Consider the following 57,671-nt stretch of genomic DNA (forward strand, 5'->3'; position numbering starts at 1 on the left):
TACTGGTGTCGTTGGATCGGTTGGTTCCTTTGGATCTACCGGTGTAGTTGGATCGGTTGGTTCCTTTGGATCTACCGGTGTCGTTGGATCGGTTGGTTCCTTTGGATCTACCGGTGTCGTTGGATCGGTTGGTTCCTTTGGATCTACTGGCTTAGTTGGATCGGTTGGTTCCTTTGGATCTACCGGTGTCGTTGGATCGGTTGGTTCCTTTGGATCTACTGGCTTAGTTGGATCGGTTGGTTCCTTTGGATCTACTGGTGTCGTTGGATCGGTTGGTTCCTTTGGATCTACCGGTGTAGTTGGATCGGTTGGTTCCTTTGGATCTACCGGTGTCGTTGGATCGGTTGGTTCCTTTGGATCTACTGGCTTAGTTGGATCGGTTGGTTCCTTTGGATCTACTGGCTTAGTTGGATCGGTTGGTTCCTTTGGATCTACCGGTGTCGTTGGATCGGTTGGTTCCTTTGAATCTACTGGCTTAGTTGGATCGGTTGGTTCCTTTGGATCTACTGGCTTAGTTGGATCGGTTGGTTCCTTTGGATCTACTGGCTTAGTTGGATCAGTTGGTTCCTTTGGATCTACTGGCTTAGTTGGATCAGTTGGTTCCTTTGGATCTACTGGCTTAGTTGGATCAGTTGGTTCCTTTGGATCTACTGGTGTCGTTGGATCAATAACTGGATCTTGTGGATCGACTGGTGTTATTGGGTTAACTGGTAGATTATTCGTAATCGTAATGTGATTATTGATATCTATTGGACTATCAACTTCATCATAGCCAGTCACACCAACTTCTTTAGCTGAATAAATAATTTTTTGACCAGCAGCATACATTGGTAAATTGTTCCATTCACCCTGCCAACCTGTTGATGCAGAAAGTATAATTGGTTCACCAATTACTTGGTTACCGTTATATAACTGCACTTGAATTTGTTGTGGACGTTTACCATCTTTATTATCTTGGTCATTCCATTGCTTATTAACGGTCACATGCATCAATATTGGTGAATAGCTGTTCGTAATTGTGTAATTATTCTGAGCTGTCCCGTCATTTGAAGTGTACTTAGCTGCAATGCCAACTTCTTTAACTGTGTAAACAATTTTTGCACCAGTTGCTGTTTCAATTGGTAACCCAGCAAAAGCATCATTTTTAGTCCATGTATTATTGTTAGTTGCATTGTCAGCCGTTAAAGTTACTTGTTTTTGAGTATCTTGGCCATCTGCATATAACGCAAACGTTACTTCATTAGGGCGGATACCGTCTTGGTTATCAGCATCATCCCAAATTTTAGTAACTGGAATATTCATTGTTTGCAAAGTATTAGTAAGATTGTAATTACTATTGGCATCACCACCACTCGCAACATACCCTACCGGTACCATATCTTCTTGTACCATGTAGACATGTTTTGTAGAATCTGGTTTATAAATATCTAACTTACCAAAGTTATAGCGCCAATTGGTTTCTGCACTGATTACTTTGGAAGCAATTTTAACGCCATCTTGTAATAAATTGATGGTTACTTGGCTAGGTCGAGTCCCATATCCATTATCTTGGTCATCCCAAATTTTTGTACCACGAATACTTGTAGTGGTCTCGGCATCACCACCAGCCTTATTTGAAGCGGTAGCATTTGTGACCTCATTAATTACAACGCCGGTTTGATTATCAGTCGCACTCAATGTACCTGAATTACCATAAGCACCTGCAAAACCATCATCTGTAATTTTAGTACTGTAATACACTAAGACGGTTTTATTAGTAGCGGGTATGCTAATTGAAAAATGTTGTGGATCAGTAATATTTGTTTGTGCACTCGTTAATGGCTCAAAATTACCAAATTCGTTACCATCTGCTGAAGGATCTTTATGTGGTACGGTACCAATGCTAATTGAGTCATTAATCAATGCTTGATTAGGTCCAATGGCATCCGTATATTTGAGATTTTGTAAGTCTTTTTGTGCATAGTTCAAACGCACTACCCAATTAATCTTAGAGGGATCTTGCGGATCAAAATTTCCGACCTTAACAAGAACTTCATTTGCATTAGGACCAGTAACCGCATCAATGGTTGTTTTGGTTGCTGTCGCCTTTGTACCCCAATCTAAATCAACTGGCGTTACCGTTGTAGTAGACGTTCTTATTGTCTGTACATCCCACTGCACATCCAAAAAAAAGCGACCATCGATACCAGCATTAGCATGTTCTTGTGCATAGTCTGTAAAGGTAAACGTTATCTTCTTAGTTAGCGGATCTGCTTGACCTGTGGCAACTGTGTTCCCGTGCCCATCATCCAAGTTAAACTTAATTACGGTTTGTAATTTTAATTGACTTGGTAGATTTACAACCATTGTATCTCCGGTATGCAAATCAGTTGTGCCCTCGGGAATCGCATATGTCCACTGGGCCCTCATATTTTGATGGATTTGGAATTTATCTTGATCCGCACCACTACTATCGGTTAATTTCCCGGAAGTAATAAAACTATCGCCCCAATCTTTATGATTGGAACTACTATCAGCAAATACTGCTATCGGGGTTGCTATTAGTGTGCTAAGGATTGTTAATAATCCAATTAGCGCACTCATTTTTTTATACATACATTTCCTTCCTTTCATGTGTGTGTCGTATATTTTCAGTCTTCTCGCACCAATTTATTCAAAATGATATTTTTCATCGCGTTAAATCGTAAATTAATTATCAACTTACATAAAAAATTTAACTTAACTTTATTTTATAAACGTAGTTTTAAAGACGACAAATTGTATAATATCACAAATTAATTTATTTTTTAATAGAAAATAAATTAATTTTTACACAAAAATAAAAAGAAGTATATTTTATTAAAAATATACTTCTTTTATAATTTTTTATTTATAAATATAATTCCATACTTTTGATATCAGCAATTTTATCATGCCAAATTTTAAAACTATGGGCTCCTTGCATAACTAACATCGGTAGCCCACTCATCGTTTGATGTTCAGTTTTTCGTGCATACTCTAAAAACCTAGTCTGTGCGTGTCGGTATACTAAATCAATTACCAGCGCATTTGCTTTCAATAATTCAAAATCAGCTTCGGATAACACACTAACATTATCGTGTAAACCAACACTAGTCGCATTAATCAATAAATCGACTGACTCTAACTGCGTGAGAAGCTGACTTAATGGTTGTAATTCTAAGCCAAACAATGCGGCTAATTGAGCTTTGTGTTCATCAAACGCTGGACTCTCACGATTGAAAACTTGGATATTCACAGTTAGCGGGGCCGCCCCAATTATTGCTTTAGCCGCTCCACCTGCCCCAATTATTGCCACATTAATTAGCTTTTCAATTTCTGGCACACTTTGCCAAAAACCACTGCCATCCGTCGAGAATCCGATTAGCTTACCATCAACATTTTTAACGGTATTAACCGCTTGAATTTTGGCAGCCGTTACATCAAGTTCATCTAAGAATGGAATAATCGTCTGCTTAAACGGCGTAGTTACATTAAAACCCGCTACATTACTTTTTCGTAAACGTGCCATGATTGCTGATAACTTCTCACCATGGTCATTCAGTAACTGATAGGTTGCATTTAGCTTAGCACTTTTTATTGCGGCCATCTGCATACGCGGGGACTTTGAATGTGTAATCGGATCACCGATTAAGCCATACTTATCCATGCGTTTTACCTCGATTTAATTTGTTTATAATTTGTTCGACAATTGTTGTCGGTGTTTTTCCATTTGTATCAATACTCAAATCAGCAACAGTATGATAGTGCTTTTGTCGCATTTGCCATAAGTGATGCAAGTCGTTTCTCGAAAGTTTGGTTACCAATGGTCTTGCATTCGTATCTCCAATTAAGCGCTTAATATTAACCTCAAAGTCACTAACCAAATACACTACAAAATAATTACTATCAGTCATCAATTCACGACTAATCGGTAACGTCACAATTCCACCACCGCTACTTATCACGGCATTGGGCTTAGCTAGTTGCTTTTTTAAAATTTGGTATTCAGCAATTCGAAATTGTTCTTCCGAAAACTGGTGCATATATGTCCCAGGTGTTGCCCCCATCGTCATAGTAAATTCATAATCTAAATCAACAAATGGTTGTCCTAACTGCTGCGCTAACAATTGGCCAACGGTCGTTTTACCGACCCCCATAAAGCCAACTAATATAATTTGCATCTTTACTCCTATGCTTAATGCATTAAATGTTCTAAATCTTTAAAAAATGTTGGATAAGAGATACCAACACTATCTGGATCAACTAACGTTACATCGCCTTCTGTGATTAAAGCCGCTACACTTAACATCATTGCAATCCGATGATCACCATGTCCATTAAGTAATGTTGCCCTCTTAACACTTAACTTACTTGGACCATTAATAATAAACCCATCAGGCGTTGCCGAGATGTCAGCCCCTAATTTTTGTAACTCGGTTGTCACTGCTGTAATTCGATTTGTTTCTTTCACAGCTAATTCTTCAGCGCCAGATATGATTGTTTGGCCTTTAGCTTGCGTTGCTGCTAACGCAATAATTGGTAACTCATCAATCAAGGTTGGGACTTCAATTGACTCAATTGTCGTGGCCTTTAACCCTAATTCCGTAATGACTTTAACATTCGCCATTGGCTCCGCTGCCGTTAATTTTTGTAATTCAATATGCGCATTCATTCTAGTCAACACATCAATTATACCAGCTCTAGTTTTATTTATATTAACTTTTTCGAGGTTTATAACACTATTAGGTACAATTGTTCCTGCAACCATCCAAAAAGCAGCTGCTGATATATCAGCTGGGACTTCAATCTTACTAGGACGCAGTATTTGATTACCAGTAATCTTAAATGTCATCCCCGTATGTACTAATTGAATTCCAAAGTCAGGTAGCATTTGTTCAGTGTGATCGCGCGTCTTGAATTTATCCGTAATGGTCGTTGTAACCCTTGCAACTAAGCCCGCTAAAAGGACTGCATTTTTTACTTGGGCAGACCCAATTGGTAATGCGAAATTAATTGGTTGTGCGTTAATCCCATGTATCATCGTCAAAGGTAAATGCCCATCATTACTCTTAAATTTAGCTCCTAATGCACTTAATGGCGTAATGATTCGTTGCATTGGCCGAGTTGATAAGCTGGCATCCCCTATAAATGTTACTGGTAAATTCAATCCCGCAAAGACACCAGCTAATAATCGGGTTGATGTCCCTGAGTTACCCATATCTAATACCAAATTTTGAGGGCGTTTAAAATTTTGCATTCCCGGGCTATCTACCAAAATCGTATCATCACGCTGAATAAAATTAACCCCCAAAGGACGTAAGGCATTCATCGTACTCGTAATATCTGCTGAAGTTAAGGGACTCTTAATCTCAGTTATCCCTTGAGCTAATGCACCTAAAATCAAAGCTCGATGGGTGATACTCTTATCACTCGGTCCGCGTAAGCTACCGTGTAATCCACTGACTGCATGTTTTAAGTTTTGCACCGCTCTATTCTCCCTTAAAAGTTCTTAATTTCTGTCCGATAAGCCGCCAACTGTTCTTGCAAACGTTCCAAGTTATCAGTATCAAATTTATCTAAAATTGCTTTAGCTAGTTCAATTGCTACCATATGTTCAGCAATTACTGCTGCGGCCGTCACTGCTGTTGTATCAGACCGTTCAATACTTGCCCTATGCTCCGTATGTGTATCAATATCTACTGAGCGCATTGGTTGGTACAAGGTTGGAATTGGCTTAACAACACCTCGTACGACAATCATTTCACCCGTTGTCATACCACCTTCAAAGCCTCCCATATTATCACTTGCACGATAAAAACCTTGTTCTTCATTCCACAAAATTTCATCCATTACTTGACTACCAAATAACTGAACATGATCAAATGCTTCGCCAAAGTCAACTGCTTTAAACGCGTTAATGCCAACAATTGCCCGCGCAATCTTAGCATCTAACTTAGTATCAGCACTAACATATGAGCCTAATCCTGCTGGGACACCCGTCGCTAAAACTTGTACCATACCACCAACAGTATCTCGATTTTGCTTCGTTTCATCTATTAACTTTTGCATTTGCACATCCGTCTGAGCATCTAAAGCCCGGGTTGCGAACCCTTCAGTCACCTCACGTACTTCGGCCAGTGATTTATACTGTGTTAATACTTGGGCATCGCCTTTAACAGGACCGACACTTAAGACAAAGCCATGCACATCAATCCCCAGTTCTCGTAAAAGTTTTTTAGCAACTGCTCCGACAGCAACGCGCATCACTGTTTCTCGGGCTGACGAACGTTCCAAAACATTACGTAAATCATCTTGGTGTCGATATTTCATACCGCCAATTAAATCTGCGTGTCCTGGCCGTGGACGTAGAACTTTACGGAGGGTGTTTTCAGGTGTCGCTGGCTCATCAGGTGCCATAATTGCAGTCCAGTTATTATGATCATCATTATGTACATTCAAAGTAATTGGTGACCCTATCGTCATTTGATGCCGGACACCAGACATAAATGTAACCGTATCAAATTCAATTAACTGCCGACCACCACGACCATACGCATGTTGGCGTCGTGCTAATTCCTGATTAACATCTTCACTAGTAATATGTAATCCTGCTGGAATACCTTCAATAATGGCAATTTCTTCTGGCCCATGACTTTCACCCGCCGTTGTATATCGCATATTTTTCTCCTTAGACCTTATATCTTTAATTACTAGATTATAACAAATTACCAAACTTATTTGGATAGACGTACTTAGACAGTTATATTTACAAATAGCGTGCTAAACCTTTAGCTAACCTCAACGTGCTCTGTAGGTCAGTCATCTAGGCGTATACAAAAAAATCCCCTAGTGCGTTGCACCAAGGAATTTTTTCTAGTACGCTACGATGTCTAAACGACCCACAGAGCACTCTGTATTTTATAACTTACCATGTTTCTTTTCAGCAATTTCAAACATAATCCAAGCCATCAATCCAAAGACGATTGGGCCAGCTAATGTCCAAATACCACTGAAGTAATCATGTTGTTGGAATGGTTGAATAATTGTTAAACCAATTGAAACAATAATCAACGCATCAGTAATGATGGTTACAATCCATGTTGAAGTTTGTGATTTGTAGAAAATAAATGGCCGTTCAATATCCTTTAAATTCTTGAAGAATGGGAAAGCCAATACCAAGAATACATATGGAAGTGATGACGCCACATTACCCATGTTAGTTAACACGAGGTAAAGTTGTGATGCGTTCTTACCACCAAATGAAATTAAAAGGACAAGCACTGCTACGATGATGGCTTGTGCCCAAACGGCAGCAGCAGGTACACCGTGCTTGTTTAATTCAGTAATCTTCTTAGGCCATACTTTAGCAGGTGTTCCCAAGATAAATGACTTCAATGGGGCAAACGTCAAGACGAAGAATGAACCCATGTAAGCCAAGAACATTGAAATACCCGCAAAACGAGCAAAGAAGTTACCCATCGTTACCATACCACCATGTGATAAACCAAGGACGCTACCAAATTGATAACCTAAGTTGTTCATCAAGACATACACGATGTTACCCAAGTTAGCAGCTTTATCGTGACTTAAATCAGTCCAGTTAGTCGTTGCACCCCATAAAAGAATTGAAAGAGCGTAACCAATCCCAATAATGGCTGTGGCAAAAATAGTTGCCTTAGGGTAGTTCTTTTCTGCATGATCAACATCGTCAATGATCCCACCCATTTGTTCCAATCCAGCATAAGCAAAGATGGCGTAAAGAGCAAAGGCAATCATTTCTGGCACCGTTGTAAAACCTGGAGCCGTTGATACGATAAATGATTTGGCGTGAATTGGTTCAGCAAAGTGACCACCATGTGCGAACACGACAATCAATGAGATAACCAATAAAATACCATTCAATGCCATAACGGCAGTTCCACCAATTGCGGAAATTCGCGAAATTGATTTAACCCCGTTAGTAACAAAGAAGGCTACAACTAAAACAAACAAGACTGCTAAAATTCCGATGGTCTTACCACTACCGAGTCCGAAAAGTGACCAGCTACCAGTAGTATCATGACCTGAAATTAAAGTTGCTAATGGAATCCATACTTTTTGTGAAATGGTAATCATCCAGATAACCCAAGATGCCAATCCAATAAAAGTTACGATAAATGAAATTTTCTTACCTAAAGAACGTTCCATCCATGAGTAGATTCCACCCTTTGCCTCTTTCAATGCTGAACCATATTCAGCGTACATCATTGAAGTTGGCAAGAAGAATAAAATAGCACCCAAGATATACCAAATAATTGAAGCATATCCCATTTGTTCAAATGCAATCGGACCATTGGCAAAACCAAAGATCGTCGTAAACATCATCAACACAAGGGCACCTAAACCAATCCGTTTTTTGTCCATATGCTTATTTACTCCTTAAACTACATATATACAATTATCAAAAACAATATGATAATATTACTCTTTTTTCTAACTTTACGTAAACAGAAACTATTAAATAGCCTTAATTTACGCGTATTTATATCAAAAATTTAATCATTGTTAACATTTAATGTTAGTTGCATTGGTATTTTCTAATGAAACTGTGCAATTCACACTATTCATAGTTTTATGGTAGAATAATAACTGCATATTGTAGAATATATTTTATTAAAGGGGAATTATTTATGCGTAATTATTTTGCCGAATTTATCGGTACTTTTATGTTGATCTTTATTGGTACAAGCGTTGTTGTTATCGGTAACACTGCTGCTACACCGGTTGGTACATTAGGAATCGGGTTAGCTTTTGGATTAGTTATTACTGTTATGGCCATCACAGTTGGTGGTATTTCAGGTGGTCACTTTAACCCAGCAGTTACTTTAGCTATGGTTATCAATCGTCGTCTTGACATGCGTGAAGGCTTGTTCTACGTTGTATCACAATTTATCGGTGCTATTGTAGCTTCTGGTGTTGTATCAATGTTAGTACGTGCTTTAAAATTACCAGTTCATGCTTTAGGTCAAACTGACTTCCCAAAAATCACTAGCATGGATGCATTTTTTGTTGAAACATTGGCAACTTTCTTATTTATTTTTGTTATTGTAATTGTTACTAGCCAACGTTTTGGTAACCCTCAACTTGCACCATTTGCAATTGGGCTTACACTTGCGCTCCTAATTATGGCTACCCTTAACTTAACTGGGGCTTCATTGAACCCAGCTCGTAGTTTTGGACCTGCTATTATTGCCGGTGGTTCAGCTTTATCACACTACTGGGTTTACCTTATTGCACCATTACTTGGTGGGGCTTTAGCTTCATTTGTTGGTATTTTAATGGGTGCCGAAAAATAATTTTAAAAAGACTGAATTTTCAGTCTTTTTTTTACGTATTTTTATAACCATACTAGCTTTCTGTATTTAATAAGATTTTCCAAAAAGTAAATTTTTCATAACGCCGCCAAATATATATTGCTATTTTATTTTGATTGTGCAAGAATGATACGAATATCGTTTTGACATGAAAAAATAACTAATGCCTGTGAGCATTCATTTTGGAGGATAGTATTTTGAATAATCAATCTCAAGACCACGCGTTAACAACTAACCAGAAATGGACAATTGCGTCAACTTCAGCAGGGTTTGCGTTAGAAAACATGGATGTCATGTTCCTATCGTTTGCCTTGTCATCAATCATTGCGAGCCTCCACATTAGTGGTGCGCAAGCTGGATTAATCGCAACTGTTACTAATCTTGGTATGTTAGCGGGTGGTATTTTATTTGGTTTAATCGGTGACCGCTTTGGTCGCGTTAAAACCTTTACCTATACTGTCTTCATCTTCGCTTTTGCAACAGCAGCCATGTACTTTGCTGATAACATTCAACTCATTTACTTATTCCGCTTTATTGCCGGAATTGGTGCCGGTGGTGAATATGGTGTTGGTATTACTTTAATTGCGGAAAGCTTTGCTGCTAACAAGATTGGTAAGATGACGTCAGTTGCAGCCATTGGAGGGCAAATTGGGGCGGTACTTGCAGCCATTGCAGCGGCCTTTATTATCCCCGCTTTTGGTTGGAATGCCTTGTTCTTAATCGGTCTAGTACCAGTTATTCTTACGTACTTCATCCGTCGTAACTTACACGAAAGTGATGCATTCGTTACTAGTCACCAAAAAACAGCTGATACTAATACTAAGCAACCCGTTCGGATCTCAAGTATGTTCAAAACACCCGGCATTGCATTCCAAACAATTGCTTTGATGATTATGGTTGTGGTCCAAATTGCTGGTTACTTTGGTTTAATGAACTGGTTACCAACCATTATGCAACACAAATTAAACTTAACCGTTTCAGGATCATCAGTTTGGATGATCGCCACAATTGTTGGGATGAGTATTGGAATGTTAGTCTTTGGTAACATCTTAGACTTCTTTGGTCCTCGTCGGGCCTTTGGAATTTTCCTACTTGGCTCTGCGGTTTCGGTTTTTGCCATTACTTTAGCTAATAATGAAGCAACCATGCTAATTGCTGGGGCCATTCTTGGATTCTTCTCAAACGGAATGTTTGGTGGTTATGGTGCTGTCATCAGCCGCCTTTACCCCACTGAAATTCGGGCAACTGCTAACAACGTGATTGTTAATACTGGTCGGGCTATCGGTGGTTTCTCATCATTAGCCATCGGAATCTTGATGGATCACTACACATTGCCAGTTGTCATGGGCTGTCTTTCAGCAATGTACATCATCAGCTTTGTCGTAATGCTTTCAATTCCTGGCTTACGTAAATTAAGTACCCACGCTCACCACGAAGTTGCCCCTAAAGCAACGACAGTTGAAGCAAATTAAATAAATAAAAATGAGGTTCTTGCTAATGCAAGGACCTCATTTTTATTAGACAATTTCACACACTTCAATAACTTCGCGGTTTGGACCATAGAATTTAAAGATGCGCGTCCCATTATCCCAAAAAGTCGGAATATCTTGGATGCCTGGTTTAACAAATTCTAAGTTCATGGCAACCGCTGCTTCATAGGCGCCTTCAATGTCATTAGTATCCATACAAAAATGGTTGATGGCACCATCTGCAGCGACAACTTCACCACCATCCCACGCTTCAATCGTTAAATGACCAAATTGTAAAAACGCAAAATGCTTAGGGCCATTTTCAAACCGGCCTAAAACTTGAAAGCCTAATTGTTCATAAAAGGTAATTGTTGCAGCTAAATCGTTTGTTGGAATCCCAATGTGTTGGAAATCCGTCATGAAATCTTTTAATGCCATCGTCGCTATCTCATTTCTTTTTTCTATAGTATACAACTATCTCTCAACTAGCCTGGCTATAATTTATTTAAGTTTGCGATAGCCACTTATTGGTCTGGGCTATTTGGACAGCTTCAATTCGCGAATGGGCGCCAAGTTTACTTAAAATAGCGGAGATATAATTGCGGACTGTCCCATTGGATAAATGTAATTCATCGGCGATGGCTTGGGTATCTTGGGCGGACTGCAATAATTGTAAGACACTAATTTCCCGTTCCGTCAATGGATTTTTGGTTGCCTGATACATACCAATAACCAATTGTGGCTCATATATAATTTGCCCTTCGAGGACTTGATGAAGGGTTGCGATTAACTTATCACTCGGGCTATCTTTTAGCAGATACCCATTTACCTTGGCTGCTAATGCTTGTTCAAAATACGTTGGTTGGGCAAAAGTTGTTAAAATCACAATTTTGATATCTGGGCGAGCTTGCCGTAATTGATCGGCGATGGCTAGACCACTAATACCAGGTAATTCAATATCTAAAATTGCGATATCAATGTCAGCAATCAATAGGTCAGCTAAAGCATCGTTTCCGTTAAGCGCACTGCCGATAACTTGTAAATCTTCCTCTAAATTAAGAATAGTAATCAACGCTGATTGGAGCATTGCTTGGTCTTCAGCTAAGTACAGTTTTATCATCTGAAATCTCCATTGGTAACTGACAAGTTATGGTCGTTGCATATTTATCCGAGTTAATCGTTAAATGGCCCGCCACTTGGTTAACTCGTTCGTACATTCCTTTAATACCATTACTTTGAGTGGTATTATCAACAATTTTACTGCCATTATCACTAATTTTTAGTTCAAAACTTTTTTCTAAGTTAGTAAAGTACATATCAACCTTACTAGCCTCACTATGGCGAATGATATTAGTGACGGCTTCCTGGATAATTGCCCCAAATAAAACTTGTTGTTCACGGGGCCAACCACTACTAATTGCCTCGGTATGCGTTTGACATTTAATTCCTACTTGCTCAAGATTAGCGACTTGTTCTACCAATACTTCCGCAATATTTTTTTGCTTTAACGCCCGTACAATGTTACGAACTAATTGTAAATTTTCCCGCGACATTTGTTCAATTTCGGCTAATTGTGCTTGCGTAGCAGTTGTCTGCTGTTTGGCTAATAATTTACTAGCTAACTCCGTTTTAACGGTAATCATTGAAAATGATTGTCCCAGGGTATCATGGAGCTCACGAGCGATACGATTCTGTTCTGCCCGTTTAACGATATCAGTTAAGCGGGCATTATTTTGTTCCAAATACTTACCCTTTTCCCAACTTTTGCGGGCCGAATTGGCTACCACAGGGGCTGCTACCATGAACATACTAAGAAAGAGCAGCCCTGGAATATCATCATTAGTAAACCAAGTATGCTGCATGCTAACTTGCCAACCGATTCCGATAAATTCTAATCCCAATGCGCCATAATAAATACTAAATAGTGCCCGTCGTTGCGGTTTAGTTATCGGGATTGAACCAATAATAAAGGCCGAAAATAAAATCATGCCATAAACGTTGTACACAAACTGAAAATAAAGTGCGATCATCATTTGGATGACTAACATTGTCTGCATCATCCCAGTATGCTGATATAATTTTCGATAACTTAAATAAAAGCCCCCCAACAATACCCATCCCAACCAACATAGCGATAGTGGTGCCTGAGAATTTAATAAGGCACTGATTGGGAAAATCAACCATAACAAATAAAAATATGGTAGTGCCCCTTCAGTACGATCAAATAAAATATAGCGCGTGAGTAATTTTTTTTGCATGTTTATTTACCAATTTTTCTTTTTTGGATTACAGCCAATCCTATCATAAAAATAATAAACCATCCGCCCAATTTAAGGCCACTATTTAAAATGGCCCCGTGTTGCGTTAATACTTTAATAATGACATCGCTCATTAAATATTGTGGCGTTAACTTACCAATCCCTTGCACCCACGTTGGTAACATATTAATTGGCCACCACAATCCTGAAATAATCGCTAACGGAAAGACTAACAAATTACCAACAGCATCAATATTTTTAGACCTGACGATTAAGCCAATGATTGCCCCCGCTAATAAAATTGGTATTTGGACTAAAATTACAGCTACTAATGTTAACCAAATTTGGCCAATGGTGATATTAATGTGATTCACACCAATCGCCAGGAACAAAATTAATAGTGCTGCGGTTAAATTCATAATCGTGGTTAATAATCCCAATGAGATGAAATAACTTTTTCTACTTGCTGGCATCAACGTTAACAATTCCTGAAAGTTATTTGCTTGATCTTCATTTAGTAATCGCGCTAATGAAAAAAATGCAGTAATGCTAATACTATACACCAACATGCTAATTGCATAGCTTTGCAAAAATACCGTCGGTGCCTGTTTTAGGAGTATTTTTGTGAATAATAAATAAAAAACGGCCGGCATTAATAAATTAAAAAACACAAAACTTTTATTCCGTAAATAATCACGTTTAAAATCAAACGTAAATTGGTTTATTAAGGCTGTCATTTATTTTCCCTCCAACATATTCGTCATAATTTCTGTTAAAGATGTCGCTTTAATTTGTAAGCCTTTAAATGTTGGTATTTGCTCATAATACATTTGTAACCACGTATCACTATTAGTAACTTCGACTTTGTAATGATTACCAAGCTGAGACCAATTTAAAATATTTTGATCAGTATTAAATGCCGCACCTAATTTTTGTTCACTTTCAAAATCGACTACCGTTTTATTAATTTGCTGTTGAAGTTCAATTAACGTGCCATCAAAGGTCAATTGACCGCGCTTTAAAATCAAAAGTCGATTTGCAGTATCGGCAATTTCATCTAAATAATGACTTGTCACAATAATCGTTGTCCCAGTTTGTTGGAGTTGGCGAACGTAATCCCAAAAATGTTTACGATTTAAAACATCCATCCCCACGGTCGGTTCATCTAATAATAGTAATTGTGGCCGCCCAATAATTGCTAACCCAAATGATAAGCGCCGTTGCTGTCCACCTGATAATTCATTGATATATTGATTTTTTTGCGCACCTAAATTGGTGATTCTTAAAACTTCTTTCAGCGCTAATGGTTGCTGATATAAGGCATGTGCCCATTGTAAAATATCGTTAACTTTCACATTGCGCATCACTAAATCATTTTGCTGCATCACCCCAACAATTTGACGTAATTTAGCGGTTCCTGGTCGAGTATCAAAAATATTAATTTGCCCACTAGTGACTTGCTCTAACCCTAATAATTGTTTAATTAACGTACTCTTACCAGCGCCGTTTTCACCAATTAAACCGACTAACTCACTTGCCTGAATCGTTAGTGAAATATCTTTATTTGCGACTACGGCTGCATATTTCTTGGTCACATGTTGTAGTTCAATTACTGCCATACCGATTACCTCACGTATTTGATACCTTTAGTTTAGCTTTAACGATTTAGCAAAAACAGAACCATGTAACATCTCTTTAGATGACATTTGTCACATCATATACCACTATAGGTATATAAAAAGGTACGTAATTAACTTACACACCTTTTATAGTTGTTATATCACTATTTTTTGACAATCATATCAATCGCTTTTTGTAAAATCATTGCCTGTTCTTCATCATCAGCAACTGGGTTAGCAAGACAATTTTGTAAATTATCTGCCATAATTAATCCCATTGTCCGATCAATACTTGAACGGACCGCACTTAATTGCGTAATAATATCTACACAGTCATGGTCATCAGTAATCATATTTTGAATCCCACGAATTTGGCCTTCAGCGCGTTTCAATCGGTTTAGAATCGCTTTTTTATCATTCAATGCGTCCATTATTCTCTCCCGTACCTCTTTAGCTTATGGTTGTAATATACCAAATTTTACGTAACTTGCCAACTTTATCAGTTGTAAACACTTAGTTGACAAAATTCCTAGCTTTTAGTATTATACCCCCTATAGGTATTTTGTTAATAACAGACTAGTTTTGACATACAAAATCTGGATGGCGCATTTACGCTATATCATCGTGTTTTACCCAATAAATTACTTACTAATCTACCCTAGACTTTCATATAAGGAATTTTACAATGCTTACCAAACTTAATCATATTTCAACTGATGAACTTGCAACTAAACTAAACGATAACATCACTTTAATTGATGTCCGTGAACCATTAGAATTTGCAGCCGGCCACGTTGCTCAAGCAGTTAACGTACCTTTGAGTACTATTGATACTTATGACGGTGCTAAAGATGAAGCCGTGTATGTTTTCTGCCGATCAGGTAATCGTAGTCAACAAGCTGCTCATATCCTATCTGATATGGGTTACCAACCTATTAATGTTGATGGTGGGATCCTTAATTGGCATGGTGCGATTATTAGTGATTAAATCAGCTTAAGGTATTAAAAAAGCCGTAATGCAAATTGCATTACGGCTTTTAAGTTTAAGCGTATATTTCGTTTGTTGGTTCACCAGTTGTAAGGACGGCTTTAAAATTGGCAAAACTAATGGCAATTTTTTCAGCTAAACTAGCCTGACTGGCGGTCACTGGAATACGTGAAATCACTTGGTTTAAATCATCAGCTGCGTCAAAATCGAGGTAGTCACAAATAGTTGTACGGGTAAAAATGTACTTAATGCCCCATGCCGCTAATTGAGTTAACATCTCTCGATTCACCGGCGCATTATCTGCTAACAAAATTGCATTGGCACCTTGGGCTGTTACTAAATTTTGCATCGTTAATTCTTCAGTAACAAACTCCAAAACATACCCATCTTTATTCAACGCTTCAAACTGTGTTACTTCATCTTTATACACTTGATAACAAATAATTTTAAACATCTTTTTAAACTCCAAATCAATTACGTATGTGACGTTTTTAACATGCTCTATATTAGCACACTTACTTATGAATGCAAGTTATTACGCTAATTTGGTAGACCGGGCTTGCCACGCTAAATGCACTTCTTGTTCATATTTAGTCCCCCCCACGGGTGCCAATTGTTGTTGGGCTTGCGGTTGATTAAAAAAAGCAACTTGGGCAACCTCTTCATCTTGAACAGTCACATCCGTCAATGAAAAATCTAACTGAGCTACAAACCAATATTCAATCCAAGTTGTTTCAACTTGTCGATCAAATAACCGTAATTGTTCATTCTTTACTACTAACCCTAGCTCTTCTTGAATTTCACGAACCATGGCTACTTGAGGCACTTCACCAGCTAAAACGGAGCCACCAACTGAACAATCCCAAGCACCAGGAAAATTCAACTTATCAAAAGAACGCTGTTGTAATAATACTGATCCTGCTTGGTTAAATAAAAATGCATTAACAACCAAATGATACTCACCTGGTGCAAGTGATTCACTTCGTTGGCGACGGCCTATCTTATGTTCTTGTTGGTCATAAATATCCCACCATTCTTCCAACTTATCTGCTGGCATCCACTTCCTCCATCGTCATTGTTTCACATGAAACAATACTTATTTATAATCCACTTAATTAACTAGTAATTGGTCCACTGCGGTCCAATCAATCGTTACACCAAGCCCCGGTTTATTTGGTACGGGTAACTGCCCTGCAATTACGTGCGGTTGCTCAATAATAATATCTCGTACAAAATAGCGGTCACTTGCCGAACTATCACTTGGAAAAATATTAGCATGCGGCAACGTCGCTAAGGCTAAGTCAACTGCCCGACCAACCCCAGAACTAAGCATTCCGCCAATCCATGGTAGCACGGCTTCATTATTAGCAAGGTTAATGGCCGTCACGGTATCTGTAATCCCACCTATTTTGGCTTGTTTCAGCGTTAATGCTCCAACAGGCCCCGCAATTGCAGTTTGCACATCAGCTAAATTATTCAAGCTCTCATCAAGACTAATTTTTAAATGTTTTAATTGTTTTTGTAAATCAACATGGGCCTGCCATGCCTCAGCAGCAAATGGTTGTTCAAGCAAATATACGCCTGCTTGATCGAGTGCCTTGATCTTGTTTATATCCGTCATATCCCAACTAGCATTCGCATCGACTGAAAATAAGATCTGGGGATAGCATTGCACAATATGTTCAATCCATGTAATCGGTGTTACATGATTAAGCTTCAACTTAATTCGTTGATAACCGTGTTCAACTGCTGCTGTGACATTAGTCATCAATTCAGCTTCTGTCTTAGGAACTCCTAAAGCAATCCCCACTTTGACTTGGGTAACGTGATTTCCAAGCATCATTGCTAAAGATTGGTTTTTCAACTTGCCAAAGCCGTCCCAGATAGCCATCTCTAAGGCTGCTTTAGCAAATGACCATTGGGTTTGTGGTGCTAACCACGCAGCAAATGCTTGTGGATTAGCAATGGTTAATCCGATACTTTTGGGGATTAATTGATCGAGTGTTGCTAAAGAAATGGCATGTGTTTCCGCCGTGTAACTATCATCAGCAAATGATGCCACTTCCCCAATACCTTCAAGGCCATTAGTAAATGTAACTTTTAGTAAGCTAATTGGACGCTGCCATGTAATATCATGGGCCGTTTTAAATGGCGTCTTCAATTGCATCTCTAATTGGTACACCATGACATGCTTAATCGTTAAGGGCATTTAACGCCTCCGTAAATTGGACTGGTGCTTCAAAATGAATGTTGTGACCAACTCCTTCAATAATTTTTAATTGCGCCTGTGGTAAAGCGGCCAATAGTTTTGCGGCTAATCCTTGAAATTTAAGATCTCGTTGACCAACTAGCAAACTTACGGGCACTAATAATTGCGATAATGCTGGCCAATAATTAGGTTGCGCTCCCGTACCCATATAACGTAATGAATTAGCAACATTATTAGCCTGATGATTAACACGTTGTTGATGCATAAATGTTTGTTGGGCTTGTGGAAGTAACTTTTGACTTGCAAACATTGGTAAGGCTTCCCACGCTTGCACAAATGCTTCCATCCCCGCTGCTTCAATTCGGGCAGCTTTTTGGTTGTCGGCTAACTGTCGTTCAGTACGAGCAGTCATATCATCAATCCCCGCCGTTGCGCCTTCTAAGACTAATTGGGCAACTAATTCGGGATATGCTAAACCAAACCCTAACGCTAAGCGCCCCCCCATTGAATAACCAACTAAGTTAACGGGTGGTAAATCCAAGGTTTTGAAGAGACTTGCTAAACTTTGCGTTTGCTGTTTCATGTGAAACAAAGTACCATCTGACACCACTGGAGCATCCGGACCAAAGCCAAATAAATTAAGATACACGCACGTTCCACGAGGTTGAATCTGGGCAAAATCTGCCCCAGTGCCCATAAAACCATGCAAAAAGACCCACGTAGGGGCCCCACTTCCAGTAATTGTCACTTCATAAGGATAACCATCAACCATAACTTGCTTAGTCATTAAAAGCCGCCTTAATTTGGTCAATCAGTTGCCGATGGTCGCCAACATTTTTATCGCGATCACTTTTAATTTCAATAATTTTTAATTTATCGGCTGGCACACTAATCGTTTGAGCTAGTTGTTCCTTACTTGTAATTTCAAGATATTCGGCATCATATAACGCCGCAATTTTTTCAATTGATAAGTTCAAAGGTGTTCCAAACATTGGTTCAAAATAATCTTTGGCCGCTGCTTGGGGTAAGAATGAGAAAATTCCGCCACCGTTGTTATTAACAACAATAATCGTCATTGGTCGACCAGTTTGTTGGGCTAACATTAATCCATTCATATCATGAAATAATGTTAAATCGCCTGTCAATAAGTAAGCTGGATTACCACTCATCGCCATCCCAAAGGCACTTGATACCGTGCCATCAATTCCGTTCGCCCCACGATTAGCAAAGGCACGCACTGGATTTCGTGGTACAAAGTAATTATCCATATCCCGAATGGGCATTGAATTAGCGATAAAAATTTCTGCTCCATATGGTAATGCTTGTAATGCGACTGGTAAAGTTGCTTCGCTAAATTCCGCCTTAGCAACGGTTTGATTTAACGTATCTTTGACTTGTAACCAAGCAATTCCAAATGGATTTTCATCTGATTGTTCCCCGAATGATTGCATCGCTTCGAGTAATGTTTCTTCGTCACAGTTCAAAGTTAATTTTGCATATCGGGTATAGTCATGCCCGACAGAATCTTCGCCCACTTGGACTAAAGTGACATTATTTTGTTTCAACCAACCGCTCACGCGAGCTGATACTGGTGTCCCCCCAAAGCGAAAGACCACATCTGGTATCAAATCTGCCGCAATAACATCGGCTTCTAACAAAGCATCAATCCCATTGATGGCCCATTTATCCGGACGAACACTACTTAAAACATCAGCCAATACCGGTACTTTTAACAATTCAGCTAAATCACGTACTAAGACCGCCTTCGTATCCATCCGGCCCTCCGCTGGTCCAGCCATAATTAATACCTTACTTTGCTTCATTAACATCACAAATTCTTCGATGTTATTTTTTTGTGGCGTCCGAGCACTTGCTAAAATATTATGCCGCTTAATATTTGGCCATGCTTCACCTAAATCGGGCATTAACGGTTTGCGTAATGGAAGATTGATTTGAACAACGCCCGCTGGTGCCGTAGCCGCAATATTAACTAACTGTTGGACATGATAATCAATGTATTCGGTCACATTAGCGTTATCATCTTGCAAGGTAATTTGGGCAAATTCCTTAGCATGTGTCCCATACATCTTTACTTGATCAATTGTTTGCGCTGCCCCAATGTTTTGTAATTCTTGTGACCGATCAGTTGTTAAAACAATCAACGGTACATGGGCAATCTTAGCTTCTGCAATCGCTGGAAAGTAGTTTGCCGTAGCCGTTCCCGAAGTAGCTAATAAGACAACTGGCCATGATTTTGTCTTGGCTAATCCCAAGGCAAAGAACCCTGCTGACCGCTCATCAACATCAATTGTAATGCGAATATTGGCATCATTGTGGGCCAATTCAGCCAATAATAAAGCGATTGGGGTCGTTCGTGAACCTGGTGATACGACAAAATCGCGAACTCCTTGGGTAACTAAGGCCATCAATAAGTGTTTAATATTATTCGTTAAAGTTGCATTCATAATTTTTTATCCTTTCAATAAGTTCATCATTGGGGTCATTTTTAAGCCAGTTTCGGCAAATTCTTGGGCTGCGTCTGAATCGGCTAGTATTCCGGCACCCGCAAATAACTGCGCTGTTTGCTGCTTAATTAGCATTGCTCGAATACCGACAATAAATTCACCATCCCCATTTGGTAATACCACACCAATTGGGGCCGCAAATAAACCCCGTGGTTCGAGTTCTATGTCTTTAATGGTCGCCATGGCCCAAGCAAGCGGTTTACCACCAAGGGCGGGCGTTGGGTGTAGCTGAGTTACAAGGTCCAAGATATTCGTATTCGTATTCAAATGCCCGGTAATCGGCGTATACAAATGTTGTACTTGAGGGTTCTTCATAATGCTTGGTGCGTTTGGAACCGTTAACGCTACCAAACCCGCCAAGCGTTCTTTGATGGTATTAACAACATACGCATGTTCCAATAAATTTTTGTCATCATGTAATAAAGCCATTGCTAATTGTTCATCTTCATCAGCATTTATACTACGCCGAGTTGTACCGGCCACTCCCGCCGTTGCAAATGCTTGACCATCAACCTTCACCAAGCGTTCCGGTGTTGCTGATACAAATATTTCACCGCCGTGTTTTAACACAAAGTGATAACTATTGGGTTGTTGTGTGTTTAAATCAATTAAGAGTTGTACTTGATCTACTGTGGAGGTTAACTTAAGTTGACGTTGCCGTCCAAGAACAACTTTTTGCTTATTCGTATCCGTTTGCATCGTCTTAATGACGTTTTTAATCCGTTCGGGCCACTTTATATCATCCACTTGCTTAGTAATTGTTGCTTGCCCTTGCTGCTTGATTTGGGGCCACGTGGTAATCGGCGTTCCAAAAATTGCACCAGCCGTAACTTCATATACGACACAGGGAGCAAAAAAATAACCAGCCATAATTGGTGAAGCTTGCGGTTGCTCATCAAATGGTAATCCACCAAATACCGGCTGGTCTTGCTGAGCCATCCATTCTTTAATAGCTCCCGCATCCCCGGTATTTATTTCGGCGCTAACACCAAAACCAAAATAAATATGCTGCTTATCAGCACTCGCAAAATAAACCGCATCGTCAGCTTGTGAAAATTGTGCATATAGCTGCTCTTTTGTTGGAAAACTCATTCTATCTCTTCTTTCTTTTTACAACGTTCTCATCTCTATATTATCCTTCATTTTTTACTTTAATTCTAGCGTCGTTAAAAATCATTAACGAAAGCCTTACGATATCCTCAACTATCATCCGTATTATTCTGATCATAATCAGACTAATTTACGGCATCTCCACATACCCTACTAACTTATCAAACGGGCCCCGTATCATGAACATTTTATATTAAAATTCGTTACATTGTGAAAAAAATATCAAAATAACATTGCATATTTTTCCTTAAAGACTATACTTACATTGTAAGCAACCAAGCGATATATCTTCAAACTTCGTTGCCTATTTCACAAATATTCAAACTTGAAATAGGAGGCTTTATTATGCCAAACGTAAACGGAAAAGTAGCATTTGTAACTGGTGGTGGTCAGGGAATCGGTGAAGCAATCAGTCGTCGTCTTGCAAATGACGGCTTCAAGGTTGCGGTTGCTGATTATAACTTAGAAACCGCTACTAAAGTCGCTGACAGTATCAAAGCAGCTGGTCAAGATGCCATCGCCGTCAAAGTCGACGTTGCCGATCGTGATGCTGTTTTTGCAGCGGTAAAGGAAGCCAAGGAACAACTTGGTGGCTTTGATGTTATCGTTAACAATGCTGGACTTGGACCTCAAACACCATTTGATATGATTGACTACGATACTTACCGCCGTGTCTATGATGTTAACGTCGGTGGTACCTACTGGGGCATACAAGCTGCTACCGAAGCCTTCAAGGAACTTGGCCACGGTGGTAAGATTATCAATGCTTCATCACAAGCTGGACAAGTCGGTAACCCTGGCCTGGGTGTCTACAGTGGTACTAAATTTGCCATTCGTGGTATTACCCAAGTTGCAGCTCGTGATTTAGCGCAATTTGGTATCACCGTCAACGCATACTGCCCTGGTATTGTTAAGACACCGATGATGAATGATATTGCGCAAAAGACCGCTGATGAAGCCGGTAAATCATTTGAATGGGGCATGGAACAATTCGCCCAAAATATTACCTTAAAACGTTTATCAGAACCTGAAGATGTCGCTGCATGTGTCTCATACCTCGCTGGTCCAGATAGTAACTATATGACCGGTCAAGCCCTCCTTATCGACGGTGGAATGGTCTTTAACTAAACCTTTCTTAACACATAGCTATGCTAAATCAACCTAAAATATTAACCAAAAAACGCTTACGAATCGTAAGCGTTTTTTAATTTTTACTAAACCAAATTTCACTTAAAAATATCCATGCTATACTATTGAAAAATAAGTTAAAGGAAGCAACATTTAATGCCTAACTATACATTTTTAAAGCCATTTACTTTTAAAAATGGCGTCACTCTTTCAAATCGTATTGTCATGTCACCGATGACTAATTCAGCTAGTTTTTTTGATGGTTCTGTGACCGATGATGAAATCGCCTACTATGCGGCGCGTAATACCGTCGGGCTCCAAATTACAGCTGTTGCGAATGTCGATGCCCGTGGTAAAGGCTTTGAAGGTGAACTTTCAGTGGCCGACGACCGCTTTATTCCTGGCCTCACTAAATTAGCAACTGCTATGAAGGCTAATGGTGCCAAGGCTATTTTACAAATTTTCAGTGCTGGCCGCATGACTAATTCAACTATCTTACGCGGATTGGAACCTGTAAGTGCTAGTGCAATTCCTGCTACTAATCCCCACGCTCAAACACCACATGCTTTAAGTGATACTGAGATTGCCGAGCTAATTGGCGCTTTCGGTGAAGCTACTCGGCGGGCCATTCAAGCTGGGTTTGATGGTGTTGAAATCCATGGTGCTAACACCTATCTCTTACAACAATTTTTCTCACCCCACAGTAATCGTCGTGACGATCAATGGGGTGGCTCGCTTGATGCTCGCATGCAACTAGCTCTCGCTGTAATTCAACAAGTTATCACAATTAAAAACCAGTATGCCGATAAGCAATTTATTATCGGCTATCGAATCTCACCTGAGGAACCTGAAACACCCGGTATTCGCTTGGATGATACGCTTAAATTCGTTGATGTCTTAGCTGAGCAACCTTTAGACTACTTACACGTCTCAACTCGGCAATTTGATCAGTTACCATTTCGGGATGCTACGGATACCATCACACCAATTAACACCCAAATCAAAACCGTTCTCAATAATCGCCTTCCATTAATTGTTGTTGGAGGCATCCAAAAACCTGCAGACGCTGAGCAAGCTTTAGCTAGTGGTGCCGCCTTAGCAGCGCTTGGACGGGAGCTTATTTATGAACCTCAATGGGTTACAAAAACTATTAATAATCAATCCGAAACAATCAACTATACTCTTGATCTTAACCGGCTTGATGAATTAGTAATCCCACGTGGCTTTGCGTATATTTTACAAACTGTCTTTAAAGGTATGATTGATTTTAAAGATTAATACGTTGCACTTTTTAATCGGCCAGTTCATTTTAAAAGCAGACCTTAATTCAAAAAAGTCGACCAATAAATGGTCGACTTTTTTAGTGAACTGTCACAATTAAAAAGATGAATATAGCCGAGATAATTAACCGAATTACATGATGTTGCCAATGAAAGAATGTTGTTAAGCCGCGATATAAAGCTAATAATTGGTAGGCAACAATTGCTGTAATTGCCACAATTGTAAATAGTTGCCAATTAGCAAAAAACACACTAATTAGTGTCAGTAAACTAACCACAATATGGATAATATACAGTTTATTTTCTTCTTTAATTAGCACTTGAAAACCAGCGAATAACATTGCTAATGCGTATAAGCCGATTAAAATTCGCAACATTATCATGGCCATCTTATTCACCTGCCTTAACGAATTTAATATCTGGATCAAAAATTGATAAATCAAAATTATCCTTAACGTAATCTTCGGTTCCCATATCACACGCAACTTGATAGTATTGGACTTTACGCTTGAGTTTTTCAATATTTTGCTTTTGTTGTTCAATGCGTTCTTGGGCTAACGTTACTTGACGTTCAAAAAATTCTAAGCGCCCCACTAAAGTGGCATCCCCCTCTTGGGTCATCTCAACAAATTGTCGAATTTCTTCCAATTCTAAACCAGACTGCTTTAAACAAATAATCAAGGAAACAAAGTCCAAATCATCATCTGAAAATGCTCGCCGCCCGGCAGCATCACGCTTAACAAAAGGCATTAAGCCTTGTTTATCGTAAAAACGTAAAGTAAATGGTGAAATATTGAATTTTTTTGATACTTCACTAATCGAATATGTCATGAATGATCCCCTTTTAATGAATTAGTCGCTTAATATGACGCCTACTTTTATTATATTTTTACTAACTTAAAAATAGTTTACCACTATTCTTGACTTAGATATATGTCTAAGTTGTACTATTAAGCTAGTGCTTAAAAACAAATAAATTATGGCACATACACGAATAATAATGGAGGATTTAACAATGCGCGAATTTAAAATTGGCAACACAGATTTTAAAGCCTCAGCAGTTGCGCTTGGTATTATGCGGATGGAAGCTTTAACTGCCGATGCTGCCGCCAAGACATTGGAAACTGCTTTTGATACCGGGATTAATTTTATTGATTCTGCCGATATTTACGGTAATGGGGCATCAGAAAAAGTTTTCAAGGAAGCGTTGGCCAAGTCTAGCATCAATCGTGACCAATTATTCATTCAATCAAAAGGCGGTATTGTCTTAGACCAAGCTCGTAGTCACGGTAGCTTTGTCTTTGGTAAGCGCTACGATTTCTCAAAACAACACATTCTTGATAGTGTTGATGGTATTTTAGATCGTCTCGGTGTTGATTACTTAGACTCATTTTTACTTCACCGGCCTGATCCACTAATGGAACCAACTGAAGTTGCCGAAGCATTCGATAAACTTCAAGCGAGTGGTAAGGTACGTCACTTTGGGGTTTCTAACTTTAACCCGCAACAAGTGGACTTAGTTCAAAGTGCCATCAACCAAAAATTAATTATTAACCAACTTCAATTCAGTATTATGCACTCCGGGATGATTGACCGTGGTATGCACACTAACATGGCTGATGAACGGAGTATTTCACATGATGGTGGGATTCTTGAGTACTCACGTCTCCATGACATGACAATTCAAGCTTGGTCACCATACCAATTTGGTTTCTTCGGTGGCACATTCATTGATAATCCTGATTTTGCCGAACTAAACAAATATCTTGGTGAATTAGCTGATAAATATGGGGTTACTAAAAACGCCATTGCCACTGCTTGGATCATCCGGATTCCAGCCAACATCCAAGTTATCTTGGGTGCGATGACACCTGCACACATTATTGAAAATGCTGCCGGGGCTGATATCGAATTAACGAAGCAAGAATGGTACAACATTTACTTCGCTGCTGGTAACGATTTACCATAAGCGCAATTTATTAAAATAACGAGGTAGACAAATGTCTGAAGATTTTACAATTACATCAACTGTTACTTTAAACAATGGCGTTGAAATGGAACGCTTTGGTTTAGGGGTTTGGCAAGCCGAAAATGGTGAAGCCACTCCTGCTGTAGCCGCAGCGATTAAAAACGGTTACCGTTTAATTGATACCGCCAAAGCATACGGTAACGAAGCCGACGTGCGGACTGGGATTGAACAAGGAATTGCCGAAGCAGGCATTGCACGTGAAGATTTATTTATCACAACTAAGCTTGCTAACCCTGATCATGGCTATGATTCAACTTTAACTAACTTTGAAGGTAGTCTTGAACGCCTTGGTTTGGACTATGTTGATCTTTACTTAATCCACTGGCCAGTTACTGGTAAGTACAAGGATACTTGGAAAGCCATGGAAAAAATCTATGACCAAGGTTTGGCAAAAGCGATTGGTGTATGTAACTTCAATCAAGAAACCATGGAAGATTTGTTGACTGATGCCAACATTGTACCCGCAGTTGACCAAATCGAATTACACCCATTATTGCAACAACCTGACATGGTGCAATATGCTGATGACCACAACATCCACTTGGAAGCATGGTCACCACTTGGCGGCGGTAAAGTCCTTAACAATCCTGTGATTGGCCAAATCGCTGCTAAATATGGTAAATCAGCGGCACAAATTTTAATTCGTTGGAGCCTTCAAATGGGCTTTACCGTAATTCCAAAATCAGTTCACGAACAACGGATTATTGAAAACGCCCAAGTCTTTGATTTTGCTTTAACTAAGGAAGATATGGACTTAATTGCTACTTTGGATGAACATTACCGCACAAGTTACTGGCTCACAAGCTTTGACTGGTACACTGGTGATGCTAAATAATTAGCCCACTACTTATATTTCTATATCAATTCAATTCAAAAAACGGCCTCTCAACTGAGAGACCGTTTTTATTTGCATTCTAAAATAAATTGCTTATTAAAACTATTATTTAACAGCTAAAACATCTGATGCAACGGCAATGTTGTTTGCATCCATGTATTCAATAACTTGTGCAATAGTGATGTATGGAATGTCTAATTTCTTAGCTAATACAAACAAATCATCACGTTGGGCCATATGACCATCTTCACCAAGAACTTCGATGATAATAGCCGCTGGTTGAGAACCAGCAAGCAATGCCAAATCAACCCCAGCTTCAGTGTGACCAATTCGTTCACGTAAACCTTGTGGCTTAGCAATTAATGGTTGGATATGACCTGGACGGTTAAAGTCAGCAGCCTTAGCATCCACGTCAGCAATGTGGTTAATTGATGCGGCACGGTCAAATGCTGAAACACCAGTTGTAACACCAGTTGCTTCAAAGTTACCATCAACTGTTACTGTAAATGGTGTTTGGTGTGGATCAGTGCTATTTTCAACCATATCTGTCAAATTCAAACGTTTGGCAATTTCATCATTAACAGGTACACACATCAAACCATTGGCTTCTTTTAACATTTGGTGGATCACAGCAGGTGTTGCTTCAGATGCTAACGCAACCAAATCACCTTCGTTTTCACGGTCTTCATTATCTGATAAGATAACAAAACCACCCTTTTTCAATTCTGCAAGTGCTGCTTCAACGGTACTAAATTCTTTTTCCAACATCATACCCATCCATTCTTTTTTATTTTGTTATCGTTCGTGAACAAGACCAATTATATATTATAAAAATACATAAAACAACTTTTTTATCTAATTTCTTAATTAAAGTTAGATTAAAACATTTAAACGTTCGCGTTTACTATAAAAAATATATCATAAATCTATCCATTATCCAGTTGTTATCTAATTAATGATAGGTAGATTTTTTTATAATGTCTAGTCATTTTACCTTGGAATTAAGTTGTGTAACCCTAAGACACAACCATAAAAAAAGTAGCTCGAAAATTTTTTCAAGCTACTTTTTATGTTTTATTAAAAATATCATCTAATCAATATACTGTTCATACTCTTTTAATATGAACAACCTTAAAATTTTTATACCGACCTACATGCCAAGGTAAAATTTTGCAAATAACGCTGCTCCAATAGCCCCAGCAAATGGGGCAACTCCAGGAACAATAAGCCCATATTGCCAATCACTTGCTGCTTTATCCTTAATTGGTAAAATAGCATGGGCAATTCGTGGCCCCATATCACGAGCTAAGTTCATTGCAAATCCGGTTGGACCCCCTAGTCCCATTCCGATGGCCCAAACAAGTAAACCAACGGCAATTGGTACCACACCAGGCGTTTGAACCCGTGAAATTGCTAAAATTGAAGCCAAAAAGATAAACGTTGCAAAAAATTCAACAAAAAAATTCCGTGGTAAATTCCGCACTGCTGGTGATGTTGCAAAAATATTGCGGATGGTTACATTATCGATATGCCCATATGAACTCTTGAATGAATCGGCATACATCACATAAACGATACATGAACCTATCACCCCACCTAAGATTTGGACTAAAGCGGTTGGGAAGAATTGTAACCATGTCATATGGCCCAACAACACTTGTACGAAAGCCATTGCGGGATTCAATGTCACATTTCCAAAAATAATCAACGAAATTGTTATCCCAAAAGCCCATGTCGTAATGGCAAATAAATGCCCTGATCCTTGATATTTAGTATCGTTTAACACGACATCACAATGAACCCCCACCCCAAAAATAACCATTAGTGCCGTTCCTAAAAATTCTGATAATAATTGATGTAACATCTTCCCTACCTATTTTGATCCAGTGACCATAACCCTCTCTTGGTAAAAGTATCTTCTTAACTTATTTCATCGCTAAATCAACAATTTATAATTGCTCATTATTGAACATAATATAGAATAACACGCTTTTTAATTTTTGCAATTAATTTTTATCAATTTATGCACTATTGGTTTAAAAAGTTGATTAAACCCAATTTAAAAGCCTTTAAAATTTATTTTTAATACTTTTACTAATAGAAAATTAAGTATAATTCATCTATTTTGTTAAGTGATGAACTATACTTAATTATTTCCCTTTAATTAAAACGCATTACTACCAATAGAAATACTAAAAAACCGACTATTTTTCTTTAGTCGGTTTATCGTTTTAATTCAAAATTTATTTTAGTGTTTATTTATTACGCGACCTGCAAAAGTTGCCGGGGTTGCCATCCCATCAACTTGAACCCCATGAGCTGGATCTAACGCATTAATATAATGGCCCCCTTCCAATGCGATACCGACATGATAAACATGTCCTTGCTGATTTTGCCAAAATAACAAATCTCCTGGTTGGGCCGCTTTGGTTGTTATTCGTTGTGTTTGCTCTGCTTGAGCTTGCGCTAAGTGTGGTAATTGGACGCCAAATCGTTGATATGCATAGCTTACCAAGCCCGAGCAATCGAAGGCCCCTGGTTTAGCACTCCCCCAAACATAGGCGTCTCCCAGAAATTGTTTTGCAAATTGACTCACTTGAGTTCCTAGGTCTTGGCCATTAATTTGACTTTGAGCAGCGCTAGCCTTGGCTATCATTGATGAATCAATTACCGATGGTCCTTCAACATCATCACTCTTAATCCTTAATTTTTGTCCAATTAAAATCATATCCGGATTCTGCAAATGATTATTTTGAACAATCGCTGTAACGGAGGTATGATGCTGTACCGCTAATTCCGATACCGTATCGCCTGCCTTAACAACTACTTGTCGTGATACTTGGTCAACTACTGTTTGTTTAAACAATGCTTGTAGCGCTTGATCAACTGGCAGCATCCCTGAAGACTTTCCAACCAAAGGTTCCAAGGCCAAGTCGTAGCCGTTGACTTCCATTAAATAACACCTCCGCTTTATATTAATTATTTCAAAAAATAATATCTATATATCATATCGGTCGCTCAGTAAAAAAATTAAGGATTTACACAACATTAACTTTAATCATCAACCACATTACGTTAACATAACCATGCAAATAGCTACCATCATAATTTCAGCCCTAAATTAGGCAGATATCACTATAAAAATACCCCTAGGTGTATAGTTAAATTTTCTCATTTTTCTTAATTTATTTCCCAGTTAATGATTAAAAATCATTAGTTTGATGTTATATATATGGTTTTAAATTCTCATTTTACAAATTTTTATATTTCTAATAATTATTAAACTAAATAAAAAAACATTGGTGAATTATTCCATTCTCCAACGTTTTTATTTGGTACTATTCAATATCATTTTTAACTTCTGACATAAAGTAAATACTTACGATAGCGAAACATAAAGCTGGGAACAAGAATGATAATTGCATTGATCCAACAGCATCTGAAATGATTCCTTGAATAGCTGGAATCACAGCCCCCCCAACGATTGCCATAACTAAGACTGCCCCCGCAGTTTCAGTATGTTTCTTTTCAGTAACCGTATCTAATGTGTGAGCGTAAATTGTGGGCCATTGTGGACCAAAGAAGAAACTTGCCGCTACCGTTGCGTAAATGGCAATGTTACCTGGTGCCAAACTTGCAACGACTAATGCAATTGTTCCTAAGATTGAGTAAGTTGCCAAAACCTTAGTTGGTTTAATTCTTGTAAATAATGAAGTCGCAACAACTTTTCCTAAGAAGAATACGATGTATGAGTAAACCATGTACATTGAAGCTTGTGCATCACTAATTGAATGGTTCAAATCAAGAACAAGGCGAATTGTGAATGACCAGACAGCGGTTTGCATCCCAACATAAACGAATTGTGCCATAATTCCTTTTTTAAATAACCGATTGTGGGCTAAGTAAGAAAGCGTTTCACCTAACTTAGCTTTTACTTGGCCGGCTGCTACAGCTGGTTTCGTATTTGGCATTGGTGTTAATGCTAAAATAATTAACATAGCAACTAATACGAACAAAATATATTTGTATGGTTGCAACGTTAATTGCAACATTTTTTCACCATATGCGATGCGAGCAGCCCCATGTAAACTGGCCATTTTTTCTGATAAATTACCAACTTGACCAAAAATCAAATATTTACCAAGTAAGATCCCGGTAATACTACCAATTGGATTTAAAATTTGTGAAATATTTAAACGTAAATTGGCGTGTTCCTTAGGTCCTAGTAATGAACTATAGGTATCACAAGCTGTTTCCAAAAATGATAACCCAATTGCGATGGCAAAGATGGCGACTAAAAACATTGAGTAAGTCGCAACGCGTGAAGCTGGGAAGAATAACCCTGCTCCTAAGATATATGCGACTAATCCCGTTAAAATAGCTGTTTTATAAGTTGTTTTTTTAATAACAATACTTGCAGGAATGGCCACTAAGAAGTAACCACCATAGAAAGCTGATTGTACAAAGGCAGTTGCAGCATCATTAAGTTCAAACACTGTCTTAAATTGGGTAATTAAAATATCATTTAAACTAGCTGCCGTTCCCCAAAGTGGAAACATCATTGAAACAATAATAAATTGTAAAATTGGTGTCTTAGTTAGATATCCATCTGCTAAAACCCCAAAATCATGTCGGTGCTTAGTTTTTGTACCTACTGCATTAATCATATTCGACTCCTAGTTCATTTCATTTGACTTGATATAACTTATTGAAAAATAATTACTGAAAGCGTTTTCATAAAGATATATTAGCACTATATTTCAATTAAAGAAACTATAATTACATGTTTTATTATTTAAATATTAAATAACAAAACATGTATATTGCTATTCCAGTATTTAAAATACACTTTTATATACTTCAAAAATTATTTTTAAATAAGTTATTGACGTTACTTTCCAATCGATATATAATAATCACATAGAAATTTAATAAATATTTGTCCAGTGGCACAATGGTACTGCGTTCGACTGTTAATCGAAAGAGTGTTGGTTCGATTCCAACCTGGACAGTAAATTACTACTAAACTGCGCTCCAGAAATTCGCTATACAAAGAAGCTAGGGAAAAATAAATTTTCCCTAGCTTCTTTTAGTATTTTTCGCGATTGCTCAACTTCTATTCGAACTCATTTTGCTTATTTAAAACTAATTTTTAAGCTTTTACCAGCTAAATTAGTAAAGTTTAGTAAGTATTCACCCGTTTGTGAATCATATTTAATCGCACTACTCATTTTAAGCTTATCCGCCACTTGCTCTGGTAATTTAACAGCAATTTGCGTTGCTGCTTGGGTTGGATCACTGAAGGTATATGTTGTGATGCCATGCTGTTTAGTACGTAATAACGCCAAACTATGGTTAGTTGTAATATCGTCTAACTGACCACCTGTGGCCTGCCAAAAATTAATCCCAAGATACGTATTATCGGTTTTCTTAACCGCTTGAATTTGGGCATTATTTGCTAGAATTTTAAGCGGATTTTGTTGGGCTATTTGTTGCATCTTAGTAGTTGAAGCATTTGGAATTAACATATACGCATACTTGCGATCAATTGGTGCTTTACCATGATTAATAATTAATTTTTCATATTTCCCAATATAAGTTTTATGATTTGTAAATTTCTTATTAATATCAGCGTAGCGTCCTTTGCGAATCTGTTGTTGCGCTTCAATCGTGGTGTTTTCTGGGAAATAATATCCAATTGATTGTTGTGTTTTCGGGGCTTTAATCATTAGCCACTTAGGATCTTTTAGCGTGCCCGTTGGATTAATTGCACCTTGATTTGATACCAATTGATATGCTTTTTTATTACTTAATAAACGATCTTCAACAATGGTTTCAATACCACTATTACTTGTACCGGTAATGCCGGCACCTAAAGCAACGACTTGATTATCGACCATAAACCATGATTTTTTACCTTGTAAGTTCATTGGAATCGTTTCTTTTCCAAGTTGTAATCCATGTTGGTCAAGATTCATCCCAATAACTGCATTATTACCAGCTGTCACACCACCAGCCCACGTATTTTGTGGTGTGGGCGCAACAAAGTGACTACCTACATTGGGTAGCGGCGTTGTATCAATTGTCGTCCCTGGTAAGCGATAGGGATCAATTGTTGGCCAATAGCTTTCACCATATTGAATCCCATCACCATTGTACAAATATAATTGACCATCACCCATATGCCATCCATGGATATTTTCACCATTCCCAGCTTCAAAACTTGCGACCCGTTGGGAAGATAAGCTAATCCCTAGGCTAAATTTCTTACTTTGTTGCACAAATCGGCCCATCGCTGCATATAATTTAGTTCCACGGAAAGGCGCTACATCAGCAGGAATTTTTGGATTACTTTCAACCATATTTAACAGTCGTAAATCATTATAATCACGAACACTAGCCCAGAAATATTTAGGGTCTTTATTAACCCAATATTTAACAGCCGCTTGTAATTTGGCTTGTTCTGATGCTGGTGCTGCATCAGCAACTAGTAATAAATTAGCCATCGTAGCGGGTTGCCAACCTTGACCACCAGTTCCAGCCGGTGCTCGTGTTGCCCCACGCCCTTCAACCATCGCCAGCGTATTTTTTTGATATAGCAATGGAATAAACGCATCGATTACCGTATTACTGAATTTTTGTGCTGTCCCAGTTGGTAATGCAAATGGTGTATCTTTAACAATTGCTAATATTCGACTAGCTTGCCCAATTAATGCATTGCCGTATTCGCCAGTATAGGCAACGTTTGTATGTTGAATAAATGATCCATCACGATAAAACCCGTCCCCTGTTTTAACTGGCTTAAAGACGCTAACAACAGCTTGTGTGGCCATCGTAATCATTTTTGCATTATGCTGTAAAATACCCATTCCAAGGACAGTACTAGCTAAATCAACCCGATTGGCAGCTGTGGCCTTAAAGTTTTGTTTAAAGACAACTGGAAAATTTTTATCCTGTGGTCGTAACTTTAATTGTTGATTAGCATTTGGGACATACGTTTGTATAATCTTCAAATATTTTTGTTGGTCCGCACTAGGTAGTTGTGGCCCTAGTACCATCATCATATTAATCAAACTTTGTGGGATACCAATCTGCCAATCATACCAATTACCAGCATAGTGCTTACCATCATAACGTGATGGTTGGGTCATAAATTCCAAACCTGCTTGAATAGTCTTTAAAACTTTAGCATCATGATATTGTTGGGTACCAATTGTGGCATACGCTAAAGTTAGTGTTTGTAAATTATTAAATTGATGCGTTAAATTCGCTGAGCCAATCTTACCACCCCTAGGTTCCCAAAGACTTGTAGTTCCCTTAAGATGAATCGTTTTCATTAATTCAGTAGCTTGCTTGTTAAGCTTTACGATATAAGCCTTGGCACTCGCATTATCAGGTAACTTACTTGTGGGTACCAATTGATTATGCCAATTAGTCTGTAAAACTTGATATCGATTTAGTACTACTTGTTGGGGACGATTATTATGCCAGTGCTGATAACCGACAATTCCGCTCCCCGCAGCAAGTATGGCTATGACGGCACCTGCAATATAAATTGGCCGCCGTGATCGTTTTTTTTGATTACGAAACTGCATACGATAAACCTCTAAAGTCATTGCTTAACACACGTAAAAAGCGATAGCCATCACCATTGATAACTACCGCTTTATTGTAACGTGTTCATTTAAATTTTTATCGTCTAGCAACCGAAAATTAAGCTCTTTCAAAGTAATTTAACTTATTACCAACTCGCCTTTTGCACGCCAGGAATTTGTCCTTTGTGCGCCAATTGACGGAAATTAAGGCGTGACATCCCAAATTTACGCATATAACCATGGGGACGACCATCTAATTGATCATGATTGTGCAATCGGACAGCACTTGAATTACGGGGTAATTTTGATAACCCAATGTAATCCCCCGCCGCTTTTAATTCCGCACGTTTTGCTGCATATTTTGCAACTAATAGTTCTTGTTTCGCTGCTTTAGCGACTTTTGATTTCTTTGCCATAATGCTCCTTATTTTACCTCAATAAATAGTGCTTTACGTTGTAATTTTGGTGAATACTTCAGTAGTGATAACCGATCCGGCGTATTCCGTACATTTTTACTAGTTAAATAAATTCGTTCATTAATTTCTGTATTTTGTAAAATAATATTCTTGCGCATTTACTCACCCTTTTTCTAAATAGTAATTATTACTTTTTATATTATGAGTATTTTAAACTAGCTTGTCAAGTTAGTAAACAGCGCTTCGAAATTTTTGAATCCCCGTTGCGGATACATCTTTACCAAATTCTAGCTAAAATTTTACGTTACTTAAATTTTATTTGCCCATAAAATCTGCTATTGTAGCTTTATGTTACATCATTTATCTTATTACGACCTTATTTTTGACAGGAGATTAACATGTCGACAACTAAAACCAACACATTAGGTGCTATTTTTTTAGGAATTTTTATTTTTTTAGCAATTCTTTTTCTCACCATCCCACAAGCATTAACTAATTTTGATGTAGCCATTATGCATCATGTTCGTGGGGCTTATCCTTTCGGTAAACACTTCTTAAAACACCTTGATAAAATCGGTAACGGCCATCTTTATAAATGGATTGTCTTCGTTGTTGCCATTCTCTTATTAGCTATCAAGCGTTATGCTGAAGCTATTTGGGTATTTGTTAGCTCAATGTTCATGAGTGTCGTAGCCGTTAGTGTCTTGAAGAATTATTTCCAACGGCCACGGCCTAAGATTCATCATAAAGGCTTTAGTTTCCCTAGTGGTCACGCAACGAGTAGTATGATTTTTTATGGAATTTTGGCGATTATTGTTTTTTACGTCATTAAAAATCAAATTGCCCGTTTTACTATCCAAGTCATTCTAATTGCTTTAATTGCCGTGATTGGATTATCACGGATCTACCTCGGATTACACTACCCTAGCGATATTTTAGCTGGTTACTCATTAAGTCTTGCATGGATTTTATTTACCTTCCCACTCTTCAAAAAACTTCAAACCGTCTTTCATGAACCAATCTAATCAAAAGAAGCCGAATTGGCTTCTTTTTTTTCTTAAACATATTCTGCTATACTAATGACCATGAAAAATAAAACGCAAGATTTACGCTATCGTAAAACCGACCAAAAAATTCGCCAAGTATTCGTGACGTTATTACGTTCCGTTGGCTATCCCAAAATCACGGTCAGCTTAATTATTAAGCACGCCGCCATTAATCGCTCAACCTTCTATGATCATTATTTAGACAAAGAAGATTTAATGTCTCAACTTCAATTAACATTCATTGAAAACCTAACCCTTAATCTACCGGAACTCAATGTTGCCGCCGTCAGTAACCAAGAATTAATTAACCACCGTATCGATACTCTTATCGAGCGCCTCTACGCTGAACGTGAAACGATTCGGCTGTATTTAAGTGACCGTTCAGATGGTCGTTTTACAGAACGATTAACTAGCTTTGCGCAACAACTTTTTGTGCAAACCGATATTGTCGGTGAGTTAATAGTTCCTGAAAAATATGCTATTTCAGCAGTCTCTGGTGTCATGTTGAACTTAATTGTAACTTGGATTCAAGCCGATTTTCATGAATCACCAGCTGAATTTTCAAATATTGTTAATACAATTGCCCCCAATTTATTCAAAATCATGCTTAAATAATTTTATCCAACACTTATCGTTTATTGATGGTTTTGCTCCGTTTGCCGGTTTGCTATGCTTTATTTACCAAAACAGCAATGGAGGAAAACAAATGAAATCAACATGGAAATTCATTTTAACTTTGACAGTGGGTTTAACTGTCGTATTAGCAATTATGATGACGGCATTTTCTCTACCCGCGGTTAACTCAGGCATTAATAACGTGCCAATTGGATTATTAACACCAAACCAAGAAAGCTATGCAAAATTAGCCAAACCTTTAAAAGATAAAGGCTTTAAGGTTACTGAATATGCAAATAGTACTAAGATTAAAACGGCGATTAACGAACGTAAAATTTACGGGGCCATTGCAATTGATGCAGCAGGTAATTTAACGGTCTACGAAGCTAGTGCCGCTTCTGCAGCCGTTGCACAAGGCTTAACGCAATTAGGAACAGGGGTTGTCGAACAACAAAAAGCCGTTGGACAAGCTAAAATTAATCAATTAATTAGCCAAACCAATGATCCACGCATGCTCAAAGTCCTTACTACACAATTAGCAGCCATCAATACTAAGAAAGCTAACATTATTGATATTAAGAGCTTCCCAAAAGCTGATCCAAAAGGAACTGGATTAGCCGCTGGTGCCTTACCAATTGCTCTTGGTGGTTGGATTGGTGCAGTTGCCATCGCTAATTTAATTAAAGGTAAAAAGCAAAAATTTGCCGCAATTCTTAGTTTCTCACTGATTGGTGGTCTTGGTCTTGTTGGCGTTATTCAATATGGTATCGGTACTTTTGATGGGAATTACTTCTTAACTTCACTCGGTGCAATGTTAGGAATCGCAGCGACTGGTTTCTTCGTCCTAGGAGTTCTGGAAGTTCTTGGTAATCCTGGTTTAGGAATTGCCGCCATCTTATTAATCCTATTGGGAAATCCCCTTTCAGGCCTTGCTTCGGCGCCTGAAATGTTACCAAACGGTTGGGGCGTCTTAGGTCAACTATTACCACCTGGTGCAACTGGTACCTTGCTTCGTAATATTACTTTCTTTGATGGTAACGCTATTTCACAACCTTTGATTGTTTTATCAACCTATGTAATCATCGGTATGTTATTGTTCAAAATTGGGAATAAATCTGAAATTTAATACCACAAAAAAACAGCTTGGAAAATTTCCAAGCTGTTTTTGGCTATGTTTATGTATCTAACAAGAAGCTTAAACGTGTTAATTTCAGTAAAATACATTGGCCATTAAAATTCTTACAGTTAATAATACTGCTAAAATAACTAACCATATTGTCTGCTTTTGTTCTTTTACGGCACTGTATATTAGTACCAACCAGAGCATACCATATATCCCAATTGTTAAAAATATTTGTGGTGTATCAACAAATTTAAGTATATACAACTTTAGTAACATAAATAAAATAAAATATGGTGCAATATATTTCACGGCTGCTTGTAAAATCCGTGCTCGACTAACTTGCCGAAAATGTATAAATTGATGTAGTACCACTAAATCTAACAATGGTATTAATATGGTCAAATAATCAAAAAGAAATATCAAACTACTCACAAGAGCTAAATAAATGTGGTTATTTTCATAACCAAAAATTAATTCAATAACATCATGTATCGGAGCCACACTTACCAACGGTGGTACAAGCGTGACTAAGACCAAACTTAGTACAAAGTATACACTCATTATGCCTAATCTTTTCATCAACTGAGACATCCATCAACTAGCTGTAATTGTTGATCATACGTAATTGTAGCCACATCGTCATGACTAGCCACAATAATACTTTTACCAGCGGCCTTCAATTCCATAATTAGTGCCGCAAATTGATTAATACTCTCAACATCCAAACCTCGGGTAGGTTCATCTAATAAGATAATATTTTGATTTTCCATGATTGCTTGAATTATCCCTAACTTTTGACGCATTCCAATTGAATATTTAGCAACCGGCTGCTTGTTAGCTGGATCTAATTGAAATTTTTTCATTAATTCGATAATATAAGCTTCATTATAATTATGATTTAAATCGGCTAAGAAACGTAGATTGGTTAGTGCATCTTCAAATTCTAAAAAACCGGGATTTTCAATCAACGCCCCAACAACATCATTATCACCGAGCATGATCGTTCCTGTTGCTGGTTTTAATAATCCAGTAATAATTTTAAATATAGTAGACTTCCCAGACCCGTTAATGCCACGAATATGGACTAATTGGCCAGGTTCTAGATTAAAAGTAACGTCTTTTAAGACATCAACGCCTTTAAATTTCTTGGTGATTTTTTCAACTTTAAGCATAACTTTCTCCTACAATTTAGCGATAAATCTCATGTATAGCTCGATATAGTGGATCAAATACTGGACTATACATAATTAGTAAACTTTGCATTTCGATAATATAGTGATACAACATGGGCAAAATAAGAATACTAAAAATAATGCTAGTCCCATATTTATAATCCAATAACACAATCAATGCCATATTTAAGCCACAAATAACTACCATGTGTAAAAGCATAATTGCTATTCCTAATATTGCGTTACCATCCATAAACCAACGGATACCAGAAAATAAAAACATGCTATAAAAAATAATAAAATAACATAATGATTCGGCTAAAATTAGCCGTAATAACATTATTTGAATTACATTTTTTTGCTTTCTAATTTTAATTAATGGCGTAATTTTTCGATAGCTTGCAACTTGCCATGCAATATATAAGCTCAAAAGTGGTTGGGTAATCAAGGTAGTAAAATGCGATGCAATATCAATACTAATGAAATCTAAATGGCTAGTATTTCCCATCAACGAATTACTGCCGGCTACCAGTCCTAAAATCACTGGAATGATAAAAGCATTAAAAGTAATTGATAAAAATGTTCTTCTTTGCATTATGAATTACCCTAGTTTTTCCTTCCGTTTAATCCATATTTGGGCAAGTAACCATGTAATCGTTAAATATATAACCCCTGTTACCATAAACGCAATATAATCGTTAAACCACGAAAGTTGAAATATCGGCATGTATACTGCTTGATTTGGAGAATATAATCCAAGAGGGGTTAAGATATATGCAATTAATGCAGCTACTGGTCCAGCCCCTAATGGTTTCAAGATTACAATAGGCATGACCGATAAAACTATACTCAAAATCGCACTCAAAGGAATATAGAGAATTGTTTTTTTTATGAATAATCCAATAATAAAAATCAATACAGAATATATACCAAGCCCTATTGCTGACAGAGCACTATAAATAATTACACCTGTTACCGTACCGTTATTAAATGTAGCGAATCTGTTTTGTATTGGCATTGAAGTTGATGTAAACGGATGTACTAATAAAGAAATTACCCCGACTTCATACAAATTTATTAATAAAGATAAGCCAACTGTCACCGCAAAAGTACAAATAATTCCTTGTTTTACAAAATGCCGATAACCTATACGTTGCTGCACCATTATTAAATAATTACTATTTTTAATGTAGATATGCATTAATGATCCACATAATTGAACTATCGTAAATATAAAAAACATACTGGTAACCCCTAAGTCAAAGCCATTAGTTTGTATACCAAAAAAAATATTAAGCGCCAACAACCCATTCTGCAGAGTTCCCTTATTATCCTTAACTGCTGCAAGTATTGCTATCGTTACAACAATAAATAGAATTGCTACTAATATTAGTAAAAAAATATTCCTTCGTTTCCGCATTATAAACCTCCATTATCATTAAAAAAACTTAATTTTAATAATAATATCTTAACATTATTAAAATAAAAAAACAGTTTTTTAAATATTATTTCTATTACACATCCTATTTACAGCAAAAAACGACCACCTCGAAAATCGAGATGGTCGCATACCCATGTATCTAGATTTATTCAATTGTTACTCGTCGTAATTTACCAAAGGCCAATCAATTTCATCCAAAGTGAGCCAATACCGACCCAAATGATAATGTAGAGAATTCCTAAGATAAAGTTCAAGCGCCACCAATCGCCTTGGCTAACATACCCCGAACCAAATAAAATTGGAGCGGGCCCTGATGAGTAGTGGGTCGTTGAAGCCAGTAGGTTACCAAAGAATCCAAGCATTAAAGCCGCTAACATTGCTGGGACATGAGCCGCTAAAGCGACGGCCAAAAAGGCAGCGTACATTGCTGAAATATGAGCTGTTGCTGAAGCAAAGAAGTAGTGGCTGTAGAAGTAGGCAATCACTAAAATAATTAACACCACAAACCAACTTAAGCCATGTAAGCTACTACCAATAATGTGTGATAGCCAAGGAATAAAGCCTAAAACATTGAGTTCACCGGCCATCATAACTAAAACTGAGAACCAGAATAAAGTGTTCCAAGCACCGGTTTCTTTTAAGATATCATTCCATGAAAGCACACCCGCAACTAATAAAAACGCAATAACGATAAACCCAGTTGTGGTGGCATCAATCCCCGTCATTGCCCCCGTAATCCAAAGGACCAATGCAGCAACGAAACCAATAACCATCATTGTTTCGGCTTTAGTAATCTTACCCATTGCCGCTAATTCACTCGTTGCCCAATGTTTGGCATCTGGCGTTTCTTTTTGTTCTGGTGGGTAAAGTTTGTAAATCACAAATGGTATCACAATTAATGAAATAATTCCGGGTACTAACGCCGCTAAGAACCAGTTCATCCAGGTAATATAGACCCCTTGCTTCCCTGCAAAAGCTTGAACAATCGGATTTCCTGCCATGGCGGTCAAGAACATCGCCGCCGTAATCATATTGGCATGAAATTCAGTAAAAATTAAAAATGATCCAATCTTACGTTCAGTCCCATCTGCTGGATCTGATTTAAAAGTTTGTGCTAATGATTTGATGATGGGATACATCACCCCACCAGCACGAGCAGTATTTGAAGGGGTCCCAGGTGCGACAATCAAATCCACCGCTGATAATGCATATGATAAGCCCAATGTTTTCTTCCCAAAGGCCCGTACAAAGATTAAGGCAATCCGACGGCCTAAACCAGTTTTAATAAATCCACGTGAGATAAAAAAGGCCATCACAATCAACCAGATTGAACTATTCCCAAAACCAACAATGGCCTTTTCAACTGGTACCGTGCCAGTTAACACGGTAGCGACAAAACCTAGTAACGCAATCCCACCTAATGGTAAGGGCTTCGTAACCAAACCAATAATAGTAGCGACAAAAATGGCAAACATATGCCATGCCACGATGCTCAATGTATCCGGGCGAAAGGGTGCGGCAAACCAAATAATCAAACCAACAATGACTGGCGCAATAAATTTACGATAGTCAATTTTTTCTAATGAACTCATCCCAATTTTCCTCTAATTAAGTATTTACTTACAAACCTAGAACAAATTTTGCTGCTTGTTTCCCTGCTTGGCGACCAAAGACCACAGTTTCGGCAATTGAATTCCCACCAATCCGGTTGTTACCGTGTAAACCACCGGTTACTTCACCCGCGGCGTACAAACCACTAATGGCCTCCCCAGTTTCTGATAAAACTTCGGTTAACGGATTAATTTTGACGCCACCCATCGTGTAGTGAATGGCTGGTTTAATGTGAATGGCATAGTAAGGGGCCTTTAAAATTCCGCGTTCCATGGCAGTGCTACGGCCAAATTCCGTATCAGCACCGGTAGCTTGGAAAGTATTCCATTGGGCCACGGTTGCTGCCAAATTAACGGCATCTAAATGCGCTTTTTCAGCTAACTCAGCTAAAGTCGCCCCTTCCATTACCAAACCAATTGCATGGTAGAAATCAATTGCTGTAAAAGCTTCCCGAATTCCCTGGTCCAAAATCAAAGTCGCCCCATCTTCATGTAAATCATTGATTGCCGCCGTGGCTTTATCACGGGTCGTCATTTCATTAACAAAGCGTTGACCAGCGCGGTTAACTAAAATCGCGCCTTCACCACGCACCCCTTCACCAATTAAGTAAACGTGATCAGTATCTTGTTGAGCAGTTGGGTGAATTTGAATTTTATTCATATCCACCAATGTACCACCAACCTCCGTTACCAATTTCATTCCATCCCCCGTGGCACCAGGGTGGTTAGTCGTTTTTAAATCAAGTAATTCTGGAGCATATTCGGCTAACATTTCGCGGTTTTGTGCAAACCCACCGGAAGCAATTAACACGGCTTTAGCTTGAATCGTTTTTTCACCAAGTTTAGCGTTTTTAATCGTTAAACCAGTAATTTTATCACCAGATTTTTCTAAGTGTGTCACTTCAGTACCATCAAATAAAGGAATTTTTTTGAAGGCTAATTGCTTTTGCAAACCTTTAACTAAGTACCCACCCACGGCTGATTTATCACCCGGACGGTGAGCTCGTTTTTGGCTCATCCCGCCAGTTGCGGTAATATCAGTGAGATTAATATTGTGGTTATATAACCAATCAATGGCTGATTCAGTATGCGTCACAAAATATTCCAAAAGTTCTTTATCATTAGTACCACCACCACCTTTTAAGGTGTCTTCATAAAATGAAGCTTGCGAATCAACAATTTTATTATTTAATTGGACAAAAGTTTCAACCGCATTCATCCCTGAAGAAGCTCGGTTAGAATTACCACCTAAAACTTCTAACTTCTCAAGAATTGCAACATCCAAACCAAGTTCTTGGGCTTGAATTGCCGCGGTCATCCCCGCCGCCCCAGATCCAATCACTACAAAGTCATAGGCGGCTTTTAAATCAGCGATATCAGTTTTAGGAAAAATAAATTTAGCCATTTTTTACTCCTTGTGTGAACGTTCAAGGTTTGTCATCGCCATGAAGTCCATCCATTCATCATATTGTGCTTCAGTTAAAGCGCCAGATGCTAATGCCGCAACTTTTAAAGTCGTGCCATTCTTATCAGCAGCTTGGGCAATTTCAGCGGCAGCGTGGTAACCAATGTGGGGTGATAATGCTGTCACCGTCATCAATGAATTATCTAGTAATTCATGCATCCGAGTTGGGTTAACTTCAAGCCCGTGAATCATCCGATCAGCAAAACCAGCCATCGTGCCGGCTAATAATTCAGCTGATTCTAAGAACGCATCAATCATCACTGGTTTGAAGACGTTTAATTCAAAGTTACCTTGACTTGAGGCCATCGTTATTGTCGTGTCGTTACCAAAGACACGCACTGCCGCCATTGTTAAGGCTTCAACTTGGGTTGGGTTAACCTTCCCTGGCATGATTGATGAACCTGGTTCATTAGCCGGAATTTTTAATTCACCATATCCACCACGAGGACCAGAAGCTAAGAAGCGAATATCATTCCCAATCTTCATTAAATCAGCAGCTAAGGCTTTAAAGGCACCGTGGACCGTGTTAATGGCAGTATGATTAGCGAGGCCGTAGAATTTGTTACTTTCACCAGTAAATGGGAAGCCATAGACATCAGAAACGGTTGCAGCAATTGCAGCCCCTAGTTCAGTATTGGCATTCAAACCAGTCCCCACGGCGGTTCCACCCATCGCTAATTCGTACAATTGAGGCCGTAAAACTGCCAAGTTAGCTTCGTTGTGCTTTAAAGCCGAAATGTAACCAGATAATTCTTGACCAAATGTTAACGGTGTAGCGTCTTGTAAGTGGGTCCGACCAACTTTAATCACATCCCAGAAAGCGTCTTGTTTAAGGCGTAATTCGGCAATCAAGTGGGCTAAAGCAGCTTCAACATCCGCAACCGCAGCAACCGCTACAATATGCATTGCAGTTGGGAAAATATCATTTGATGATTGTCCCATATTAACGTGGTCATTTGGTAATACTTCAATCCCCGTTTGGCTTGCCAAGTGGGCTACAACTTCATTCGTGTTCATGTTAGTTTGGGTCCCAGAACCCGTTTGGTACACTGACAAGGGAAAGTCCTTACGTAATTCAACATCATCTAATTTAAGTAGAGCTTCAATAGTCGTGATAATCGCATCTGCCCGGTCAGCATCTAATGAACCATTGGCTTTGTTAGCTAAGGCAGCAGCGCGTTTAATATTGAGTAAGGCGCGAATAATTGCTAATGGCATCCGCGCACCCGTTGGAAAATTTTGAAGTGAACGTTGAGTTTGAGCCATCCAAGCGGCTTCAACCGGAACTTTTACTTCACCAATAGCATCTGCTTCAATTCGAAATTCTTGGGTCATAACTTATTCTCCTTATTTATCGTCAAAGTTAATTTCATTAATAACTTCAATCATTTTTTGTTTTAGACAATTTGCAAAAATGGATAACTGGTGATCACGCTTTTGGATTAAATAAATATAGAAATCAAGTGGTTCAGCAAGCGGAATAGTTACTAGATCACTACGCCCCCGGACCGCTAATTCGACCATAATCCCAATACCATTGTTAGCGGCAATTAAGCCTTGTTCAGTCATAATTTCATTAGTAATATATGTGCTACGTAATTCAGCAAGCATATTATGATTAATCAATTGTTCCACCAAAACACGGTGTTGCATAAAACCCTCACCCACTGAGATAAAGCGTTCACCCCGTAAATCGGCAAAAGTTAAACTTGAATGTTGTGCTAATGGGTGCTCAGGTGGTAAGACAACCACATATCGGCTCTTCGTTATATAGTGGCTATCGTAATTTTGATCATGCTCAGGCGTCAAACTACCGACAAATACCATATCAACTTTATCATTATCAAGCAGTTCATACATATTACTTGAACCACTCTCAACCATATGAAAAGCGTCAATTTCTTCGGTATTCAAGCGTCGTATAATTTTAGGAAAGATTGTCGCCCCAATAATTGGTGGTACGCCAATTCCCACTTTATGTTGATTAGTAATATCGCTTTTGATAATCTCGGTTTCGCGTAAAATATTTTTACTATGTTGAAATAATGTTGTGCCCGCCGTTGTTAATTTAATTGACCGCGTGCCGCGTTGACGAATAATTAATTGTTCGCCCAATTCTTTTTCTAACCGTTGTAGCGCATTAGTAATCGAAGGTTGTGATACAAATTTTTTTCGCGATGCTCCGGTAAACGTCCCTTCCTCAGCAAGCGCCACAAAATAATCTAAGTCATTAAGTAACATAAAGCACCACCTCTACTAATTAATTTTTTCACAAAGTATAACATGTTTTAAACCTTGATTATATATTAGCTTATGGAACGTTAATTTTTAATAATTATTTATCAGCTTTACCAGCATTAAAGAACGTTTTAACACCCCGAAAGCCTTGAATCCGGCTAATGTCACCTGTAAAACGTAATGTACCTAAGAACGTACCATCAAGATCACGCACGGCATAAAAATTATTATAGACAGTACGATTATTTTTAGGGAACCATTGTTCAAAATGATTAGCCGCCCCTTGATGTAAATCGGCTAACATCCTACTTACCGCAACTTGATCTGTTTTTGGAAATAAACTGACAAAAGACACTCCTAATTCTGAAGCTGCATAACGTTCGATACGTTGTTCATTATCAGAATAATAAGCCAAGCGGTCATCAGCATCGGCAAACGTAATTTCAAAGGGTAAGCTATTTAAAATTTGGCGTAAAGCGGTTAATGACAAGTGGCCTGTCGGTAAATTAATAATTCCTTGGTTATCAACAAAAGTTTTTTCTTTTTCTAATTCAATTTGATCTACCATAATCTATGCTTCCTTCATATAAAATGTGGGCTGAATGATTTTAAAATCAGCCGGTTTGATGTTCACTAGTTGAATCGATTGGTCACGATAAATAAAGATTGCCCCAAAAGGATAATTATCAGCCTCAATTGGACCATCATTGAAAAATAGCCGGGTCGTTTCAACTTCCCCATCAATTGATTGCGGCGACAAAACGGTCACACTAGCGAGTTCGTTATCATGCGGATAACCTGTTTCGGGATCAATAATGTGGTGATACGTCTGACCATTTGCCACTAGATGGCGTTCAGCGACTCCACTTGTCACAATCGACATCGCGGGGGTGGTCAGTAAAGCAATAGTTGCACCATGCCGAACAAGTGGATTCCGGATACCAATCGTCCAACGACCATCGTCATTGTGGGGGGCTGCGTTTAATAAAACAATATTACCGCCAAAATTAATAATGCCCGCCATTTGACCTTGAGCTTGCCAGTAATCTTTGACGCGATCAGCAATGTAGCCCTTAGCAATAGCACCTAAATCTAAAGCCATCCCCACTTCAGGCAAGTAAACGGTTAGTGCATCGTCGTCTAAAATAATGCCATCACTAACAATTTTTTGCCGGGCTTGTATAATCGCCGCATCATTGGGTACTTGGGCATCAGCAAAGCCAATATGCCATAAATTTACTAACGGTCCAATTGCTGCGTTAAAACCAAAATGTTGCTGACTTTCATAAACTGCCCGCTTAATTAATTGATACACAATTGGTGGAACGGCAACTGGATGATTGCCAGCAGCCTGATTAACTGCCATGACAGCTGATTGAGCCCGATTAACCGTCAATAAATCTTCATAATGATTAACAAGGGCAATTGTGGCATTAAGTTCATTAACTTGATGCGTCCCAAACAAAGTCAACTGATTAGTAGTGCCCATTGCGTGCCAGGTTTTTTCAATTTTAATCAAAACATTGATGCACCCGTTGTGGCATCCGCTTCAACCGAAGCCGCCGTAGCGGGGGTGATCGTCCCCACAACCGGCGCCACTATTTTATCCGTCAACAGCGTTTTTTCAATCCACCAACCATCGCCTTTTTCAATAATTTCAGCACTAGCTTGTGGTTGAATAATCGTAGGAATGATATCTTCATCGAGTGGTGAACCTGGCATTACACTATCTAATGAACCATATCCTAAGTTAACAGTAACTACATTGACATCACTGGTTGGTGCCGGCTTCGTTCGATCAACCCCTTCCCCACACATTGGTTGTAATAAACTGGCAAATCGAATGAAGTGTTGCATGATTGTTTCCAAAAAACCAATCGTGTTGACATCTGTTAATTCTTCCGTTGTCATATCAATAATTTGCGCAGCAGGACCAACTAAAAATTGGTTACCTGGTAATACTAATGCATCTAATCCCGGTGCATCCATAATTTGCCGTAAATGTTCTTGGGCGTTGTTTGTTCCCTGACGCCCTAATGATGCGCCTACTAACATTACGGGTTTATTCGTAAAGGGATGCAATGTACCGTAACTCATCCATTCAATAAATGACTTTAAAGCTGCGGTAATTGAATGATCATATTCGGGAGTTGACATAATAACCCCATCTGATGCTTGAATTGTCCGCGCAATCTCACCGATACGCAGTGGCGCTTCATCATCTTCGTTAAATAATGGTAAATCGGCGATTTCAATAATCTCGATATTAACCTGGTCCTTAAAATGTTTTTTCATGAACCAAAGTAACTTACGGTTGTAAGATTTACGCGCATTGGTTCCGACAATCGCGACAAAATTCATTCACTTATCCTCAAAATCTTAATTCGTTTGTTTTTTCACATACTTAAGCTATGCCTTTATTAAACCTTATCCCACTTTCAGTGTCAAAGTTTGTAAAATGATTCACAAGTTAAAAATGTTGATATATAGGCATCTAATCACACTATATATCTTGTATCAATTAAAGTATAAGCCAAACTAATAATTTAATTTCATGACTAAAAAAATTTTTTAAGGATATTTAGTGAATAAAGACACAAAAAATAGCCAGAAAAATAAATTTTTCTGACTATTTTAAATATTTTTATTTAACGCGGTAATATGCGGCTTTGGCATAACCATCTTGACCAGCGTTCACAATTAAGCGATCTTTAGTGCTATCTGAATTGTCATCTGCTGCCATTTTAACGCCAGCAGGTACGATTGCAATCGGATCAAATGCACCTGGTAAGTTCGCAAAATTACCAATTGCTGCAACCATCCAGCCATCTTGGATATTTCCACCCCGTATGATTTCTGGATCGCCATCTGAATCTTTTGGACCATCCGTAATTGCCCCCATTAATCCATCATAATGTGAATTTGCTGGTTTAACTTGAATTTGATTAGTCACCGTAATTGCTTTACCATTAGTCGAGTTTTTCCAGGTCCCGACTAAACTACTGAAATTATTCATCTTGATATCACGCACATTGAGCTTCGTAGGAACGGCGGCTTGCGAATCCGTTGATGTTTGCGCATAAACACTATAATGACTAGGACCACTTTGCCATATTTGAATTAAATTTTGCTTAGTGCCAATCGATTTACCATCAATTTTCACACCACTATCGACACCACGGGGAATAAAAATAATATTATGATTGATTGCGACTGCATCTTGGTTTGAAAATGATACATTTAAAGTTTTACCATCATCTTTGTAAGCTGCCGGTTGATTAGCCGTATCAGATGCAATTGTTTTACCTTGTAAAACAACGCTTCCATCGGAAATAGTGTTTTGGTTAACGTAAAGTTTCATGCTACTATCTCCACGTTCATAAGCTTGTTGGCCATTGCCATCTTCATGATTAACAGAACTAGCAACTAACTGCCATTGACCTTGCAAACTACTAAAATTACCTTGTTTAATCTGATCCAGATTAGCTACCGGACTGGCAGTCACCTTTTTTTGTTCAGACTGCTTTTGACTACTTACTTCGTGGCTTGCACTTCCTTTGGCACTTGATGAACTACTTTGACTTGAACTACTTTGCTTTGAGCTACTTGTTGCCTGTTGGTTTTGTGCCCCACATGCACTTAGACTCATTACTGCAACTGTTGCTACTATCATTCCGAGCATTTTTTGTGTCTTGTGTTTCATCTTCCGTCCCCTATTTTTATGATTGATTTCCCTCATTCTAGCACTTTACTTATCAAAATCAATTAATCTGCTTAATTGATTTTTAATAATATTAAGTATTAAATTAATTTTACTTACATAAAGTATACTGATTACTCAAACTGGATCTTAATCATGGAATTTAAAACTGCTAATTTAACCCTTAATTACGACCATTGCAAAAACGCCTTGAGAAGGTTAAACGATCTCAAGGCGTTGCTTTTAATTTAAATTTTTTACTTATGGTATGGGCTACCAGCATTAATCATATAAGCTCGGTAAACTTGTTCGGTTAATACTAAGCGCATCAATTGGTGTGGTAATGTGAAGCGGCCAAAACTAATTTGTGTGTCGGCACGTTTTAAAACAGCTTCAGATAACCCCAATGAACCACCAATAACAAAAGTAATATCAGAATTACCATACGTTGCTAGTTTATCAATTTCCGCAGCCAGTTCTTCACTTGAACGTTCTTTACCTAAAATTGCTAAAGCAAAAACATATTCACGATCTTTAATTTTATCTAGAATCCGTTCTCCTTCACGTTCCTTAACTTGTAACATTTCTGCTTCTGATAATTGTTCAGGTGCTTTTTCATCTGGAACTTCCACGACTTCAAATTTTGCAAATTTACTTAATCGTTTAGCATATTCTTCAATTCCTTGCTTTAAATACTTTTCTTTCAAGCGCCCAACACCAATAATTTTAATATTCATTTTATGCCTCCATGCATTTCATTTTTCTATTTTTATCCACACGAACAACTAACTTATCAACATGGGGATAAAGCCTACGGTCATCATATTTCTAATACGAACAAGCTAAAATTATCCACAGATTTGCAAAGTTATCCACAAATTTCAATAAACTTAAAAACGCTTAGTTTATAAGGTTTTTATCTTGCTTATATTTAAAAACACATTTTTTACACAAATTTATTTCCGGTTATCCACATTTACCTAATGTTTACACAAATTTACATGGTCAATTTTATAGTCACAATATTGCATAAATCATTTTAGTTCGCTTTTAGCGTAAAACAACTAGATAATACCTAAAAATAAAATAAATAGTTCGATTTTTAAGGGTTTTATTCTCAAAATAATCCGTCTTAGTTCCGATTTATTAATTAAATATCATCTTTTTTATTCACAAGCTAGCTATCGTAATATTTACAAACTAAAAGCGACTACACTCTAAGTTATTGCATATGCCAATTAATTTTTTTATGGTTATCCACACGAGACTTAAACACCGAATTTCCCCACGCCAGCAAGGCTTCTGTGCATTTATTAATAAGTTGTTCACAACTTATCCACAGGTGTGGATAAGTTAAGCCGCTTACATTTATTAATTTTGCAAATTTTAATATTTTTTGATTATTCGCTTTTTAATTTTACACCAAATTTTAATGTCTAAACCACTACTTATCCGTCCATTATTTCTAATTTAAAACGTAAAAAATCGACTCCGAGGAATCGATTTTACCTAAGTTTACCGATACTGATTTTCATCAACATAACTCAGTGAACTAAACTTATTATAGGACTTAATAAACAATAATTTCGCCGTCCCACGAGCTCCAGAACGGTTCTTTTCGATAATAACTTCAACTGGACCAGCATCATTTTCACCTTCATCACGTGGATCAATTGGTGAATCGTCATCGTCATTACTACCTTCACGTTCATAATAATCATCCCGATATAGAAAAGCGACGATATCTGCATCTTGTTCAATTGATCCGGATTCACGAATATCCGATAACATTGGCCGTTTATCTTGCCGTTGTTCCACTCCCCGTGAGAGTTGTGATAAGGCAATTACTGGTGCGTCCAATTCTTTTGCCAATTTCTTCAATGACCGTGAAATATCAGACACTTCTTGTTGCCGGTTTTCGTGATTATTTGATTCAATCAATTGCAAATAATCAATAATCACTAGGCCAACTTTACCTTGTTCTTTTTCAAGTCGCCGTAATTTGGCCCGAATTTCTGAAATTTTAATCCCTGGTGTGTCATCAATAAAGAGCTTCGTGTGTGATAAGCTCTCCATTGCCATCATCAAACTTTGCCACTCTTGCTTATCCATGTTACCAGTTCGCATATGATTAGAATTAACACTACCTTCTGCGGCTAATAACCGTTGTACTAGCCCATTGGCACTCATTTCAAGTTCAAACATCGCTACTACTTCGTCACTATGCACGGCTACGTGTTGTGCGATATTTAGCACAAAAGCTGTTTTCCCAACGGCAGGTCGGGCGGCGATAATAATTAATTCACCACCATGAAACCCTGTGGTTAATGCATCTAATTCGTGAAAACCTGATGATAATCCAGTTACGATATCTTGATTTTGTGAATTACGCTCAATTTCTTTTAACGCATCGTTTAAGACATCTTGAATATTTAAGAAATCGGCATTAACTTGGTTTTCGGCGACTGCTTCAAGACTACTTTCTAAATTAGCCAGTAAATCTTCGGAGGCTTCCTCTTCCGAGAATGCTTTAGCAATCCCATCCGTCATAATATTAATTGTTCGCCGCAATGCTGCTTTTTCTTTAACAATCTGAGCATAGTAACTAATATTGGCTGCTGTTGGTACAGAACCAGCTAATTCAGCCAAATAAGCCACACCTCCAACGTTTTCTAACGTTCCCTCACTATTGAGCTTATTTTGTAAAGTAATGATGTCAATCGGCAAATCAGCCTCATCTAGCTCTTTCATTGCTTTATAAATAATACTGTGTGCTTGGCGATAAAAATCTTGCGGCATCAAATATTGATCCGCCTCCGCTAACGCATCTTTTTGGGTAGCGTTTAGAAAAATCGCCCCTAAAACCGACTGTTCGGCCTCAACGCTTTGTGGTGGCATTCGCATTTCATCATTATTCATGCTACCCTCTCCTTTTTAAATTAGTCCCATATATTATATAACATCTGTGGTTAAAAAAACAAAACAACCCCTAGTTGCTTTTAACAATCATCAAACACTAATAAGAAAACAGCTTGGAAAGAATTTTCCAAGCTGTTTTCTTATCTTTTTTACAACATCAGTCTCCTAAACACATATCATCCCTAGTAACTTTAATGCTGTTGTATTTTAAAATATTTTTTATTCAACCACGTGCACACGTACATTGGCATCAACTTCGTGGTGTAATTTCAATGAGACATTCGTGTAGCCCATTGAACGAATTGGTTGCTTCATATCAAGCTTACGTTTATCAATTTTCAAACCAAATTGGGCTTGCATTGCTTCAACAACTTGCTTAGAAGATACGGCCCCAAATAACCGACCATCGGCACCAGCTTTAGCATGAATTTCAACAACTGTCTTATCATCTTCAAGTTTAGTCTTCAATTGTTGGGCCGCTGCTAGTTCTTCAGCTGCTTCACGGTCTTGGGCTTTCTTTTGACCTTTAACGGCACTCATTGCTGAGTTACTAGCTAAAGATGCTTTTTTACTCTTAATTAAGAAGTTTGCATATCCATCTGGAATTTCCTTAATTTCACCTTTTTTACCACGACCTTTAACGTCTTCTAAAAAAATAACTTTCATCTTGTTTTACCCCTTTAACTTTCTTGTGCCGCTAATAATTCTAATAATTGAGCACCAACTTGCCCAACTGAACTATCTGCAACTTGTGTGGCTGCATTCGATAGGTGACCACCGCCACCCATTTGTTCCATAATCATTTGGACACTAATTTGGCCAGTTGACCGTGCTGAGACACCGACTTTATCATCATTTCGTAGTGTAATTACATATGACTGTTCAATGCCTAGAACTTGTAATAATGAATCTGCCGCTTGGGCAGCAACAACATTATCATAGACAACATCATTTTCACCCATCGCAATTGCAGCATTACCAACAATTTTAACAGATTCCAATAAATGATTCCGAGCCATGTAGCTATCAACATTTTCTTTCATAAATTGTTGAATCAAGCCGGCATCAGCCCCAGCAGAACGTAAATAACTCGCCGCATCAAAAGTCCGTGTTCCGGCCCGTAACGTAAATGATTTCGTGTCAATTTGAATTCCGGCCAATAGTGCTGTTGCCTCAATCCGATTGATTGGGTCTTGTTCATGATCTTGATATTCAAACAATTCCGTAATTAATTCAGCGGTTGATGAAGCATATGGTTCAATATAGACTAACATCGGATTAGCGGGAAATTCCTCACTTCGGCGGTGGTGATCAATAATTACAACCCGTGATTGAAGCTTATTGTATAATTGTGGTTCCATCGAGATAGATGGTTTTGAGTGATCAACCATAATCAACAAACTGTCATCAGTTGAATTAATCAAGGCATCTTCGTAAGTTACAAAAGCATTTTTATCAACTTCAACTTTGTTAACTTCCGCCAATAACATCTGAATATCACTGTGTACATTATTACTGTCAACAACGATTGATGCTGGCTTATCATTCATTTGAGCAATTCGCCGTAATCCCAGGGCGGAACCAATTGCATCCATATCTGGATTATTATGCCCCATGATATAAATATGATCGGCTTGGCTAATTAAATCAGTTAATGCTTGTGAAATCATCCGCGCCCGTACCCGGGTCCGCTTCTCCATAGGATTAGTTTTACCACCGTAGAAACGCGCTTCTTCATCCGTGGCCTTTACCACAACTTGGTCTCCACCACGGCCTAATGCTAAATCAAGATTAGCTTGAGCTTGTTGAGCTAATTTTGCTAAATCTTTTTCTGCATAGGCAAATCCCATACTCAAAGTAACCGGCAGATTTTGCTTGGATGTCGTTTCTCGGACGGTATCTAAAACAGAAAACTTATCATTTTCAGAACTTAGTAATCCGGCTGCATGGCCTAATACAAAAAAGTGCGTTGCATTAAGCCGGCGCATATACATGCGGTGATGTTCGGTCCACTGTGTTAATTCCCGCGTTACATACGAGCGTAAAGCTGATGCTTCAGAATCATTTAACCGCTCGGCGATTTCTTCATAGTTATCTAAAGATACCATTCCGACAACTAATTGTTCGTCCAAATAACGCTGTTCAATCTTTACATAATCGGTAATATCCATTAAATAGATGACGCGTAAATTAGCTTGAATTGATACAGAAAAATTATGGTCTTTCCAAAAAATCTTAGCTGATTTATTTTCATCAATATGTTCATTTAATAATTCTGTTAATTCAGGACTAGCATCTTCTAACTTAGCCCCAATAACACTTTCGTCACCAAAGTACTGTTGCAAATATGGGTTAATCCAACTAATTTCACGTTTAGCATTAAAAAGTAAAATACCTAGTGGCATCGCAATCAATGCCTCTTGTTCACCCCGTTCAATTCGGAATGATAAATCAGAAATATATTGGGTTGAATCTGCTCCAATGCGCTTCAAAATCTCAATTACATAAATTAAGACTCCAATTTCCAAAAAGAAGAAGATAAACCCAAAGATAATATTAGCCAAAAAGGACGCAATCAGACCAATAATGGCTAATCCTGAAACAATTATGAATAGAATTCGAATTCGGCCATTTTGTAAAAACTCTGGTAATTTATTTACATTAAAGAATCGGTTCACGATTCATTACCTCGTAATCTTAATTTGTTAACGTTCATTTTACCATATTTTTAATATTCGCGCTTACTGTCCCTAAGATTACCAAAATCAACCACAAAAAAACGCGCTCGCATAAATGCGGGCACGTTTTTAAAAGACGTAATTGATATTAGTCTTCGGCAACGAATGGAAGTAAGCCCATGATACGAGCGCGCTTAATAGCGGTTGTAAGCTTACGTTGGTTCTTTGCTGAAGTACCAGTAACACGACGTGGCAAGATCTTACCTCGTTCTGAGATAAAACGTTCCAACAATTCAGTGTCCTTGTAATCAACGTATTCAATGTGGTTTGCGGCGATGAAGTCTACCTTACGGCGACGACGGTTACCGCCACGACGTTGTTGAGCCATGACTGAGTTCCTCCTGTATTTTAGAATGGTAAATCATCATCTGAGATATCAATATCTTGACCATTTGAAGCAAATGGATCATTTACTGATGATTGTTTTGATTGGCTATTGCCAGCAAGACTGTTCCCGTAAGGGTTCTCATTTGATGAAGCTGAATTTGGAGCACTATTGAAATTATTGCCACCAAAGTTATTGTTGTTGCTACTTGCTGCATGTCGTTCTGAATCAGAGCGTGATTCTAACAATGAGAAGTTATCAACTACTACTTCAGTAACATAAACGCGGGTACCTTGTTGATTTTCGTAATTGCGGGTTTGCAAACGACCTTCAATACCAATCAATGAACCCTTATGGGTAAAGTTGGCAAGATTTTCCGCTGATTTCCGCCAGATTACGGCGTTAATAAAATCAGCTTCACGCTCACCTTGTTGATTAGTAAATTGGCGATTAACTGCGATCGTAAATGAACCAACAGCTGCACCACCTTGGGTGTAACGAAGTTCAACATCACGAGTTAAACGACCAACTAAGACAACTCGATTAATCATAACTAATAATGCTCCTTTCATGCTTGCAAATTAATGCAATGATAATTAACGCAAATGAAAATTAAGCTTCACGCTTAACGATCATGTGACGTAAGATGTCTTTGCTGATCTTAGCAAGACGGTCAAATTCGTTGATAGCCGCGTCATCGTTAGTATCAAAATTCACAATGTGGTAAGTTCCTTCACGGAAACGTGAGATTTCGTATGCAAAACGACGAGTTGACCAGTCCTTTGAATCAGCAATAGCTGCACCGTTGTCTGTCAAGATCTTGTCAAAGCGTTCTACCAAAGCAGTTTTTGCTTCACTATCCAAGTCAGGACGAATGATGTAAGTTAATTCGTAAGTCATTTGAACTGTTCTCCTCCTTATGGTCTATGACTACTCTTCAAAGAGTAGTAAGGAAAGTGCTTTTATTTATGCACTAACAATTTAGTATGATAGCACTTTTTACCAAATCATACAACCTAAAAGATTTAAAAAGCTTAAATGTCTTGCGATGAAAATAAGATACGTCGAAAAAAATTTTTTGACCACTTTTTAAACTAATTGGTATTTAAGCTCACTTTGCCCATCCCCACGTTTAATAACTTTTAATTGCTGTTGAATTTCTTGTTTCATTGATTCAACGTGTGAAATAATCCCGATAATTCGGCCACTGCGTTCTAACTTATTGAGTGCGGCCATTGCTTTTTCTAAGGTTTCTTCATCCAACGAACCAAATCCTTCATCAATAAAGAGGGCATCAATACGAATACCACCGGCTTTATTTTGAATGACTTCAGCTAATGACAAGGCAATGGCTAATGAGGCCAAGAAAGTTTCGCCACCTGATAAAGTATCAACTGAACGATATTCAGCAGCATCATTATCATAAATGTTAATTTCAAGTCCGGTCTTTGTTGCGTAACTCCCAGTCGCTTGATTAATATCAAATTGGTAACGCCCATCTGTTAAATCAGCAAAATAATATTCATTGGCATAGTCTAAGACTTCAATTAAATAACTTTGCAAGACATAACGTTCCAACGTCAAGCGATGTTCATTTTTCCCGTTAACAGCAGCCGCCAATTGACTTAATTGATTTAGTAACTCGGCTTGACTACCCATTTTTACAAGCACGTTATTGATTTCGGTTTGGATGTTTTCAACTTGCATTAACTGCGCATATGCTTGTGTCTGAGCGGCTTGCGTTGTGTGTTGAGTCGCTTTAATAGTTGTAATTGCCGCTTCAATCAGCTCTAAATCTGGATGCTTTTTATCTTTAAGTATAGCCGCTAATTCATTAATTTCAGCTGTAACCCGTTGTTGCTTAGTTTCATATGCCGTTAACACTTTACTTAAGCTTGCTTGGCGGTTTTCGCTTTGTTCTGTACTCATTAATGCTTGCAACTCGGCAATTGATGTCACGGCGGTTTGACTTGCAATTACCGTGTTTAATGTTGCTGTCAAAGTCGTCAAATCCGCTGCTACAGTTGTGTGCTGTTCAACTAAGCCATCATGTTTTGTCACCGCATTAGCTAGTGCTAGTTGTTGTTGTTGGTATTGAGCTTGTAATTGTGCGTCCTTAGTTTGATAGGTATCAATAGTTGCCGTCAGTTCACTCAACTGGGCTTGATAAGCTGCAATTGGTGCTAAATCACGCACTTCTGTACTAATATCAGCTAGTTCGGCTGCATTCGTTTTGCGGATTCCAATATATTGGGCTTCTTTTACTTTTAATTCCGCTAATTGCTGCGTTTGCTTTTGAATTTGTTTACGTAAATCTTCACCCGTAACTTGTAAACTTTGCTGCGTTGCTTGTTTAGTGGCCAACATCGTTTGAATCTGTTCAATGAGACCTTGCCAAGCAGCTTGGTCGAATTCAAGTGGTCCCACAAGCGCAAAAACCGTTTGCACCGTCTGTTGTAGAACTT

57 protein-coding genes and 1 tRNA gene (1 of these 58 running past the window's edge) are annotated in these 57,671 nt (G+C 38.2%); 11 read left to right on the top strand and 47 right to left on the bottom strand.

The genetic code is table 11. The annotated features are described in order from the left end of the window. From LQZ75_RS05980 to yjeM, 6 genes are all read right to left on the bottom strand, one after another. Positions 1 to 2,595 (bottom strand): Cna B-type domain-containing protein (locus LQZ75_RS05980; RefSeq protein ID WP_230096927.1); only part of this gene is annotated, 2,595 nt, incomplete at its 3' end. A 274-nt stretch (positions 2,596 to 2,869) separates the two neighbouring features. Then, the gene (gene aroE / locus LQZ75_RS05985) at positions 2,870 to 3,667 is read right to left on the bottom strand and encodes a shikimate dehydrogenase (protein WP_230096928.1); all 798 of its coding nucleotides are present in this window, start codon (positions 3,665 to 3,667) and stop codon (positions 2,870 to 2,872) included. Beyond that, entirely contained in the window at positions 3,660 to 4,181 is a 522-nt protein-coding gene (locus LQZ75_RS05990; protein WP_230096929.1) for a shikimate kinase, read from the bottom strand. The genes aroE and LQZ75_RS05990 overlap by 8 nt, the downstream gene beginning before the upstream one ends. A 14-nt stretch (positions 4,182 to 4,195) precedes the next feature. Beyond that, entirely contained in the window at positions 4,196 to 5,485 is a 1,290-nt protein-coding gene (gene aroA, locus LQZ75_RS05995; protein WP_230096930.1) for a 3-phosphoshikimate 1-carboxyvinyltransferase, read from the bottom strand. A gap of 14 nt (positions 5,486 to 5,499) precedes the next feature. Next, complete coding sequence (aroC, locus tag LQZ75_RS06000; protein WP_230096931.1) at positions 5,500 to 6,678, bottom strand: chorismate synthase; 1,179 nt, start codon at positions 6,676 to 6,678, stop codon at positions 5,500 to 5,502. 240 nt (positions 6,679 to 6,918) lie between these two features. Further along, a complete protein-coding gene (gene yjeM / locus LQZ75_RS06005; protein WP_230096932.1) occupies positions 6,919 to 8,403 on the bottom strand; it encodes a glutamate/gamma-aminobutyrate family transporter YjeM in 1,485 nt (494 codons plus the stop codon). 266 nt (positions 8,404 to 8,669) lie between these two features. Between yjeM and LQZ75_RS06010 the strand changes: the two genes are divergently transcribed. Both LQZ75_RS06010 and LQZ75_RS06015 read left to right on the top strand, forming a co-directional pair. Next, on the top strand, positions 8,670 to 9,335 hold the full coding sequence (locus tag LQZ75_RS06010; protein ID WP_230096933.1) for an MIP/aquaporin family protein: 666 nt from the start codon (positions 8,670 to 8,672) through the stop codon (positions 9,333 to 9,335). 215 nt (positions 9,336 to 9,550) lie between these two features. Next, positions 9,551 to 10,825, top strand: a complete 1,275-nt coding sequence (locus LQZ75_RS06015) for an MFS transporter (protein WP_230096934.1) — start codon at positions 9,551 to 9,553, stop codon at positions 10,823 to 10,825. Between the two features lie 45 nt (positions 10,826 to 10,870). Here LQZ75_RS06015 and LQZ75_RS06020 read toward each other — a convergent pair whose 3' ends face one another. The 6 genes from LQZ75_RS06020 to LQZ75_RS06045 form a co-directional block, all read right to left on the bottom strand. Continuing rightward, a complete protein-coding gene (locus LQZ75_RS06020) occupies positions 10,871 to 11,260 on the bottom strand; it encodes a VOC family protein (protein WP_230096935.1) in 390 nt (129 codons plus the stop codon). A gap of 67 nt (positions 11,261 to 11,327) precedes the next feature. Then, entirely contained in the window at positions 11,328 to 11,942 is a 615-nt protein-coding gene (locus tag LQZ75_RS06025) for a response regulator transcription factor (RefSeq protein WP_230096936.1), read from the bottom strand. Then, on the bottom strand, positions 11,920 to 13,080 hold the full coding sequence (locus LQZ75_RS06030) for a sensor histidine kinase (RefSeq protein ID WP_230096937.1): 1,161 nt from the start codon (positions 13,078 to 13,080) through the stop codon (positions 11,920 to 11,922). Before LQZ75_RS06030 ends, LQZ75_RS06025 begins: the two co-directional genes overlap by 23 nt. A gap of 2 nt (positions 13,081 to 13,082) precedes the next feature. Beyond that, entirely contained in the window at positions 13,083 to 13,817 is a 735-nt protein-coding gene (locus tag LQZ75_RS06035; protein WP_230096938.1) for an ABC transporter permease, read from the bottom strand. After that, the gene (locus LQZ75_RS06040) at positions 13,818 to 14,699 is read right to left on the bottom strand and encodes an ABC transporter ATP-binding protein (protein WP_230096939.1); all 882 of its coding nucleotides are present in this window, start codon (positions 14,697 to 14,699) and stop codon (positions 13,818 to 13,820) included. Between the two features lie 164 nt (positions 14,700 to 14,863). Next, positions 14,864 to 15,130, bottom strand: a complete 267-nt coding sequence (locus LQZ75_RS06045) for a metal-sensitive transcriptional regulator (protein ID WP_230096940.1) — start codon at positions 15,128 to 15,130, stop codon at positions 14,864 to 14,866. Between the two features lie 254 nt (positions 15,131 to 15,384). Here LQZ75_RS06045 and LQZ75_RS06050 point away from each other — a divergent pair, with 254 nt between their 5' ends. Further along, the gene (locus LQZ75_RS06050) at positions 15,385 to 15,687 is read left to right on the top strand and encodes a rhodanese-like domain-containing protein (RefSeq protein WP_230096941.1); all 303 of its coding nucleotides are present in this window, start codon (positions 15,385 to 15,387) and stop codon (positions 15,685 to 15,687) included. A gap of 55 nt (positions 15,688 to 15,742) precedes the next feature. On the opposite strand, the gene LQZ75_RS06055 is transcribed toward LQZ75_RS06050, so the two are convergent. From LQZ75_RS06055 to LQZ75_RS06080, 6 genes are all read right to left on the bottom strand, one after another. Further along, positions 15,743 to 16,141 (bottom strand): Rossmann-fold NAD(P)-binding domain-containing protein, encoded by a 399-nt coding sequence (locus LQZ75_RS06055; protein WP_230096942.1) that lies wholly within the window; start codon positions 16,139 to 16,141, stop codon positions 15,743 to 15,745. Positions 16,142 to 16,222: 81 nt separating this feature from the next. Beyond that, on the bottom strand, positions 16,223 to 16,744 hold the full coding sequence (locus LQZ75_RS06060; protein ID WP_230096943.1) for an NUDIX hydrolase: 522 nt from the start codon (positions 16,742 to 16,744) through the stop codon (positions 16,223 to 16,225). A 54-nt stretch (positions 16,745 to 16,798) separates the two neighbouring features. Beyond that, on the bottom strand, positions 16,799 to 17,896 hold the full coding sequence (menC, locus tag LQZ75_RS06065) for an o-succinylbenzoate synthase (protein ID WP_230096944.1): 1,098 nt from the start codon (positions 17,894 to 17,896) through the stop codon (positions 16,799 to 16,801). Further along, positions 17,880 to 18,683 carry a 2-succinyl-6-hydroxy-2,4-cyclohexadiene-1-carboxylate synthase gene (menH, locus tag LQZ75_RS06070; protein WP_230096945.1) on the bottom strand — a complete coding sequence of 268 codons (804 nt, stop codon included), beginning with the start codon at positions 18,681 to 18,683 and terminating at the stop codon, positions 17,880 to 17,882. The genes menC and menH overlap by 17 nt, the downstream gene beginning before the upstream one ends. Then, complete coding sequence (gene menD / locus LQZ75_RS06075; protein WP_230096946.1) at positions 18,676 to 20,361, bottom strand: 2-succinyl-5-enolpyruvyl-6-hydroxy-3-cyclohexene-1-carboxylic-acid synthase; 1,686 nt, start codon at positions 20,359 to 20,361, stop codon at positions 18,676 to 18,678. Before menD ends, menH begins: the two co-directional genes overlap by 8 nt. A 6-nt stretch (positions 20,362 to 20,367) precedes the next feature. After that, on the bottom strand, positions 20,368 to 21,513 hold the full coding sequence (locus tag LQZ75_RS06080) for an isochorismate synthase (protein WP_230096947.1): 1,146 nt from the start codon (positions 21,511 to 21,513) through the stop codon (positions 20,368 to 20,370). Between the two features lie 363 nt (positions 21,514 to 21,876). Here LQZ75_RS06080 and LQZ75_RS06085 point away from each other — a divergent pair, with 363 nt between their 5' ends. Both LQZ75_RS06085 and LQZ75_RS06090 read left to right on the top strand, forming a co-directional pair. Beyond that, positions 21,877 to 22,659 (top strand): (S)-acetoin forming diacetyl reductase, encoded by a 783-nt coding sequence (locus LQZ75_RS06085; protein WP_230096948.1) that lies wholly within the window; start codon positions 21,877 to 21,879, stop codon positions 22,657 to 22,659. 156 nt (positions 22,660 to 22,815) lie between these two features. Then, on the top strand, positions 22,816 to 23,937 hold the full coding sequence (locus LQZ75_RS06090) for an NADH-dependent flavin oxidoreductase (protein WP_230096949.1): 1,122 nt from the start codon (positions 22,816 to 22,818) through the stop codon (positions 23,935 to 23,937). Positions 23,938 to 24,019: 82 nt separating this feature from the next. On the opposite strand, the gene LQZ75_RS06095 is transcribed toward LQZ75_RS06090, so the two are convergent. Continuing rightward, positions 24,020 to 24,328, bottom strand: a complete 309-nt coding sequence (locus LQZ75_RS06095) for a hypothetical protein (protein WP_230096950.1) — start codon at positions 24,326 to 24,328, stop codon at positions 24,020 to 24,022. 1 nt (position 24,329) lies between these two features. Further along, on the bottom strand, positions 24,330 to 24,770 hold the full coding sequence (locus LQZ75_RS06100) for a MerR family transcriptional regulator (protein ID WP_230096951.1): 441 nt from the start codon (positions 24,768 to 24,770) through the stop codon (positions 24,330 to 24,332). Between the two features lie 184 nt (positions 24,771 to 24,954). On the opposite strand from LQZ75_RS06100, the gene LQZ75_RS06105 reads away from it, so the two are divergent. After that, positions 24,955 to 25,908, top strand: coding sequence for an aldo/keto reductase (locus tag LQZ75_RS06105; RefSeq protein WP_230096952.1), 954 nt, complete (start codon positions 24,955 to 24,957; stop codon positions 25,906 to 25,908). A 31-nt stretch (positions 25,909 to 25,939) separates the two neighbouring features. Continuing rightward, on the top strand, positions 25,940 to 26,803 hold the full coding sequence (locus tag LQZ75_RS06110) for an aldo/keto reductase (RefSeq protein ID WP_230096953.1): 864 nt from the start codon (positions 25,940 to 25,942) through the stop codon (positions 26,801 to 26,803). A 105-nt stretch (positions 26,804 to 26,908) separates the two neighbouring features. Here LQZ75_RS06110 and ribB read toward each other — a convergent pair whose 3' ends face one another. From ribB to fucP, 4 genes are all read right to left on the bottom strand, one after another. Next, entirely contained in the window at positions 26,909 to 27,568 is a 660-nt protein-coding gene (gene ribB / locus LQZ75_RS06115; protein WP_230097054.1) for a 3,4-dihydroxy-2-butanone-4-phosphate synthase, read from the bottom strand. Positions 27,569 to 27,953: 385 nt separating this feature from the next. Continuing rightward, entirely contained in the window at positions 27,954 to 28,667 is a 714-nt protein-coding gene (larD, locus tag LQZ75_RS06120) for a D/L-lactic acid transporter LarD (RefSeq protein ID WP_230096954.1), read from the bottom strand. A 384-nt stretch (positions 28,668 to 29,051) separates the two neighbouring features. Next, positions 29,052 to 29,756, bottom strand: coding sequence for a C40 family peptidase (locus LQZ75_RS06125; RefSeq protein WP_230096955.1), 705 nt, complete (start codon positions 29,754 to 29,756; stop codon positions 29,052 to 29,054). A 385-nt stretch (positions 29,757 to 30,141) separates the two neighbouring features. Continuing rightward, positions 30,142 to 31,470, bottom strand: a complete 1,329-nt coding sequence (gene fucP, locus LQZ75_RS06130; RefSeq protein WP_230096956.1) for an L-fucose:H+ symporter permease — start codon at positions 31,468 to 31,470, stop codon at positions 30,142 to 30,144. A gap of 273 nt (positions 31,471 to 31,743) precedes the next feature. On the opposite strand from fucP, the gene LQZ75_RS06135 reads away from it, so the two are divergent. Then, a tRNA-Asn gene (locus tag LQZ75_RS06135) sits at positions 31,744 to 31,815 on the top strand. Positions 31,816 to 31,938: 123 nt separating this feature from the next. Here the strand turns inward: LQZ75_RS06135 and LQZ75_RS06140 are convergent. The 3 genes from LQZ75_RS06140 to rpmG form a co-directional block, all read right to left on the bottom strand. Continuing rightward, a complete protein-coding gene (locus tag LQZ75_RS06140; RefSeq protein WP_230096957.1) occupies positions 31,939 to 34,398 on the bottom strand; it encodes a polysaccharide lyase 8 family protein in 2,460 nt (819 codons plus the stop codon). Between the two features lie 146 nt (positions 34,399 to 34,544). Further along, a complete protein-coding gene (rpsN, locus tag LQZ75_RS06145; protein ID WP_230096958.1) occupies positions 34,545 to 34,814 on the bottom strand; it encodes a 30S ribosomal protein S14 in 270 nt (89 codons plus the stop codon). Between the two features lie 8 nt (positions 34,815 to 34,822). After that, positions 34,823 to 34,972, bottom strand: a complete 150-nt coding sequence (gene rpmG / locus LQZ75_RS06150; protein WP_230096959.1) for a 50S ribosomal protein L33 — start codon at positions 34,970 to 34,972, stop codon at positions 34,823 to 34,825. A gap of 240 nt (positions 34,973 to 35,212) precedes the next feature. Here rpmG and LQZ75_RS06155 point away from each other — a divergent pair, with 240 nt between their 5' ends. The 3 genes from LQZ75_RS06155 (at position 35,213) to LQZ75_RS06165 (ending at position 37,601) form a co-directional block, all read left to right on the top strand. Further along, positions 35,213 to 35,839 carry a phosphatase PAP2 family protein gene (locus tag LQZ75_RS06155; protein ID WP_230096960.1) on the top strand — a complete coding sequence of 209 codons (627 nt, stop codon included), beginning with the start codon at positions 35,213 to 35,215 and terminating at the stop codon, positions 35,837 to 35,839. A gap of 60 nt (positions 35,840 to 35,899) precedes the next feature. Further along, complete coding sequence (locus LQZ75_RS06160) at positions 35,900 to 36,475, top strand: TetR/AcrR family transcriptional regulator (protein ID WP_230096961.1); 576 nt, start codon at positions 35,900 to 35,902, stop codon at positions 36,473 to 36,475. Positions 36,476 to 36,566: 91 nt separating this feature from the next. Further along, on the top strand, positions 36,567 to 37,601 hold the full coding sequence (locus LQZ75_RS06165) for an ABC transporter permease (RefSeq protein ID WP_230096962.1): 1,035 nt from the start codon (positions 36,567 to 36,569) through the stop codon (positions 37,599 to 37,601). A gap of 84 nt (positions 37,602 to 37,685) precedes the next feature. On the opposite strand, the gene LQZ75_RS06170 is transcribed toward LQZ75_RS06165, so the two are convergent. The 20 genes from LQZ75_RS06170 to LQZ75_RS06265 all read right to left on the bottom strand — a co-directional run. Continuing rightward, positions 37,686 to 38,177, bottom strand: coding sequence for a hypothetical protein (locus LQZ75_RS06170; RefSeq protein ID WP_230096963.1), 492 nt, complete (start codon positions 38,175 to 38,177; stop codon positions 37,686 to 37,688). Continuing rightward, the gene (locus tag LQZ75_RS06175; RefSeq protein ID WP_230096964.1) at positions 38,177 to 38,770 is read right to left on the bottom strand and encodes an ATP-binding cassette domain-containing protein; all 594 of its coding nucleotides are present in this window, start codon (positions 38,768 to 38,770) and stop codon (positions 38,177 to 38,179) included. The genes LQZ75_RS06170 and LQZ75_RS06175 overlap by 1 nt, the downstream gene beginning before the upstream one ends. Before the next feature lie 16 nt (positions 38,771 to 38,786). Beyond that, on the bottom strand, positions 38,787 to 39,365 hold the full coding sequence (locus tag LQZ75_RS06180) for a hypothetical protein (protein ID WP_230096965.1): 579 nt from the start codon (positions 39,363 to 39,365) through the stop codon (positions 38,787 to 38,789). A 6-nt stretch (positions 39,366 to 39,371) separates the two neighbouring features. Further along, the gene (locus LQZ75_RS06185) at positions 39,372 to 40,190 is read right to left on the bottom strand and encodes a hypothetical protein (protein ID WP_230096966.1); all 819 of its coding nucleotides are present in this window, start codon (positions 40,188 to 40,190) and stop codon (positions 39,372 to 39,374) included. A 191-nt stretch (positions 40,191 to 40,381) separates the two neighbouring features. Further along, complete coding sequence (locus LQZ75_RS06190; RefSeq protein ID WP_230096967.1) at positions 40,382 to 41,803, bottom strand: anion permease; 1,422 nt, start codon at positions 41,801 to 41,803, stop codon at positions 40,382 to 40,384. Positions 41,804 to 41,831: 28 nt separating this feature from the next. Then, positions 41,832 to 43,226, bottom strand: coding sequence for a flavocytochrome c (locus tag LQZ75_RS06195; protein WP_230096968.1), 1,395 nt, complete (start codon positions 43,224 to 43,226; stop codon positions 41,832 to 41,834). A gap of 3 nt (positions 43,227 to 43,229) precedes the next feature. After that, positions 43,230 to 44,621, bottom strand: coding sequence for a class II fumarate hydratase (locus tag LQZ75_RS06200; protein WP_230096969.1), 1,392 nt, complete (start codon positions 44,619 to 44,621; stop codon positions 43,230 to 43,232). Positions 44,622 to 44,633: 12 nt separating this feature from the next. Then, positions 44,634 to 45,527, bottom strand: coding sequence for a LysR family transcriptional regulator (locus LQZ75_RS06205; RefSeq protein ID WP_230096970.1), 894 nt, complete (start codon positions 45,525 to 45,527; stop codon positions 44,634 to 44,636). Positions 45,528 to 45,621: 94 nt separating this feature from the next. Continuing rightward, positions 45,622 to 46,092, bottom strand: a complete 471-nt coding sequence (locus tag LQZ75_RS06210) for a PAS domain-containing protein (RefSeq protein WP_230096971.1) — start codon at positions 46,090 to 46,092, stop codon at positions 45,622 to 45,624. Positions 46,093 to 46,095: 3 nt separating this feature from the next. Next, positions 46,096 to 47,043: an FAD:protein FMN transferase gene (locus tag LQZ75_RS06215; protein WP_230096972.1), complete on the bottom strand. Its 948-nt coding sequence runs from the start codon at positions 47,041 to 47,043 to the stop codon at positions 46,096 to 46,098. Then, on the bottom strand, positions 47,040 to 47,885 hold the full coding sequence (locus tag LQZ75_RS06220; RefSeq protein ID WP_230096973.1) for an NADPH-dependent FMN reductase: 846 nt from the start codon (positions 47,883 to 47,885) through the stop codon (positions 47,040 to 47,042). The genes LQZ75_RS06215 and LQZ75_RS06220 overlap by 4 nt, the downstream gene beginning before the upstream one ends. Positions 47,886 to 48,168: 283 nt before the next feature. Beyond that, positions 48,169 to 49,227 (bottom strand): DUF6287 domain-containing protein, encoded by a 1,059-nt coding sequence (locus LQZ75_RS06225; RefSeq protein WP_230096974.1) that lies wholly within the window; start codon positions 49,225 to 49,227, stop codon positions 48,169 to 48,171. 254 nt (positions 49,228 to 49,481) lie between these two features. Then, on the bottom strand, positions 49,482 to 49,961 hold the full coding sequence (rlmH, locus tag LQZ75_RS06230) for a 23S rRNA (pseudouridine(1915)-N(3))-methyltransferase RlmH (RefSeq protein ID WP_230096975.1): 480 nt from the start codon (positions 49,959 to 49,961) through the stop codon (positions 49,482 to 49,484). A 778-nt stretch (positions 49,962 to 50,739) separates the two neighbouring features. Continuing rightward, positions 50,740 to 52,143, bottom strand: a complete 1,404-nt coding sequence (gene dnaB / locus LQZ75_RS06235; protein WP_230096976.1) for a replicative DNA helicase — start codon at positions 52,141 to 52,143, stop codon at positions 50,740 to 50,742. Between the two features lie 219 nt (positions 52,144 to 52,362). Next, on the bottom strand, positions 52,363 to 52,809 hold the full coding sequence (gene rplI, locus LQZ75_RS06240) for a 50S ribosomal protein L9 (RefSeq protein ID WP_230096977.1): 447 nt from the start codon (positions 52,807 to 52,809) through the stop codon (positions 52,363 to 52,365). A gap of 14 nt (positions 52,810 to 52,823) precedes the next feature. Continuing rightward, on the bottom strand, positions 52,824 to 54,821 hold the full coding sequence (locus LQZ75_RS06245) for a DHH family phosphoesterase (protein ID WP_230096978.1): 1,998 nt from the start codon (positions 54,819 to 54,821) through the stop codon (positions 52,824 to 52,826). Positions 54,822 to 54,969: 148 nt separating this feature from the next. Next, on the bottom strand, positions 54,970 to 55,209 hold the full coding sequence (gene rpsR / locus LQZ75_RS06250) for a 30S ribosomal protein S18 (protein WP_168721843.1): 240 nt from the start codon (positions 55,207 to 55,209) through the stop codon (positions 54,970 to 54,972). 20 nt (positions 55,210 to 55,229) lie between these two features. Continuing rightward, positions 55,230 to 55,757 (bottom strand): single-stranded DNA-binding protein, encoded by a 528-nt coding sequence (gene ssb, locus LQZ75_RS06255; RefSeq protein WP_230096979.1) that lies wholly within the window; start codon positions 55,755 to 55,757, stop codon positions 55,230 to 55,232. Between the two features lie 61 nt (positions 55,758 to 55,818). Further along, the gene (rpsF, locus tag LQZ75_RS06260; RefSeq protein ID WP_230096980.1) at positions 55,819 to 56,106 is read right to left on the bottom strand and encodes a 30S ribosomal protein S6; all 288 of its coding nucleotides are present in this window, start codon (positions 56,104 to 56,106) and stop codon (positions 55,819 to 55,821) included. A gap of 189 nt (positions 56,107 to 56,295) precedes the next feature. Next, positions 56,296 to 57,671, bottom strand: partial view of an AAA family ATPase gene (locus tag LQZ75_RS06265; RefSeq protein ID WP_230096981.1) — the 3' end only. 1,804 nt of this gene lie beyond the right edge of the window; the window shows 1,376 of its 3,180 coding nt (coding positions 1,805-3,180); its start codon lies beyond the right edge, outside the window; its stop codon occupies positions 56,296 to 56,298.

It is taken from the genome of Periweissella fabaria (genome assembly GCF_918814575.1).
GTDB lineage: Bacteria > Bacillota > Bacilli > Lactobacillales > Lactobacillaceae > Periweissella > Periweissella fabaria.

Excerpts from the sequence above, each read along its gene's own strand:
- aroE (WP_230096928.1), bottom strand. The coding sequence starts at position 3,667 with ATGGATAAGTATGGCTTAATCGGTGATCCGATTACACATTCAAAGTCC.
- LQZ75_RS05990 (WP_230096929.1), bottom strand. The coding sequence starts at position 4,181 with ATGCAAATTATATTAGTTGGCTTTATGGGGGTCGGTAAAACGACCGTT.
- aroC (WP_230096931.1), bottom strand. The coding sequence starts at position 6,678 with ATGCGATATACAACGGCGGGTGAAAGTCATGGGCCAGAAGAAATTGCC.
- yjeM (WP_230096932.1), bottom strand. The coding sequence starts at position 8,403 with ATGGACAAAAAACGGATTGGTTTAGGTGCCCTTGTGTTGATGATGTTT.
- LQZ75_RS06010 (WP_230096933.1), top strand. The coding sequence starts at position 8,670 with ATGCGTAATTATTTTGCCGAATTTATCGGTACTTTTATGTTGATCTTT.
- LQZ75_RS06020 (WP_230096935.1), bottom strand. The coding sequence starts at position 11,260 with ATGGCATTAAAAGATTTCATGACGGATTTCCAACACATTGGGATTCCA.
- LQZ75_RS06025 (WP_230096936.1), bottom strand. The coding sequence starts at position 11,942 with ATGATAAAACTGTACTTAGCTGAAGACCAAGCAATGCTCCAATCAGCG.
- LQZ75_RS06030 (WP_230096937.1), bottom strand. The coding sequence starts at position 13,080 with ATGCAAAAAAAATTACTCACGCGCTATATTTTATTTGATCGTACTGAA.
- LQZ75_RS06035 (WP_230096938.1), bottom strand. The coding sequence starts at position 13,817 with ATGACAGCCTTAATAAACCAATTTACGTTTGATTTTAAACGTGATTAT.
- LQZ75_RS06040 (WP_230096939.1), bottom strand. The coding sequence starts at position 14,699 with ATGGCAGTAATTGAACTACAACATGTGACCAAGAAATATGCAGCCGTA.
- LQZ75_RS06045 (WP_230096940.1), bottom strand. The coding sequence starts at position 15,130 with ATGGACGCATTGAATGATAAAAAAGCGATTCTAAACCGATTGAAACGC.
- LQZ75_RS06050 (WP_230096941.1), top strand. The coding sequence starts at position 15,385 with ATGCTTACCAAACTTAATCATATTTCAACTGATGAACTTGCAACTAAA.
- LQZ75_RS06055 (WP_230096942.1), bottom strand. The coding sequence starts at position 16,141 with ATGTTTAAAATTATTTGTTATCAAGTGTATAAAGATGAAGTAACACAG.
- LQZ75_RS06060 (WP_230096943.1), bottom strand. The coding sequence starts at position 16,744 with ATGCCAGCAGATAAGTTGGAAGAATGGTGGGATATTTATGACCAACAA.
- menC (WP_230096944.1), bottom strand. The coding sequence starts at position 17,896 with ATGCCCTTAACGATTAAGCATGTCATGGTGTACCAATTAGAGATGCAA.
- menH (WP_230096945.1), bottom strand. The coding sequence starts at position 18,683 with ATGACTAAGCAAGTTATGGTTGATGGTTATCCTTATGAAGTGACAATT.
- menD (WP_230096946.1), bottom strand. The coding sequence starts at position 20,361 with ATGAATGCAACTTTAACGAATAATATTAAACACTTATTGATGGCCTTA.
- LQZ75_RS06080 (WP_230096947.1), bottom strand. The coding sequence starts at position 21,513 with ATGAGTTTTCCAACAAAAGAGCAGCTATATGCACAATTTTCACAAGCT.
- LQZ75_RS06085 (WP_230096948.1), top strand. The coding sequence starts at position 21,877 with ATGCCAAACGTAAACGGAAAAGTAGCATTTGTAACTGGTGGTGGTCAG.
- LQZ75_RS06090 (WP_230096949.1), top strand. The coding sequence starts at position 22,816 with ATGCCTAACTATACATTTTTAAAGCCATTTACTTTTAAAAATGGCGTC.
- LQZ75_RS06095 (WP_230096950.1), bottom strand. The coding sequence starts at position 24,328 with ATGGCCATGATAATGTTGCGAATTTTAATCGGCTTATACGCATTAGCA.
- LQZ75_RS06100 (WP_230096951.1), bottom strand. The coding sequence starts at position 24,770 with ATGACATATTCGATTAGTGAAGTATCAAAAAAATTCAATATTTCACCA.
- LQZ75_RS06105 (WP_230096952.1), top strand. The coding sequence starts at position 24,955 with ATGCGCGAATTTAAAATTGGCAACACAGATTTTAAAGCCTCAGCAGTT.
- LQZ75_RS06110 (WP_230096953.1), top strand. The coding sequence starts at position 25,940 with ATGTCTGAAGATTTTACAATTACATCAACTGTTACTTTAAACAATGGC.
- larD (WP_230096954.1), bottom strand. The coding sequence starts at position 28,667 with ATGTTACATCAATTATTATCAGAATTTTTAGGAACGGCACTAATGGTT.
- LQZ75_RS06125 (WP_230096955.1), bottom strand. The coding sequence starts at position 29,756 with ATGGAAGTCAACGGCTACGACTTGGCCTTGGAACCTTTGGTTGGAAAG.
- fucP (WP_230096956.1), bottom strand. The coding sequence starts at position 31,470 with ATGATTAATGCAGTAGGTACAAAAACTAAGCACCGACATGATTTTGGG.
- LQZ75_RS06140 (WP_230096957.1), bottom strand. The coding sequence starts at position 34,398 with ATGCAGTTTCGTAATCAAAAAAAACGATCACGGCGGCCAATTTATATT.
- rpsN (WP_230096958.1), bottom strand. The coding sequence starts at position 34,814 with ATGGCAAAGAAATCAAAAGTCGCTAAAGCAGCGAAACAAGAACTATTA.
- rpmG (WP_230096959.1), bottom strand. The coding sequence starts at position 34,972 with ATGCGCAAGAATATTATTTTACAAAATACAGAAATTAATGAACGAATT.
- LQZ75_RS06155 (WP_230096960.1), top strand. The coding sequence starts at position 35,213 with ATGTCGACAACTAAAACCAACACATTAGGTGCTATTTTTTTAGGAATT.
- LQZ75_RS06160 (WP_230096961.1), top strand. The coding sequence starts at position 35,900 with ATGAAAAATAAAACGCAAGATTTACGCTATCGTAAAACCGACCAAAAA.
- LQZ75_RS06165 (WP_230096962.1), top strand. The coding sequence starts at position 36,567 with ATGAAATCAACATGGAAATTCATTTTAACTTTGACAGTGGGTTTAACT.
- LQZ75_RS06170 (WP_230096963.1), bottom strand. The coding sequence starts at position 38,177 with ATGAAAAGATTAGGCATAATGAGTGTATACTTTGTACTAAGTTTGGTC.
- LQZ75_RS06175 (WP_230096964.1), bottom strand. The coding sequence starts at position 38,770 with ATGCTTAAAGTTGAAAAAATCACCAAGAAATTTAAAGGCGTTGATGTC.
- LQZ75_RS06180 (WP_230096965.1), bottom strand. The coding sequence starts at position 39,365 with ATGCAAAGAAGAACATTTTTATCAATTACTTTTAATGCTTTTATCATT.
- LQZ75_RS06185 (WP_230096966.1), bottom strand. The coding sequence starts at position 40,190 with ATGCGGAAACGAAGGAATATTTTTTTACTAATATTAGTAGCAATTCTA.
- LQZ75_RS06190 (WP_230096967.1), bottom strand. The coding sequence starts at position 41,803 with ATGAGTTCATTAGAAAAAATTGACTATCGTAAATTTATTGCGCCAGTC.
- LQZ75_RS06195 (WP_230096968.1), bottom strand. The coding sequence starts at position 43,226 with ATGGCTAAATTTATTTTTCCTAAAACTGATATCGCTGATTTAAAAGCC.
- LQZ75_RS06200 (WP_230096969.1), bottom strand. The coding sequence starts at position 44,621 with ATGACCCAAGAATTTCGAATTGAAGCAGATGCTATTGGTGAAGTAAAA.
- LQZ75_RS06205 (WP_230096970.1), bottom strand. The coding sequence starts at position 45,527 with ATGTTACTTAATGACTTAGATTATTTTGTGGCGCTTGCTGAGGAAGGG.
- LQZ75_RS06210 (WP_230096971.1), bottom strand. The coding sequence starts at position 46,092 with ATGGTAGATCAAATTGAATTAGAAAAAGAAAAAACTTTTGTTGATAAC.
- LQZ75_RS06220 (WP_230096973.1), bottom strand. The coding sequence starts at position 47,885 with ATGAATTTTGTCGCGATTGTCGGAACCAATGCGCGTAAATCTTACAAC.
- LQZ75_RS06225 (WP_230096974.1), bottom strand. The coding sequence starts at position 49,227 with ATGAAACACAAGACACAAAAAATGCTCGGAATGATAGTAGCAACAGTT.
- rlmH (WP_230096975.1), bottom strand. The coding sequence starts at position 49,961 with ATGAATATTAAAATTATTGGTGTTGGGCGCTTGAAAGAAAAGTATTTA.
- dnaB (WP_230096976.1), bottom strand. The coding sequence starts at position 52,143 with ATGAATAATGATGAAATGCGAATGCCACCACAAAGCGTTGAGGCCGAA.
- rplI (WP_230096977.1), bottom strand. The coding sequence starts at position 52,809 with ATGAAAGTTATTTTTTTAGAAGACGTTAAAGGTCGTGGTAAAAAAGGT.
- rpsR (WP_168721843.1), bottom strand. The coding sequence starts at position 55,209 with ATGGCTCAACAACGTCGTGGCGGTAACCGTCGTCGCCGTAAGGTAGAC.
- ssb (WP_230096979.1), bottom strand. The coding sequence starts at position 55,757 with ATGATTAATCGAGTTGTCTTAGTTGGTCGTTTAACTCGTGATGTTGAA.
- rpsF (WP_230096980.1), bottom strand. The coding sequence starts at position 56,106 with ATGACTTACGAATTAACTTACATCATTCGTCCTGACTTGGATAGTGAA.